The sequence below is a fragment of the Streptomyces olivaceus genome, from assembly GCF_000721235.1.
In the GTDB taxonomy this organism is placed as follows: domain Bacteria; phylum Actinomycetota; class Actinomycetes; order Streptomycetales; family Streptomycetaceae; genus Streptomyces; species Streptomyces olivaceus.
The window spans coordinates 113,255-170,925 of the sequence record NZ_JOFH01000014.1; the positions used below are offsets into that span (position 1 = coordinate 113,255).

The following is a 57,671-nucleotide window of genomic DNA, read 5'->3' on the forward strand; positions in this document are numbered from 1 at the left end:
TGCCCACCACCGGGGCGAGCCCCGCCGACCTCGCCACCGCGTCGCGGTCGCCGCACTCCACGAGCCAGTTGGCCAGCATCAGGTGCCCGTGCTCGGTCAGCACCGACTCCGGGTGGAACTGCACGCCCTCGACGGGCAGCTCACGGTGGCGCAGGCCCATCACGATGCCGTCCGGCGTCCGGGCCGTCACCGCCAGCTCGGCCGGCACGGTGCCCGGCTCCGCGGCCAGCGAGTGGTACCGGGTCGCGGTGAAGGGCGAGGGCAGGCCCGCGAAGACGCCCTCGCCGGTGTGCTCGACGGGCGAGGTCTTGCCGTGCAGCAGCTCCGGCGCGCGGTCCACCACGCCGCCGTACGCCACCTGCATCGACTGCATGCCGAGGCAGACGCCGAAGACCGGCACCCCGCTCGACGCGCAGTGCCGGACCATGTCGACGCAGATCCCGGCCTGCTCCGGCGTCCCCGGGCCCGGGGACAGCAGCACGCCGTCGAAACCCTCCTGGGCGTGCGCCGTCGACACCTCGTCGTTGCGCCGGACCTCGCACTCGGCGCCCAGTTGGTAGAGGTACTGGACCAGGTTGAAGACGAAGCTGTCGTAGTTGTCGACGACGAGGATGCGCGCGCTCACTGGTTGTCCACCGTCACATCGTTGAAGGGCAGCAGCGGTTCGGCCCACGGAAAGACGTACTGGAAGAGCGCGTAGACCACGGCCGCCACCAGCACGAGGGAGAGCAGCGCCCTGACCCACGCGTTCCCCGGCAGATGCCGCCAGATCCAGCCGTACATGCCGTCCCTTCCGTCGCACCACGGCGCCAGACTCACGCCGTACGGCACCAGACTAGCGGCGCGGGCCCCCGCGGAACGGCCCTAATCCACAGGCTGGGCGTAGTGCAGGTCGGCCGTGCCCGAGTAGCCCGGCAGTGTCGCCCGCCCGTCCTCCTCGACCTTCCAGCCGAGCCCGTAGACGTTGACGTACACCATGTAGTTCTGGATCGCCGGGGACTTGGCCAGCGCCTTCTTCAGCCGCTCCGGGTCGCCGACCGCCTGGATCCGGTACGGCGGCGAGTAGACCCGCCCCTGCAGGATCAGGGTGTTGCCCACGCAGCGCACCGCGCTGGTGGAGATCAGCCGCTGGTCCATGACCTTGATCCCGTCGGCGCCGCCCTGCCACAGCGCATTGACCACGGCCTGCAGGTCCTGCTGGTGGATCACCAGATAGTCGGGCTGCGGCTCCGGATATCCGGGGAGTTTCGCGGTGGCGTCCGGCGGGGCGTCGTCGAGTGTGACGGATATCGCCTCGCCCTCGAGTTCGTGCGTGCCCGCCTTCTTCTCCAGCGCGGCGAGTTCGTCGTCCTCCGACTTGCTCCGGCCGTCGTCGCGTTCGGCGAGCGATTCGACGTCCCGGCGCAGCGCCGCGTTGGACTCCTCCAGACCGCCGTTCTCCCGGCTGCGTTCGTGGATGAGATCGGACAACTTGAGCAAAGAGGCGTCCGTCCGGATATTGGTGCCCTTCGCGGTATTGAAGCTGGTGAAGAAAATCAGCCCCGCGAGAGCGAAGACGGCTGCCGTGAGAACCCGCACGGGCCGGAAACGGCGTCCGCGGGCAGGGCTGGATCCGGTCCGGGGGGAGTCGGCAGAATTGCTCAACGTACCCTTATCTCCTTCGGCGCCACGGAAGGACTACGCTAACGGACGCCCGGGGGAGCGCTCGGAGTCCCCTTGTCCCCACGTACGCCGCAGACCGAGACCGACCCCCGTTCCCTGCGCGGCCACGCAGCGCATCGACAGGAGAGACCCTCGTGCCGAAGTCACGTATCCGCAAGAAGGCCGACTACACGCCGCCGCCCTCGAAGCAGGCGGCCAGTATCAAGCTGACCAACCGCAGCTGGGTCGCCCCGGTCATGCTGGCCATGTTCGTCATCGGCCTGGCCTGGATCGTCGTCTTCTACGTCACCGACGGTTCACTGCCGATCGACTCGCTGGGCAACTGGAACATCGTGGTGGGCTTCGGCTTCATCGCCGCCGGATTCGGCGTCTCCACGCAGTGGAAGTAGCGGCGGAAGGGCGGGGAGTCGCCCTGCGGCGGCCTCTCCCGTAGCTCTGCCCAGGGGTATGCGGGAAGTTATCCACAGGTATTGTCCACACGCTGGGGAAAAAAGAAGACGATCTGTGGATAACCCTCTGGAGATTGACGCCGGTGTGACCGAAGTACCGGTTGACCCCAGCAACCGAAAACACGTTCGCCCCCTGCCTGACCTGCGGAAACACGGGTCAGCGACAGGGGGCACGCCTGTTCCCGCACGCTGTGCACAAGATCCGGCACCCGGTGTGGACAACGGTCGCGCTCAGGTGAGCTGAGCCGTCCTCACCAGGGTCAGGGCCACGACGGCCACCAGGACCAGCGCGCACGCGCCGTACTGCACCAGGGCCCGCCGTTCGCGCGGGGCGTGGAGCATCGCGTAGCCGATCACGGCGCCGCCGACGAGTCCGCCGACGTGGGCCTGCCAGGCGATGTTGGCCCAGGTGAAGGTGAAGACCAGGTTGATCACCAGCAGGATGACGACCGGCCGCATGTCCGCGTTGAGGCGCCGGACGAGGGCGGCGGTGGCACCGAAGAGACCGAAGATCGCGCCCGAGGCGCCCAGCGAGGGCTGGTTCGGCTCGGCGATCAGGTAGGTGAGGGCACTGCCGGCCAGCCCGGAGCAGAAGTAGAGGGCGAGATAGCGGACCCGGCCGAGGGCGCCTTCCAGCGGGCCGCCGAGCCACCAGAGGCTGAGCATGTTGAAGAGGATGTGCATGTAGCTGCCGTGCAGGAACATCGCGGTCAGCAGCCGGTACCACTGGCCCTCCGCGACCCCCTCCACCGAGCCGAGGAGCGGGACGTAGGCCCGGCCGATCATCTCGAGGTGGTTGGTGAAGCGGTCGCCGACGGAGAGCTGGACCAGGAACAGGGCCAGGTTGACGCCGATCAGCACCTTGGTGACCAGACGCGGGTCGTCGGCGATGGCGCCCCCGGCGAGGGTGCGGGGCCGGGACGCGGCGGGGGCGGGCCCGCTGCCGCCGGTGCGGCCCGCCGCGCAGTCCGGGCAGTGGAAGCCGACCGAGGCGTTGACCATGCAGTCCGGGCAGATGGGGCGCTCGCAGCGGGTGCAGCGGATGCCCGTCTCGCGGTCCGGGTGGCGGTAGCAGCCGGGCAGGCTCTGGGCGTCCGGCGGGCCGGCGGCCGCGTGGTCCATGGCTTCCCCTAGATCGTCCTGCGAATGGTGTGCACACGTGCACGCCCCGCCCTCTCTACGGATGGGCGGGGCGTTTGGTTCCTGCCCGGTGTACGGGAGGTCAGCCCTCTCGGGTCTCGACGGTCACCGACTCGATGACGACGTCGTTGACCGGACGGTCGGTGCGGGGGTTGGTCGGGAGGGCGGCGATGGCGTCGACGACCTTCTGGCCGGCCTCGCCCGCGACCTCGCCGAAGATCGTGTGCTTGCGGTTCAGCCAGGTCGTCGGGGACACGGTCACGAAGAACTGGGAGCCGTTGGTGCCGGGCCCGGCGTTGGCCATGGCCAGCAGATAGGGCTTGTTGAAGGACAGGTCGGGGTGGAACTCGTCCTCGAACTGGTAGCCGGGGCCGCCGGTGCCGTTGCCCAGCGGGTCGCCGCCCTGGATCATGAAGCCGCTGATCACCCGGTGGAAGACGGTGCCGTCGTAGAGCCGGTCCGTGGTCTTCTCCCCGGTCTCGGGGTTGGTCCACTCGCGCTCGCCCCGGGCGAGTTCGACGAAGTTCCTGACCGTCTTGGGGGCGTGGTTCGGCAGCAGCCGTACCTCGATGTCGCCGTGGTTGGTCTTCAGGGTGGCGTAGAGCTGCTCGGCCACGGTGTGCCTTCCGTCGTCCAGTTGTGCGCCCCGATCCTCCCACGGTCGGCGGCGCGCACGTCGCTCCGTGCCGTGAGTCACGGGCGCGCGGCGGCGATCCGTGGCATGGTCGGGGACAGGTTCGTGTGGCCCGGTATTCACCGGTTGTCGACGTTGGTCAGCTCTTGTTCGCATCTTCGTCACCACGCGCTCCGGAGGACTGACCGGCCTCGTCCGTGACCCGGATGCCCGCCCTCACATGCCTGCCGGTGCGTCCCCAGGCATGATCCGTAAAAGGGTGGAAAGTCGAATTACCGTACGCCACCGAGGAGGAGGAACCCGTGACCCGCATCGACAGCGTGCGCGCCGCGACCGGTTCGGCGAAGGACAGCGTGCTGCACGCCGCGGAAGCGGTGGCGCCCTACGCCGACACGGCCAAGGACAGGGCCGCCCACTATGCACAGGAGGCGCGCGTACGGCTGGCGCCCAAGGTGTCGCAGGCCGCAGACCAGGCCCGTCTTCAGTACGGCGCGCACCTCGCGCCGCGCTTGGAGCAGGCCCGTACGCATGTACCGCCGAAGATGGACGCGGCCGCTCAGGAGGCGGCCGTACGCACCCGTCTGGCCGCTCGGCAGGCAGCCGAATACTCACGCCCGCGGATCGAGCAGGCGGTGGCCGCGGCCGGTCCCGTGCGGGACGAGGCCACGGCGCGGGGTGCTGCCGCGCTGGCCGCACTGCGGGGCCAGGTCACCGCCAAGGAGATCCAGCGCCTGACCCGCAAGCACCAGCGCCGGGCGCGGGCCGGGCGGGCCGCCAAGGTCGTGCTGATCGCGGCGGTCGTCGCGGGTGGTGCGCTGGCCGCCTGGAAGTGGTGGGACAAGCAGGCCAACCCGGACTGGCTGGTGGAGCCGCCGGAGGCGACGGAGGTTCCCGAGTCGGGCCGGCTGACGTCGGTGGACGGCACCGGTGAGGCGCTCCTCGATCCCGAGGTGAAGGCCAAGCAGGCGCGGGAGGAGGCGGAGGGCGACGGCCCCCGCTGATCACCGCAGCAGGACAGGACATCGCCGTGGGGCGGAGACCGGGTACGTCCGGGTCTCCGCCCCACGGCGATGTTTCACGTGAAACGGCCGGGGGCGCTCAACGGCCGTAGCGGCGTTCCCGCAGGGAGTAGGAGCGCAGGGCACGCAGGAAGTCGATCTCGCGGAAGTCCGGCCAGTAGGTCTCGCAGAAGTGGACCTCGGCGTAGGCGGACTGCCAGAGCAGGAAGCCGGAGAGGCGCTGCTCACCGGAGGTCCGGATGATGAGGTCGGACTCGGACCGGGCCTTGGAGTACAGGTGCTTGGAGATGTGCTCCATGGTGAAGCTCTCGATGAGCTCGTCGATGTCCCCGCCCTGCGAGCTGTGCTCGGTGAGGGCGGAGCGCACGGCGTCGACGATCTCGCGCCGGCCTCCGTAGCCGACGGCGACGTCGACCTTGGTGCCGCCCTTGCGGTCCTGGGTGGCGGCGGTGGCGGTCTTGAGCCGGCTCGCGGACTCCGCGGGCAGCAGGTCCAGGGCGCCGACCGCTTCGACGCGCCAGGGGTTGCCGGGCGCGGCCAGCTGCTCGACGACCTCGGCGATGATGTCGATGAGCGGGTTGAGCTGGTCCTCGGGCCGGGCGAGGTTGTCGTCGGAGAGCATGAACAGGGTCACGTGCTCGATCTGCGCGGAGTCGCACCAGCGCAGGAAGTCCAGCACCTTCGCGCCGCCGGCCCGGTAGCCCTCGCGGGGGTCGGCGATGCCCGACATCTTGGCCCACCGGCGGTTGCCGTCGAGCATGATGCCGATGTGCTGGGGGCGTGGGCGTCCCTCCAGCTGCTTGACCAGCCGCTTCACGTAGAGCACGTCAAGAGCGGCCCGTACCTTCGCCCGCATGGTTACCCCTTCCACCTCGTCGGTAGCGACCGGACGGCTCCGACGGCGATGAGCCACGTGGCACCGTCCCGCCGGGGTGTGGCACTGGTGCCCTGTGAGGTGACGATATCAAGAGCAGACAGCCCTCCCCCGGCACCGAGCACCGCCCGTCCGCGGCCCCGCAGCGGGGGCGGGACAGGAGCCGACGGGCCACCCGGGGCGGTCAACTGGGCGTTTCGGTCGCAGGGTTGCCCACGACGGGTACCGAACGGCCGTCACCGGCCGTGGCACGGGGCCGCGAGCGGTGAGCAACGTCTCCGCCGCCCGTGGGCGGGCGCGGTAACGTGCCCCCCCCATCCCACCCCGCACCGCGTCCGGAACGAGAACGACCTCCTTGACCTGATTTCCGCAGGTCAAGGAGGTCGCAATCTGTGGAGCCTAGGGGAGTCGAACCCCTGACATCTGCCATGCAAAGACAGCGCTCTACCAACTGAGCTAAGGCCCCTCGGAAGGTGGCGGCGGTCGTGAGGTGCGGACCGTCGGTCACCGCGGACAAGAGTACCGGGTCGCCCCCCGTATCTCACAAATGATTGGGGGTCCCGGGGAACGACCACGCTCCGTAAGATGCTCGGCGTGGTTCGCTGGAGCGAACTGCGGTTGTTGGGGAAGCGATGGGGAGACGCAATGGACGCCGCACAGCAGGAAGCCACCGCCAGAGCGCGGGAACTGCAGCGGAACTGGTACGGGGAGCCGCTGGGGGCGCTCTTCCGCAGGCTTATCGATGATCTCGGCCTCAACCAGGCCCGTCTCGCGGGAGTGCTGGGGCTCTCCGCGCCGATGCTGTCGCAGCTGATGAGCGGCCAGCGGGCGAAGATCGGCAATCCCGCTGTGGTCCAGCGGGTCCAGCTGCTGCAGGACCTGGCGGGGCAGGTCGCGGACGGCAGTGCGAGCGCGGCCGAGGCGACCGAGCGCATGGACGAGATCAAGAAGTCGCAGGGGGGCTCAGTGCTCAGCAACACCACGCAGACGACGAGCAGTTCGGGGGCGCCCACGGTCAAGCGGGTGGTCCGCGAGATCCAGTCGCTGCTGCGCTCGGTGGCGGCCGCCGGGGACATCATCGACGCGGCGGACGCGCTGTCCTCCTCGCACCCGGAGCTGGCGGAGTTCCTGCGGGTGTACGGCGCGGGCCGCACCTCGGACGCGGTCGCGCACTACCAGTCCCACCAGAACTGACCTCGGGTCCCGGCCGCCGGGAGGGTCGGCGGCCGGGATCGCGGGGGTGGCGCGACAGGTCCCAGGGGAGGAGCGGCGCACAGCCATGGGTGAGGTCTTCGCCGGACGGTACGAGCTGGTCGACCCGGTCGGCCGGGGCGGGGTGGGTGCCGTCTGGCGCGCCTGGGACCACCGGCGGCGGCGTTATGTGGCCGCGAAGGTGCTCCAGCAGCGGGACGCGCACTCGCTGCTGCGTTTCGTCCGGGAGCAGGCGCTGCGGATCGATCACCCCCACGTGCTGGCGCCCGCCAGCTGGGCGGCCGACGACGACCAGGTCCTGTTCACCATGGACCTGGTCACGGGTGGCTCGCTGGTCCACCTGGTGGGGGACTACGGCCCGCTGCCGCCCGTCTTCGTGTGCACGCTGCTCGACCAGCTCCTGTCGGGGCTGGCGGCGGTGCACGGGGAGGGCGTGGTGCACCGTGACATCAAGCCCGCCAACCTGCTCCTGGAGGCGACGGGCACCGGCCGGCCCCGGCTGCGGCTGTCCGACTTCGGCATCGCGATGCGCCTGGGCGAGGCCCGGCTGACGGAGACCAACCTCGTGGTGGGGACGCCGGGTTATCTCGCGCCGGAGCAGCTGCTGGGCTCGGAGCCCGACTTTCCCGCCGACCTGTTCGCGGTGGGGCTGGTCGCCCTGTACCTGCTGGAGGGAGCCAAGCCCGACGCCAAGGCGCTCGTCCAGCACTTCGCCGAGCACGGTACGCCGCCCGCGCCGCAGGGGATTCCCGAGCCGCTGTGGCAGGTGGTGGCGACGCTGGTGCAGCCGGATCCGCCGGCCAGGTTCCGTACCGCCACGGGGGCGCGCAAGGCGCTGGCCGCGGCGAGGGAGCTGCTGCCGGAGCCGGGGCCCGACGACGAGCTGATCGAGATATTCGATCAAGTGGGGCCGCTGCCTCCGGGGTTCGGTCCCGACGGTCCTCTCCAGCGGGCGTCCGGACTGGACGACGTACCGACGGACGTACCGACGGACCCGCGGCAGGCGTCCGCTCCGGGCCCGGCGCCCGCCGCGACACCGCAGCCGCCGCCTGCGCCTTCCTCACCTCCTTCACCGGCCTCACCGTTCGCGTCGCCCTCAACGCCCTCAACGCCCTCGTCACCGTCCGGGGCCGACGAGGTGGCCGGCGCTCCGTCCGTCCCTCGGGGCACCCCGCCGACGGTCCGTCCCGGTACGGACCAGCCGTTCGCCATGTCGGAGACCGGCAGCTTCCACCTGCCGCCCCCGCAGCCCACCACCTCGTCGTCCCAGACCCCCACACCCCCGGCCCCGGCCCACCCCGGCGAACCGCAGTACCCGTCCTCGTACCCGCACCCGCACCAGCCCCGGCATCAGCCGCCCCCCGTCCCGCACCCTTCGCACCACCCCGCGCAGTCCCTCGCGCCGCCGCCCGCGCAGCAGCGCACCGACGTCCCCACCGCCTCCTACACCGCACGGAGCCCGCAGGCCCCCGCGCAGCACCGCGCGCCCCGGCGCCGGCGGCGTCCCGGGCCCCCGGCGAAGGTGGCGGTGCCGCTCCTGCTGCTGGCGCTGGCCTGCTACGCCGTGGGCTTCTGGGCCCTGACCCGGATCTGAGCCGGGCTCTTCGCCGCTACGCCGCCCTGCGCCGGGCCGTCACCGTCCAGACGGCGAGGCCCGCGAGCAGCAGGCTGCCGGTGCCGATCCCGCCCACGGCGACCGCTCTCATCGCGGCGTCGCCGTCCCGGGTGGCCCCGTTCTCCGGCGCCGCCGCCCGGTCGGCGGCCGAGAGCTCGAACACGCCCTTCGGCCGGGGCTCCCCCGTGTACCCGGGCCCGGCCTCCGCCGTCCCCCGCAGCCGCACCCGCAGCGTGAGGCCGAAGGGCCCGTCGCCGAAGTCGTCGGCCACCTGGGCCGCGAGGTGGACCACGAGGTAGTAGTCGCCGGCGAACCGCAGGGCACCGACCTGTCGGCTGCTCGCGTACCGGTTGGGATACGCCACGGGCGGCAGCGCGGCGAGGCCCACGGCGGCCGGGCGGCCGGTGTAGCCCTTGGCGGCGTCGTCGACCTCGCCGCGCACGGGGTTGTGCAGGCCCAGCCGCAGCGCACCGGTGGTATAGCCCGAGGCGTCGTCGGAGCCGCCGAGTTCGGCGCTCGCGTACACCTGGCGGCCCCAGTCGACCGGCACCTTGTAGTAAAGGGTCTGCCCGGGCCTGATGTCGCTCTGCCAGACGCCCTGGCCGACGGCGGTGGCACGGGCGAAGCCGCTGCCGCCCGCGCGGCGTTCCGGCTGCCCGGCGAGCGGTTCGGGCGAGGCGGAGTCCCAGGTGCCGGGCGGCTCGGTGGGACCCGCCCGCCGCGGACGGGGTTCGGTGGCGGTGGTCAGTTCGAGGTCCCAGTCGTCCGGCGGGGAGTCCTCCGGCCGGACCCGCTCGACGGCGACGTAGTAGGTACCGGCGTCCTGGCAGCGGCTCGCACCCGGCTCGATCTCGCGCATGCCCCAGGCCGTGACCGGGCGGGGACTGTGCGCGGCGCCGAAGGTGGCGCTGCCCAGGGAGCAGGAGGCGCCGTCCGCGTCTCGCACGGCGACCCGGACACCGTCCACGGCGGTGACCTCGCCCTCGGAACCGGGTACGGCGGTGACGGAGACGTAGGTGTCGGAGTCCGCGTCGAGTTCGAGACGGTAGTAGAGGGTGTCGTTCCTCGCCAGCGAGCTGCGGTACGTGGCGCCGGGCTGCAGCAGCGCGGCGCCCGCGGTGTCGCTCGCGCCCTCGACCCGCGCCGCACCGTCGGCGAAGGCGTACCCCTCGGCCCCGCCCGCCCCGCCACGCCGGGGGCCGGGCACCTCCGGCCCCGGTACGCCGCCGAACCCCGCACCACCGTCCCATGCCCCGCCACCCCTCGCCCTCGCGCTCACCGGCTCCGCCGCCGCCACCCCGACCGGACGGTGCCCATCCTGCCGCGCTCCGCCCCGCTCCGGCGCCCCCGCGGAGAGATCGGGCGGCACCGGGCCCGGACAACACAAAACCCCGACCGTGTGACGGCCGGGGTCTGCTCAGGACCTGATGTCGGTCGTACTCACGAACCCGTGGGCACGGAGTCAGTCGCCTCCGTCCACAGATCCTGCTCGGCGCGATCCGCCTGGATCTGGCGGTACACGAGGAGCCCGCCGATGGCGGCCAGTGCGACCAGGAGAAGCTTCTTCACCGCGCGACCTCGTCTTTCCTTGACGTAGGGGACCTCTGGCGCCCGACTATACACACCGGCCGATACCGATCGGTGACCTGAGTCGGCGGCCAACTTCCCCTCTCCCGAGCCCATTAGAAGCGGACGGCTCCGCTCCGATCGGAGGGTGATCACATCCTCACGGGCCGCGATCTTTGCCCCGTCACCCACCGGTTCAGGACCTTTCAGGACCCCTTGCGGCCATACGGGTGGTGTTCATCTGAACATCGACGCGCCACGGGCGCAGGTCCACCACTTCGCGAGCCGCATACACATCATGAGGAAAGTACGCAAATCGCCCAACCCGAAAGTGAGGGGTTATGGCCCGGAACAAGGTCATGACGCTGTGGACCACCATCGTCACCGCCTTCCTCGCGCTGTGCACGGCGCTCGGACTCGTCACGACGACCGCCTCGGCGGCCGTACCGCAGACCGGAACGCACAGCAACGCGGAGACCGAGAGCGCCTCCCCCGAGGCGGCACCCGCGGCGGCGGCCCCATGGTCCTGGTCCCGTACCGGCTCCCTGCCCCCCACGATGAAGCAGCGCATCCGCGCCGAGGCCCACGGATCGGCACCCAGTTGCCGCCACCGTCCGCTCACCGACGCCACCGCCACCACGACCGCCACCGGCCTCCAGTGCGACGACACCGCCGAGTCCCCGGCCCAGCACACCATCCCGATGCAGCGCTGAGCGGTGCGGCGGGCGTCCGGCGCCCGGCAGACCAGAAACAACAGACGTCACGGCGATCTGCGTACCGCACCACACGCGAGAAACGGCCCGGCCGCTCGGCAGAGCAGCCGGGCCGTCGCCCTGCCCGCCGCGCCCGCGCCGGCGTCTTCGCTCAGTCCTCCCGTACGAGACTGATCGCGGCGGAAGGGCACCCCTCGACCGCCTCGCGCACCCGCGGCGCGTCGATGTCGTGCTCCCGTCCGGGTATCACCGCGCCCAGACCGTCCACCTGTGTGAAGACGGACGGGGCACGGTGGACGCAGTCGCCGGAGCCGTAGCACTGCTCGGGGTCGACCGAGATCCTCATACGCCCTCCACCGCAACGGCCGCCGTCGGAACCGACACGACCTGCCTGCCCACCGGACGAACGTCCGAATCCAGGAGGTGAAGCGGGCCGACATGCCTTGGTACCGGTCCCTCCCCTCGTGGGGACCGGTACCAAACCACGCCGGCGCCGCATCGCACGCGTACCGGAACGGGTCGGGAAGGGCGGGGGCCACCGAAAGCTGACCGAGAACATGCGGCCTCACGGGGTGGCACTCCGAGCGCTGAGCCGCTGACCTGTCCGAGTGCCGCGGGGCCTGCTCGCCACTGCGTCGCGATCCTGCCACCCGGAGTAGCCGACCGGGAGACCGTGCGTCCGCGAAGCCTGGGTTAGCCCAGGTCAGGCGTATAGAGTGAGTTTTCCGGTCCGGACGTCCAGGCGCGGGGGAAGTAAGGAGTGGAGACCTTGAGTTTCGACTCAGGGGCACGCACCGCCTTCGCGGAACGCCTCGCACTGCTGTACAAGGAGGCGGGAAACCCTCCCCTCAAGCGCGTGTCCGAGGCCGTCGTCCGGCTCCAGCGGGTCGACGAACGGGGGCGGCCCGTACGGGTCTCCGCCCAGCGCATCAGCGACTGGCGGCGGGCCAAGAACGTACCCGCCCAGTTCACCGCCCTCGCGGCGGTCCTGCACGTACTCGTCCCGCAGGCGCGGCGCGCGCGCCCGGTCCCCGTCTCCGCCGGTCTGTACGACCTGGTGCAGTGGCAGCGCCTGTGGGAGCGGGCGGTGGCCGACCCGACGGGCGAGCGCCCCGCGCCGGCCGCCGAGGAGGAGGCACCGCCGGCCGACTCCCCGGCCGCCCCCGGCGGGATCTGCCCCTACCGGGGGCTCGCCGCCTACCGGCTGGAGGACGCCGGCTGGTTCTTCGGCCGGGAGCGGAGCACGGACGCCCTCGTCGCCCAGCTCCGCGCGGCCGAGGACTCGGGCGGCCTGGTGATGCTCGTGGGCGCCTCGGGGGCGGGCAAGTCCTCGCTGCTGAACGCCGGACTCGTGCCCGCCCTGCAGTGCGGCGCGCCGGACTCCGGGGCCGGTCCGCCCCGCCGGGTGCTCCAGCTGGTGCCGGGGGCCGACCCGATCGGCGAACTGACCCGGCTGATACCCGAGCTCGGGCCCGCGGCCGACGCCGCCAGGAGAGCTGCGGCGGTGGAACCGGGCGGCCCGGAGAGAGCCGAGGGAGACAAAGAGGACGGAGGGGGCGGCGGGGGCGAAGAGGCCGACCCGGAGGCCGGAAACGCGGTGCGGGCGGCGTTCGCGGCGTGGGCGGTACGCGTCGAGGCCGCGCCGGACGTCCGTCCCGTGGTCATCGTGGACCAGTTCGAGGAGCTCTTCACCCTCTGCGCCGACGAGCCGGACCGGCGCGCCTTCATAGGGCTGCTGCAGGCCGCCTGCGTGCCCGGCGGACCGGGGGACCCGGCGCCGGTCCTGGTGGCCCTCGGCGTGCGCGCCGACTTCTACGACCAGTGCCTGCACCATCCCGAACTGGCCGACGCGCTCCAGCACCGGCACATGGTGCTCGGGCCGCTGACCACGGCGGAGCTGCGCGAGGCGGTGACCGCGCCGGCCAAGGCCGTCGGCATGGAGCTGGAACCGGGGCTCGCCGAGCTGATCGTCCGCGAGGTCAGCAGCGACGGCCCCCGCGGCGCGCACGACGCGGGCGTGCTGCCGCTCCTCTCCCACGCGCTGCTCGCCACCTGGCAGCGGCGCAAGGCGGGCCGGCTGACCCTGGCCGGTTACCGCGCGGCGGGCGGCATCCAGGGCGCGGTGGCCGCGACCGCCGAGCGGGCCTGGTCGGGCCTCGACCCGGCGGCGCGCACGGCCGCGCGGCTGCTCCTGCTGCGCCTGGTCCGGCTGAGCGAGGACACCCAGGCCACCCGCCGGCGCAGCACGCGGCGGCTGCTGGCCCAGGAGTCGGGCGACCCCGGCAAGACCGAGGAGTCCCTGGAGGCGCTGGTCCGCGCCCGGCTGGTGACCCTGGACGCGGACACCGTGGAGATCACCCACGAGGCGCTGCTGCACGCCTGGCCGCGACTGCGCGACTGGATCGACGAGGACCGCTCCGGCAACCTGCTGCGCCAGCGTCTTGAGGAGGACGGCCATGCCTGGGAGGAGTCGGACCGCGACGCCTCGCTGCTCTACCGGGGGTCCCGCCTGGAGCAGGCCCGCGGCTGGGCGGACTCGGCAGACACCTTCCTGACCCGCAGTGCGGTGGACTTCCTCGCCGCGGCGGTGCGGCTGCGCCGGCGCGGCGTACTGATCAGCCGCGCCGCGGTGTCGGCGCTGGTGGTACTGGCCCTGGTGGCGGTGGGCTCGGCGGTGATCGCCTGGCAGCAGCGCAACGACGCGGTGTTCGAGCAGGTGGTCGCCGAGGCGGACCGGGTCCAGGACACGGACCCGTCGCTGTCGGCCCAGCTCGACCTCGCCGCGCACCGTCTGCGGCCGGACGACGAGAACGTCCGGAACCGGCTGATATCGATCGTGAACGCGCCGCTGGCCACCTCGCTCCTCGGTCACACCGGCGCCGTCTACCTCACCTCCTTCAGCCCCGACGGGCGGCTCCTGGCGACGGCCAGCTACGACCGGACCGTCCGGCTCTGGGACGTGTCCGACCCGGCCCGGCCGGAACCGCTGGGCAAGCCCCTGACCGGCCACACCAGCTGGGTGAGCACCGCCGTCTTCAGCCCCGACGGCACCACCCTGGCCAGTGCCTCGGACGACGGCACGATCCGGCTGTGGGACGTACGGGACCCCGGCAGCCCGCGTCCGCTCGGCGCTCCCCTGCAAGGCGACGGCGGCACCGTCTACCTGCTCGCCTTCAGCCCGGACGGGCACACCCTGGCCTCCGCCCACGACGACCACTTCGTCCGCCTGTGGGACGTGGGCGACCCGGGCCGTCCCAAGGCACTCGACACGCTGACCGGCCCGACCGCGGCGGTGCGCTCGGTGGCGTTCAGCCCGGACGGGCACACCCTCGCGGCCGGGGGCGACGACGACACGGTGCGGCTCTGGGACGTGACCGACCCGGACCGCCCCGAGCCGCGCGGCACCCCGCTGGAGGGGCACGGCGCGCTGGTGCACTCCGTGGCGTTCAGCCCCGACGGGCGCACCCTCGCCAGCGGCAGCGCCGACGACACCGTACGGCTCTGGGACGTGACCGACCCGGAACGGGCGGCGCCCATCGGTGCCCCGCTCACCGGCCACACCGGTCCGGTCTGGTCGGTGGCCTTCAGCCCGGACGGCGCCATGCTCGCCGTGGCCAGCGCGGACAGCACGGCGAGCCTGTGGAACGTCAGCGACCCCGACTACCCCTCCGAGATCGGCGTGCCCCTCGCCGGGGGCAGCGGCGAGATGTACGCCCTCGGCTTCAGCCCCGACGGCCGCACCCTCGCCACCGGCAGCGGCGACAGCAAGGTCCGGCTGTGGTCCCTGCCGACGTCGGACATGATCGGCCGCACCGGTGCCTACCGGCCGGACGGGAAGGTGCTGGCCACAGCCGCCCGCGACGGCCGGGTCCGGCTGTGGGACGTCACGGATTCCGACCGGCCCGTGACCCTGGGCACCCCCTTCAGACCGGGAGAGGGCGACATCCGGTCCCTGGCGTTCTCCCCGGACGGCGACACCCTCGCGGTGCTCACGGGAGGCCGCGCCGTCCAGCTGTGGAACGTCGAGGACCCCTCCCGGCCCACCGCCCACGCGCCGCCCGTACGGCTGGACACCCGCTACGCGGGCCCCGACGCACTGGCGTACAGCCCCGACGGGCGCACGCTGGCCACGGCCCACGACGACCGCACCGTCCAGCTGTGGAACGCCGAGGACCCCTCCCGGCTCCGCCCGCTCGGCAAGCCCCTCGGCGGCCCCACGGGATACGTCAACACCCTCGCCTTCAGCCCCGACGGGCACACCCTCGCCGGCGGCAGCGCCGACGACACCGTACGGCTCTGGGACGTGACCGACCCCGAGCACGCCACCCTCCTCGGTTCCCCGCGCACCGGGCACCTCGGGGCCGTCAACACCCTGGCCTTCAGCCCGGACGGCCACACGCTGGCCAGCGGCAGCGACGACGGGACGGTCCGCCTGTGGAACCTGACCGACCCGCACGAGGGGTCCGGGCCCGAGGCGACCCTGTCCGGTCACACCGACTCGGTGTGGTCGCTGACCTTCGACCGGGACGGCTCCACCCTGGCCAGCGGCGCCAACGACAACACGGTGCGGCTGTGGGACGTCACCGCTCCCGCCGAGGCCGCTCCCGTCGGACGGGCGATGAGCCCCAACGCCAAGACGGGCAACTTCCTGTCCTTCAGCCCCGTGCGGAACATGCTCGCGGTGTCGAGCGGCACGGACACCGTCCGCCTGTGGAGCCTCGGGGTGGACGACGCCATCGACCGGATCTGCTCGGCCACCCGGGGCGTGCTGACCGAGGACAGGTGGCACGAGTACCTGCCGCGCCTGGACTACGAGCCGCCGTGCGACCGGTGAGGCCGCCCGCGAGGACGTGATCCCGGTCACAGCTTCGGGTCCCGACCGACCAGTCGGCACCCGCCACGCGTCCGGCCTTGCTAGCCTTGGCCATGGCCCGACCGCTGGCGCATCCCCCGTCGCCAGCGGTCGGGTCTTTTCGCGTCCTCGGATCACCCGGTCCCGTTCCGTCGCACCAGGAAGGGTGGTGAGTGCCGCCGTGAGCCGGCGCATCTCCGTCGTCACCGCCGTGCACGCCCCGTCGGCCCGGTACCTGCCGGAGGCCTTCGCGTCACTGTGCGAGCAGCGGCTCCCGGACGGCTGGGAATGGCACTGGCTGGTCCAGGAGGACGGCCGGACCGACGCCGTACGGCCCCACGTGCCGGACGACCCGCGGGTGACGTTCCGCCAGGGCCGCCCCGGAGGGCCCGGCGTGGCCCGCACGATGGCCCTCGCGCACGCCGACGGCGCGTACGTGAAGGTCCTGGACGCCGACGACCGGCTGCTGCCGGGAACCCTCGACCGGGACCTCGCGGCCCTGGAGGCCGACCCGGCGATCGGATGGGCCACCTGCCGGGCGCTCGACCTGCTGCCGGACGGCTCCACCGTCGGCTTCCCGGGCGATCCCGGGCACGGCCCGGTCGAGCGGGGGGCCGTCCTCGACCACTGGGCGGCGCACGACCACCGGGCGCAGGTGCACCCGGCGACGCTCTTCGTCCGCCGCGACCTGCTGCTCGCGCTGGGCGGCTGGATGGCGCTGCCGGCCTCCGAGGACACCGGCCTGCTGCTGGCCCTGAACTCCGTCGCCCGGGGCTGGTTCTCCTCCGAGGCCGGGCTGCTCTACCGCAAGTGGCCCGGGCAGGCGACCGGGCAGGCCGCCCACGTGGACGCCGCCGAGCGCGACGCGCGCATGGCGGTGGCCGAGGCCCGCGCGCGGGCGCTGGAGGGCTTCCGCCGGCACTGCGCGGCCGACTAGAGGCAGGGCACGCCGCCCTCCCCTCAGGCCAGCGTCTCGGCGTCGATCCGCGAGAAGACCAGTTCCGTCTCGCCCTCGACGGTGTCCCGCACCCGGGCCGGCACCGCCGGGTGCCGCAGGGCGCGCGGGTAGCTCGCCGGCGCGTAGTCGTTGGGCAGCCGGTAGGCGTGGAAGCCGTGCCGGCGCATGATCTCCATGAGTTCGCCGGCCGAGTCGCCGAGCCGTTCCATGCGCTCCGGCGTGACCTCGACGACGATCTCGGCGTCCGGCCGCAGCCGGTCCAGGAGCGGCTCCATCCCGCGCACGACCGCGCCCTCCGCCCCCTCGACGTCCACCATGATCACGCGCGCGGACGCGACCTCCTCGGGCCGCAGCAGGTCGGCCGCGGTGCGGGCCTCGGTCTCGAAGGTCGACTCGGCAGGCCCCTCGTAGGGCACGATGCTGTTCGCGCCCATGTTGCGGGAGCTGGCGAGGACGAAGGTGAGCCTTTCGCGACGGTCGGAGACCGCGGCGTTGACGGCGCGGATGTTGCCCCGCCCGTTGAGGGCGGCGTTCCGCAGCAGCCCGCGGTGGAAGTCCGGCGACGCCTCCACGGCCACCACGCGCCCCGAGGGGCCGACGAGGCGGGCGCCGAGCACGGCGTACACACCGATGTTGGCCCCCAGGTCGACGAACCCGTCCCCCGGCTTCAGCCGCCGCTCCAGCCACCGCGTGAGGTGCGGTTCCCAGACCCCGAACAGGTACAGGTACCGCTGGATCAGGTCCTGGGTGTCGACGGCGAACCGGTCGCCCGAGCGGGTCTCGACCACCCGCCGCCGGGGACGCTCACGCAAGCGCGGATCAAGCACCCGAGCGGCCAGCCCGGCCTTGCCCAGAGACCCGGGAGCGCCCCGCACGTACCGGCAGCCGACACCCACCAGAAGATCGACAAGGCCCCCGACCACCTCACTGCCTCCCCGCTGCCACCCGAAACAGAACGAAGAACGGACGCTCCCACTCGGGGAACGTCCGCTCATTCGAATCATCATCGGTGGGGCTAACAGGATTTGAACCTGTGGCCTCATCCTTATCAGGGATGCGCTCTAACCAACTGAGCTATAGCCCCGCCGCGCTCTGCGGTGTATGTCCCGCGCGCTGACTCCTGAAGATTAGCGCACGAGGCGGGCAGTCCCAAAATCGGTTCCGGCCCGCCCGGAAAGCGGCGATCAGGACGACCCTCACTCGTCCTCGGCGAGGGTCAGCTCGACACCGCCGACGAAGCCGGCGGACAGGTTGTAGATGAAGGCACCCAGGGTGGCCAGCGCCGTCGCGAGGACGACGTCGATGACCGCGATGACCGTCGCGAACAGCAGCACGTTGGGCAGCGACAGGAAGGACTGCAGGTCGAAGCCGTTGGACTCGTTCGATCCGGTCGCCTCGGCGATCGTGCCGCCGACCGTGGAGAAGACACCCATGGCGTCCATGACCATCCACAGCACGGCGGACGCGACGATCGTGCAGACGCCCAGAGCGATGGAGAGCAGGAAGCTGACCTTCATCACCGACCACGGGTCGGCCTTCGAGACACGCAGCCGGGCCTTGCGGACCCGGGGCGTCGTGCGCGCCCCGGTGCGTGGGCGGCGCACGGCGGACGCGTTGCCGCCCTGGGTCTGGTAGGCCTGCGGCGGGTGGTACGGCCCGCCGGACTGCTGGGGCTGCCGTTCTCCCGGCAGCGGCGAGGCCGCCTGCGTCTGCTGGCCTCGAGTGTCCGTCACAGTTCCCCCCTGGGATCCATGCGTCTGGGACGTGTGCGCACCGCTCGCGCCGTCGTCGATCTTGCGGAGCTGGGTCGTGTGCGGGTCTGCCGCACGCGCGGCGGAGCCACGGCCGCCGCCGCCCGTTTCCGTACCCGTTGAGGTACCGGTCGATCCGGCGCCCGTGGCTCCGCTCACGATGACTCTCTCCTCGTGCTACTCGTCCGAGGGCGCCTCACCCTCGTCCGTGCCGGTGGTCGCGGCACCCTCGGCGGTCTCGTCGACGACCACATCGCCGTCGACCTCCTCCGCCTCGCGTCCCGCCTCGGCGTTGCGTGCGATGCCGACGACGGCATCGCGCTTGCCCAGATTGATCAGTTGGACGCCCATGGTGTCACGGCCCGTCTCCCTGACCCCGCTGACTCGCGTACGAATCACACCGCCCGAGAGTGTGATGGCGAGGATTTCGTCGTGCTCCTCGACCACCAGCGCGCCCACGAGCGACCCGCGGTCCTCGACGATCTTGGCGGCCTTGATGCCGAGGCCGCCGCGACCCTGAACCCGGTACTCGTCGACGGAGGTCCGCTTCGCGTAACCGCCGTCAGTGGCAGTGAACACGAACGTACCGGCTCGAACAACATTCATCGAGAGCAGCTCGTCCCCTGCGCGGAAACTCATGCCCTTGACACCCGAGGTGGCCCGCCCCATGGGACGCAGCGTGTCGTCCGAGGCGGTGAACCTGATCGACTGCGCCTTCTTGCTGATCAGCAGCAGATCGTCCTCGGCGGAGACGAGCTCGGCCCCGATCAGTTCGTCGTCGGTTCCGTCCTCCTGCTCGCGCAGGTTGATGGCGATGACACCACCCGAACGCGGCGAGTCGTAGTCCTTCAGCGACGTCTTCTTCACCAGACCCGCCTTGGTGGCCAGGACCAGGTACGGCACCGCCTCGTAGTCGCGGATCGCGCGGATCTGGGCGATGGTCTCGTCCGGCTGGAAGGCCAGCAGGTTCGCCACGTGCTGACCGCGCGCCTCGCGCCCGGCGTCGGGCAGCTCGTACGCCTTCACCCGGTAGACCCGGCCCTTGTTGGTGAAGAACAGCAGCCAGTGGTGCGTGGTGGACACGAAGAAGTGGTTGACGATGTCGTCTTCCTTGAGCTTCGTGCCGCGTACGCCCTTGCCGCCGCGCTTCTGGGCCCGGTAGTCGTCGGTCTTGGTGCGCTTGATGTAGCCGCCGCGCGTGACCGTGACGACGATGTCCTCCTCGGCGATCAGGTCCTCGATGGACATGTCGCCCTCATAGGGGATCAGCTTCGTCTTGCGGTCGTCACCGTACTTCTCGACGAGCGCGGTCAGCTCCTCGCTGACGATGCCGCGCTGGCGGGCCGGCGAGGCGAGGATCTGGGTGTACTCGTTGATCTTCCGCTGGAGCTCGTCGTGCTCCTGGACGATCTTCTGGCGCTCCAGGGCGGCCAGCCGGCGCAGCTGCATCTCCAGGATCGCGTTGGCCTGGATCTCGTCGATCTCCAGGAGCTCCATCAGGCCGCCGCGCGCGATCTCGACGGTGTCGCTGCGCCGGATCAGCGCGATGACCTCGTCGATGGCGTCCAGGGCCTTCAGGAGGCCGCGCAGGATGTGCGCCCGCTCCTCGGCCTTGCGCAGCCGGTAGCGCGTACGGCGGACGATGACCTCGATCTGGTGGTTCACCCAGTGCCGGATGAACGCGTCCAGGGAGAGGGTGCGCGGCACGCCGTCCACCAGGGCCAGCATGTTGGCGCCGAAGTTGGTCTGCAGGTCGGTGTGCTTGTACAGGTTGTTCAGGACGACCTTGGCGACGGCGTCCCGCTTCAGCACGATGACCAGGCGCTGGCCGGTGCGCGAGGAGGTCTCGTCGCGGACGTCGGCGATGCCGCCGATCCTGCCGTCCTTCACCAGGTCGGCGATCTTCTGCGCGAGGTTGTCCGGGTTGACCTGGTAGGGCAGCTCGGTGACCACCAGGCACTGGCGGTTCTGGATCTCCTCGACCTCGACGACCGCGCGCATGGTGATCGAGCCGCGCCCGGTGCGGTAGGCCTCCTCGATGCCCCTGCGGCCCACCACCAGGGCGCCGGTCGGGAAGTCGGGGCCCTTGATGCGCTCGATCAGGGCGTCGAGCAGGTCCTCGTGCGAGGCCTCGTAGTTCTCCAGGTACCACTGGGCGCCGGCCGCGACCTCGCGCAGGTTGTGCGGCGGGATGTTGGTCGCCATGCCGACCGCGATGCCCGCCGAGCCGTTGATCAGCAGGTTCGGGAAGCGGGCCGGCAGGACGGTCGGCTCCTGGGAGCGGCCGTCGTAGTTGTCCGTGAAGTCGACGGTCTCCTCGTCGATGTCGCGGACCATCTCCATCGACAGCGGCGCCATCTTGCACTCGGTGTACCGCATGGCCGCCGCCGGGTCGTTGCCCGGCGAGCCGAAGTTGCCGTTGGAGTCGACGAGCGGCATCCGCATCGACCAGGACTGGGCGAGGCGCACGAGCGCGTCGTAGATGGAGGAGTCGCCGTGCGGGTGGTAGTTGCCCATGACGTCGCCGACGACGCGGGCGCACTTGTAGAAGCCGCGCTCGGGCCGGTAGCCGCCGTCGTACATGGCGTACAGCACGCGACGGTGCACGGGCTTGAGGCCGTCGCGTACGTCGGGCAGCGCGCGGGAGACGATGACGGACATCGCGTAGTCGAGGTACGAACGCTGCATTTCCGTCTCGAGCCCCACGGGCTCGACACGCATCGCCAGGGCGTCACCCTCGGGCGTCGTCACGGGGGTGTTCTCGTCGGTCATTGCTGGTGAAGGTCCTTCCTGGTGCGGTCAGCCGAGACCGACTCAGATGTCGAGGAAGCGAACGTCCTTGGCGTTGCGCTGGATGAACGCGCGCCGGGCTTCGACGTCCTCGCCCATCAGCACCGAGAACAGGTCGTCGGCCTGCGCGGCGTCGTCGAGCGTGACCTGGCCGAGCACACGGTGCTCCTGGTCCATGGTCGTGATGCGCAGCTCCTCCGCGTTCATCTCGCCCAGGCCCTTGAAGCGCTGCACGGAGTCCTCGCGGATGCGCTTGCCCGCGCTGCGGCCCAGTTCGATCAGGGCGTCGCGCTCACGGTCGGAGTACGCGTACTCGAAGTCGTCCCGGCCCCACTTGATCTTGTAGAGCGGGGGACGGGAGAGGTACACGCAACCGGCCTCCACCAGCGGCCGCATGAAGCGGAACAGGAAGGTCAGCAGCAGGGTGTTGATGTGCTGGCCGTCGACGTCGGCGTCCGCCATCAGGATGATCTTGTGATAGCGGAGCTTCTCGATGTCGAAGTCCTCGTGCACACCGGTGCCGAACGCGGAGATCATCGCCTGGATCTCCTGGTTCTGCAGGATCCGGTCGATGCGGGCCTTCTCGACGTTGAGGATCTTGCCGCGGATCGGGAGGATCGCCTGGTACTGCGGGTTCCGGCCGGACTTGGCCGAGCCGCCGGCGGAGTCGCCCTCGACGATGAAGATCTCGCACTTGGTCGGGTCGTTCGACTGGCAGTCGGACAGCTTGCCCGGCAGCGACGCCGTCTCCAGCAGGCCCTTGCGACGCGTCAGGTCACGGGCCTTGCGGGCCGCCACGCGCGCGTGCGCCGCCTGGATGCCCTTGCGGATGATGTCCGCGGCCTCGTTGGGATTGCGGTCGAGCCAGTCGGTCAGGTGCTCGTAGACGATCTTCTGGACGAAGGTCTTCACCTCGGTGTTGCCGAGCTTCGTCTTGGTCTGGCCCTCGAACTGGGGCTCGCCCAGCTTCACCGAGATGATCGCGGTCAGACCCTCGCGGATGTCGTCACCCGTGAGGTTGTCGTCCTTCTCGCGCAGCAGCTTCTTGTCCCGCGCGTACTTGTTGATCAGCGAGGTGAGCGCCGCGCGGAAGCCCTCCTCGTGCGTACCGCCCTCGTGGGTGTGGATGATGTTGGCGAAGGAGTACACACCCTCGGTGTAGCCGCCGTTCCACTGCATCGCGACCTCGAGGGACAGGCTCTTGTCCTTGTCCTCCGCCTCGAGGTCGATCACGGTGGGGTGCACCAGCTCTCCCTTGCGGGAGTTGAGGTACTTCACGAAGTCGACGATGCCGCCCTCGTAGTGGTACGCGACGCTCTTGACCTCGTGCTTCTCGTCCTCGCCCGCCTCGTCCGCGCCGGCGGTGGCCTTCGCCGACTCGCGCTCGTCGGTGAGGTTGATCTTCAGGCCCTTGTTGAGGAAGGCCATCTCCTGGAAGCGCCGGGAGAGCGTCTCGAAGGAGTAGTCGGTGGTCTCGAAGATGTCGCCGTCGGCCCAGAAGGTGACCGACGTGCCGGTCTCCTCGGTGGCCTCGTGCCGGGCGAGCGGTGCCGTGGGGACGCCCAGTTTGTATTCCTGCGTCCACCGGTGCCCGTCGGTCTTGACCTCCACCGCGACCCTGGTGGACAGGGCGTTGACGACGGAGACGCCCACGCCGTGCAGACCGCCGGAGACCGCGTAACCACCGCCGCCGAACTTGCCGCCCGCGTGCAGCACGGTCAGCACGACCTCCAGGGCCGGCTTGCCCTCGGACGGGACGATGCCCACCGGGATGCCGCGGCCGTCGTCGACGACCCGGACGCCGCCGTCGGCGAGGATCGTGACGTCGATCTTGTCCGCGTGGCCGGCCAGCGCCTCGTCCACGGAGTTGTCGACGACTTCCTGCACCAGGTGGTGCAGACCGCGTTCACCGGTTGAGCCGATGTACATACCGGGTCGCTTGCGGACCGCGTCCAGACCCTCGAGCACGGTGATGGCACTGGCGTCGTACGACGCGGATGCGGCGCCGTCGGCGGTGCTCACCACGTCGTTCACGCCGGTGTCGGTGGACGGGTTGTTCTCGTTGGGGTTGCCGGAATCGGCCACGAAGCGCCCTTTCTGGCACAGCACGAGCCGGGCTCCTTGGGGTGCCCGCCGGAGCGGCTGCGGCATGTTGCGTTGATAAGCCTTGATCAGCGTTGCTCAGCTAGTCCCGGACGGTCCCCACGTTCGGGGCGGGATTGGCTTCCATTCTACCGGTACCACTGACACTGATGGGGGTTTGCCGGTACCTGAGTCCGCATGTGCCGCCCTGAACCGGGCTCGTCCGACTCCCGATATGCGGAAGGGGGCTCCAGGAGGCTCACACCGGCACTCAGCGCTTTGAGGTGTCAACCCTTTGCTACTTGGGAGTCAGAACGTGGCGCGGAGCCGCTCGCGACGGTGCGAGCGAGGGCGTTCCGCCGGTTCAAACGGGGCATCGACATCGATTTTTGTGAGTTACATCACCGGCCGCTGATCAGGTGTCAGAAGCCGCTCCGGAGGCCTTCCGGCACGGCAACGGCCACGTCTACGGGCGGCGGGCAGCGGGGCGGACTGGCGCGCTCCGGATCACCCGCGGTGCCCGCTCCGGTGCCGCCCGCTCCGTTGTCGTTCGCCGCGCGGTTCCGCTCGCCGGCCGGGTCCGCTCGACGGCCGGTGTCTTTCGGCGGCCGGTGCCGTCTCATCCGTAGGTGTCGCCCGGGCCCTGGCTCCCGGGGGCCCGCAGCGGGCCGTAGCGGCGGCCGGGTCCGCCGGCCCCGCCGGGGCCCAGCACCTTGATCATCCGCACCGACCCGTGCCCCAGGTCCTCGTTGAGCCGGGCCACCAGAGTGGGGGCGAGCAACCGCAGGTTCGTCGCCCAGGCCGTCGAGTCGCAGCGCACGACCAGCACCCGCTCGTCCTCGTCGTACCGCTCCGGCACGCAGTGCTTGGCCACGTCCTCACCGACGATCTCCGGCCAGCGGCCCATCACTCCGCCCACCGCGGCAGGCGTCTCCCAACCGCGCTCGGTGATCAGCCGGTTGATCGCCGAACCCAGCGCCATGGGGTCGCGGCCGTCGGCCCGCGCTCCGGAGCGCAGACCACCGCGACGCGCCTGCTTCCGCTGCTGGGCCGCGTCCCCGCGCGCGCGTGCCGCCTCCCGTGCCGCCCTGAGCGCCACGCGCGCGAGGTCGACGCCGGACGACGGCTCGGGGCGCCGGGGGCCGCTCGCCCCGCGCTCACCGGAAGGCTCTTCGGGGCCCGGTCCCGGCGCGTCGGCGCTCATACGCGCTCCACCGTGCCCTCCGCCACCGTGAAGCGCGCCCCCGCCAGCACGTGCGGGACGTCGTCGTCGACCGCGGCCGTCACCAGCACCTGCTCGCCGGGCGCCACCAGCTCGGCCAGCCGCTCCCGGCGCCGCGCGTCCAGCTCGGCGAAGACGTCGTCCAGGACCAGCACCGGCTCGTTGCCCTCGGCCCGCAGCAGATCGAACGACGCCAGCCGCAGCGCCAGCGCGTACGACCACGACTCGCCGTGGGAGGCGTAGCCCTTGGCGGGCAGCGCCCCGAGTTTGAGCAGCAGGTCGTCCCGGTGCGGACCGACCAGGGTGACGCCCCGCTCGATCTCCTGCTTGCGCGCCTCGGCGAGCGCGGCCATGAGCTGCTCGTACAGGTCCTCGCGCGTGTGCGCCTCGCCCGGCGCCGACGGCTTGTACTCCAGCGCGACGGGACCGCCGCCCGGGGCCAGCTGCTCGTACGCCTTGTCCGCCAGCGGCTGCACGGCCGCGATCAGGTCCAGGCGCTGGGCGAGCAGTTCGGCACCCGCGTGGGCGAGGTGCTGGTCCCAGACGTCGAGCGTGGAGAGGTCCATCGTGCGGCCGCCGTGCCGGCGGGCGAGCGCCGCCGACTTCAGCAGGGTGTTGCGCTGCTTGAGGACCCGGTCGTAGTCGGAGCGCACGCCGGCCATCCGCGGGGAGCGGGCGGTGATCAGCTCGTCCAGGAAGCGGCGCCGCTCGCCGGGGTCGCCCTTCACCAGCGCGAGGTCCTCCGGCGCGAACAGGACGGTACGCACGATGCCGAGTACGTCCCGGGGCCTGACCTGCGAGGACCTGTTGACGCGGGCGCGGTTGGCCCGGCCCGGGTTCAGCTCCAGCTCGATCAGCTGCTGCCGCTCGCCCTGTCTGACCTGGGCGCGGATCACGGCGCGCTCGGCGCCCATGCGCACCAGGGGGGCGTCGGAGGAGACCCGGTGGCTGCCCAGGGTGGCGAGGTAGCCGACCGCCTCGACCAGGTTCGTCTTGCCCTGCCCGTTGGGGCCCACGAAGGCGGTGACGCCCGGGTCCAGGGGCACCTCGACCCGGGCGTACGAACGGAAGTCGGCCAGCGACAGATGCGTGACGTGCATGGTCGTGCGCCGACCTCCCGGGTGTTCTGTGTTCGTCCCTCGGGCGCGTGGCCCTCGGGTGCTGCTTACTTCTCGGCCTTCTTCTCCACCGCGTGGCCGCCGAACTGGTTGCGCAGCGCGGCGATCATCTTCATCTGCGGCGAGTCGTCCTGCCGGGACGCGAACCGCGCGAAGAGCGAGGCCGTGATCGCGGGCAGCGGCACCGCGTTGTCGATCGCCGCCTCCACCGTCCAGCGTCCCTCACCGGAGTCCTGTGCATAGCCCCGGAGCCCGTCCAGGTGCTGGTCGTCGTCGAGCGCGTTGACCGCCAGGTCGAGCAGCCAGGAGCGGATCACCGTGCCCTCCTGCCAGGAGCGGAAGACCTCGCGGACGTTGTCCACGGAGTCGACCTTCTCCAGCAGCTCCCAGCCCTCGGCGGGCTGCACCCGGGCGACGTGCTCGGAGTCGCCGCCGTACATCAGGGCGTAGCCGTTCTCCAGGCCCCAGACGCCGCCGGAGACGCCGCAGTCGACGAAGCCTATGCCCTTGGCGGCCAGTTCCCCGGCGTGCCGCTCGTCGTCCGTCCAGCGGGAGTTGCCGCCGTCCACGACGACGTCGCCGGGCTCGAGCAGCTCGCCGAGCTGGTCGACGGTGGCCTGGGTGGCCTCGCCGGCCGGGACCATCACCCACACCACGCGCGGGGCGCTGAGCTTGCCCACAAGCTCTTCCAGGCTGTGGACGTCGGCGAGGTCCGGATTGCGGTCGTATCCGACGACGGTGTGGCCCGCGCGGCGGATCCGCTCGCGCATGTTGCCGCCCATCTTGCCGAGGCCGACGAGACCGAGCTCCATCAGTTGCGTTCCTTAGGTGTGCGAGGTGGCAAGGCGGCACCTCCGTACCCGCCGGATGCGTGCCGCGGCACTTTCGTACCCGTCCCGAGCCTAAACCCGGACGCCCGTGCACAGCTGTGGGCATACGCGCTCAGACGTACGCCCCCACCTGCACCTTTGTCCTCACCCTGTGGACAACCGCCGCCGACCCGACCGCTGCGCTCAGCCGCTCAGCCGCACCGGCATACTGCGGCCTTGTGGGGACGACCCCCACACCCCCGGCAGCCCCTCGGCGGACGCCGACCGACGGACTCAGCCGCTCAGCCGCTCAGCCGCTCAGCCGCACCGGCATGATCAGGTACTTGTAGGCCTCGTCCGCCTCGGCGTCCACCGCGGGCTTGCCGCTGAGCAGCGCAGGCTTCGTGGACGTCGTGAAGGAGAGCTGGGCGACCGGGGAGTCGATGGCGCTCAGACCGTCCAGCAGGAAGGTCGGGTTGAAGGCGATCGAGATGTCGTCGCCCTCCAACTGGGCGTCGACCCTTTCCACAGCCTGTGCGTCGTCGCTGGAGCCGGCTTCCAGGATGAGCACACCCTGCTCGAAGCTGAGCCGCACCGGGGTGTTGCGCTCGGCGACCAGGGCCACACGCTTGACGGCTTCCACGAAGGGGGCGGTCTCGATCACGGCGACGCTGTTGAACTCCGTCGGGAACAGCGTCTTGTACTTCGGGAGGTCGCCCTCCAGAAGACGCGTCGTCGTCCGGCGTCCGGCGCCCTCGAAACCGATCAGGCCCTCGCCCGCGCCCGAACCGGCCAGCGCCAGGATCACCTGGTCGCCGCTGGTCAGCGCCTTGGCGGTGTCCTGGAGCGTCTTGGCGGGCACCAGGGCGACGGCGGAGATCTCCGGGTTCTCCGGCTTCCACAGGAACTCGCGGACCGCGAAGCGGTAGCGGTCGGTGGAGGCCAGCGTCACCGAGTCGCCCTCGATCTCGATGCGCACACCGGTGAGGACGGGCAGCGTGTCGTCGCGGCCCGCGGCGATCGCGACCTGCTGCACCGCCGAGGCGAAGACCTCGCCGGGGACGGTGCCCGTGGCCTCCGGCATCTGCGGCAGCGCCGGGTACTCCTCCACCGGCAGGGTGTGGAGGGTGAACCGCGAGGAGCCGCAGACCACCGTCGCCCGTACACCGTCTGTGGAGATCTCCACCGGCCGGTTGGGGAGGGCACGGGAGATGTCGGCGAGCAGGCGGCCGGAGACGAGGACGGTGCCCTCCTCGTCGATCTCCGCCTCGACCGACACCCGCGCGGAGACCTCGTAGTCGAAGCTGGACAGGCTCAGCTGCCCCTCCTCGGCCTTCAGCAGCAGGCCCGCGAGGACCGGCGCCGGCGGACGGGCCGGGAGGCTGCGTGCGGCCCAGGCCACTGCCTCCGCGAGTACGTCGCGTTCCACCCGGATCTTCACTGTTGCCGCCTCCTGCTGTTGCCGGCGCTGCTCGCCCTGCTTCGCCTTCGTCGTCTGACCGGTGTCGCCCGCCGCTGTGAGGGGCAGAACACCGGGACCAGTCTGACGCACCCCACTGACAGTAGGTGCCGTTCGGGGTCAAGTCGTGACGAGGGGCAGCCGGGGCCGAGAGAGCGAGTTGTGCACAGGACCCGCTTCGAAACGGATTCCGCTCTCTCTCTAGTCGTCAGTAGTAGTAGGGCCTGTGGATACCGTGGATAACCTCGTTTGCGCAGGTCAGAGCCAAGATTTTGTCCACGGGGCCTGTGGGCGGAGCCGGTGGACAACCGGGCGCTTCTGTGGAGAACGGAAAGTTCTGCACACTCCGTGCACAGGCAGGGGCGAGTTCTCCCCAGCGTCGTCCCCAGCTTTACCCACCTTTCCCACAGGCCAACCCGGCACCTTGATGTGACGCCTTTCACTCGACGCGGTGACAGGGCGCGTCATGTTGCCGAACAGTGGACAGGCATGTGGAGAAGCTGGAGATCGCTGGGGACAACTCGCTCCAGCCTGTGGGTTGCCCGTGGACAACTTGATGCACAGCCTGTGGATCATTTCTTTGTCCACAGCCTGTGGAGATCCTTCGTCCACGAATCCACAGGGAGGTGACCTGGCCTGATGATCCCTCAACACCCTGGCCTGTGGACAGGATCGGGACAACTTCCCAGTCCCCAAGGTGTGGACGGAAAAAAGTAGCCGAATCTGTGGAGGACGCCCGTAACCCGGCGGGTATTCGAACAGTGGACAGGACAGCCGTACGACGGCGGCAGGGACGGCGGGGGCCCGGACAGGTGCCGCCGGGCACGAAGAAGGCGCCTCCCGGTGTCCGGGAGGCGCCTGCGTGGCCGGTACGGGCGGGCGTCAGCCGTTTTTGATGCGGTTGGTCAGCTCGGTCACCTGGTTGTAGATGGAGCGCCGCTCGGCCATCAGATTGCGGATCTTGCGGTCGGCGTGCATGACGGTGGTGTGGTCCCGGCCGCCGAACAGCGCGCCGATCTTCGGCAGCGAGAGGTCCGTCAGCTCCCGGCACAGGTACATGGCGATCTGCCGGGCCGTCACGAGCGCCCGTCCGCGAGAGGTGCCGCACAGGTCCTCGACGGTGAGGCCGAAGTAGTCGGCGGTCGCGCCCATGATGGCCGTCGAGGTGATCTCCGGGGCCGAGTCCTCGCCGCCGGGGATCAGGTCCTTGAGGACGATTTCCGTCAGGCCCAGGTCGACCGGCTGCCGGTTGAGCGAGGCGAAGGCCGTGACCCGGATCAGCGCGCCCTCCAGCTCCCGGATGTTGCGCGAGATCCGGGAGGCGATGAACTCCAGTACCTCCGGCGGGGCGTTGAGCTGTTCCTGGACCGCCTTCTTGCGCAGGATCGCGATGCGCGTCTCGAGTTCGGGTGGCTGGACGTCGGTGGTCAGGCCCCACTCGAAGCGGTTGCGCAGCCGGTCCTCCAGCGTCACCAGCTGCCGGGGCGGCCGGTCGGAGGAGAGCACGATCTGCTTGTTGGCGTTGTGCAGGGTGTTGAAGGTGTGGAAGAACTCCTCCTGCGTCGACTCCTTGTCCGCCAGGAACTGGATGTCGTCCACGAGCAGGATGTCCATCTCGCGGTAGCGCTTGCGGAAGCTGTCGCCCTTGCCGTCGCGGATGGAGTTGATGAACTCGTTGGTGAACTCCTCGGAGCTCACGTACCGCACCCGCGTGCCCGGGTAGAGGCTGCGTGCGTAGTGCCCGATGGCGTGCAGGAGGTGCGTCTTGCCGAGGCCCGACTCCCCGTAGATGAAGAGCGGGTTGTACGCCTTCGCGGGCGCCTCCGCGACGGCGACGGCAGCGGCGTGGGCGAAGCGGTTGGACGCACCGATGACGAAGGTGTCGAAGAGGTACTTCGGGTTCAGGCGCGCGGTCGGCTCGCCGGGGCCGGTGGCCGGTGCGGGCTGGGCGGCCAGTGGGCCGGGCGCGCCGGTGGCGGGGCCGGGGCCCACGGGGCCGCCGCGGTGGACGTGCCCGGAGCCGGCCGGCGGGTCGGGCAGGTCCCGGCGGGGGCCGCGCGGCTCGTAGTCGCCCCGCGGCTGGTCGTAGTCGGGGCGGGACTGCTCGTAGTCGCCGCGTGGAGCGTCGTAGTCGGGCCGGGGCTTGTCGTAGTCACCGCGCGGGGCGTCGTACGGCGGGCGCTCCGGCGCCGGCCGGCGGTAGTCCTGTTCGTACGCGTCGTGGGCGTACCGGGACGGCTCCTGGCCGTAGGGCTCCTGCGGGGGCGAGGCATAGGGGTCGCGTTCGGGGAAGCCGAGGCGCTGCTGCTGCCAGCCGTAGTCGTCCTGCTGGGCCGGGCGCGGCCAGGAGCCGGGCTCGGGCCGCTGGTACTCCTGCGGGTAGGCGGGCCGGGCGGTGGGGAGCTGGTCGGCGCGGTTGCGGCCGTATCCCTCGTACTCGTCGCGGTATTCCTCACGACCCGGTCCCGGTCCCGGAGGGAGCTCCGGCTCCTCGTAGCGGGGCTGCGGGCGGGCGGCCGGCGGCTGGGGTGCGGGGGCCGAAGCGGGGCCTGCGGGCTCGCCTGCGGTCTCGTCAACGGTGATCGCGATGCGGATCGGGCGGCCGCACTCGCGGCTCAGCGTCTCGCCGACGATCGGGGCGAGGCGTCCCTCCAGTACGCCCTTGGCGAATTCGTTCGGTACGGCGAGCAGGGCGGTGTCGGCCACCAGCGCCAGCGGCTGGCAGCGCCGGATCCAGTGCTCGTCCTTCGACTCGACGCCCTGCCCGCGGCCGTCTCCGAGAAGTTGCTCCAATACGCGTGGCCACACTGCGGCAAGATCGGCAGGTACGTCAGCCACAGGGCACGCTCTCTCACGAGTCCCTCGAAGGTGTGATTCGGGGACGGGTCGGGATGAAACTCGGGTGGGGCAGGGATAAGGGAACGAATCGGAGTTCAGCCACGGTAGTCAGCGCGGCCGGTAGGGTTCAAGTTGTTGTCCCCAGCCTGTGGACAAGTGTCTCCCGGTCACCGCTGGTTTGACCGAATGGCGCAGTCCCACGTACCGTGACCAGGTCGAGTTGTCGATGGCTGCTGCCGCCTGCCTCCGATGGGCACAGGTCACGTCCAAGGTGATCGAAAAGCGGTGCACTCGGGCGTAACGCGAGCTACTCGTGGGCGCACGGTGACAGCCAGGACGGCACCCCGCCAACCCCGAATCTTTCTGGAGCCCCCGAGTGAGCAAGCGCACCTTCCAGCCGAACAACCGCCGTCGTGCGAAGACCCACGGTTTCCGGCTGCGTATGCGTACCCGTGCCGGCCGCGCGATCCTGGCGACCCGCCGCAGCAAGGGCCGCGCCCGTCTGTCCGCCTGATTCCGGTCAGGTCATGACGTCGTGCTGCCCACCGAGAACCGGCTGAGGCGGCGCGAGGACTTCGCGACCGCGGTACGACGAGGCCGCAGGGCCGGTCGCCCGGCCCTCGTCGTCCACCTACGAAGCGGTGCCACGGACCCGCACGCGCCTGGGGAGAGCGCTCCCCCGACACGTGCGGGTTTCGTCGTGAGCAAGGCAGTGGGTGGCGCGGTCGTGCGCAACACGGTGAAACGCAGGCTTCGCCATCTGATGCGCGACCGGATCGACCTGTTTCCCCCCGGTAGCCTGGTAGTCGTACGAGCGCTGCCCGGTGCGGGCGACGCCGACCATGCACAGCTGGCCCGAGACCTGGACGCCGCCCTGCAGCGGCTACTGGGAGGGGGCGCGCGATGAAGTACCCACTGCTGGCACTGATCAAGCTCTACCAGTGGACGATCAGTCCGCTGCTGGGGCCGGTGTGCAAGTACTACCCGTCGTGCTCCCACTACGGCTACACGGCCATCGACCGCCACGGAGCCGTCAAGGGCACAGCGCTGACCGCCTGGCGCATCCTGCGGTGCAATCCGTGGTCGCTGGGCGGCGTGGACCATGTTCCGCCGCGCAAGCGCCCGCGGTGGCACGAAAAGCTGCGTGCCGCTTGGCGGGCACGCAAGGGCGGGACCTCCGCCGCCGAACCGGCCACCGAAGGACGGTCTGCTCATCAGAGCCCGTCCGGTCCCTCGGGCCCGGCCGCAGAGACCTCGCCCCATGCCCAAGGAGCATGATTAGTGGACACGATTGCCAGCCTCTTCAGCTTTATCACCTGGCCCGTCTCCTGGGTCATCGTCCAGTTCCACACGGTGTACGGGGCGATCTTCGGACCTGACACCGGATGGGCCTGGGGCCTGTCCATCGTGTCCCTGGTGATCCTCATCCGCATCTGCCTGATCCCGCTCTTCGTGAAGCAGATCAAGGCGACGCGCGGGATGCAGACGCTCCAGCCGGAGATGAAGAAGATCCAGGAGCGCTACAAGAACGACAAGCAGCGTCAGTCCGAAGAGATGATGAAGCTGTACAAGGAGACGGGCACGAACCCGCTCTCCTCGTGCCTTCCCATCCTGGCGCAGTCTCCGTTCTTCTTCGCCCTCTACCACGTGCTCAACGGCATCGCGTCCGGCGACACCATCGGCGCGGTCAACCAGGACCTGCTGGAGAGCGCGCAGAAGGCACACATCTTCGGGGCCCCGCTGGCCTCCAAGTTCTTCAGCAGCGAGAGCGACGTCACCGCCCTCAGCGCCTCTCTGACCGACGTCCGAGTCGTCACCGCGATCATGATCGTGCTGATGTCGGCCTCGCAGTTCTTCACCCAGCGCCAGCTGATGACGAAGAACGTCGACACCACGGTCAAGACGCCGTTCATGCAGCAGCAGAAGATGCTGATGTACGTCTTCCCCGTCATGTTCGCCGTCTTCGGTGTCAACTTCCCCGTCGGTGTCCTCGTCTACTGGCTGACCACCAACGTGTGGACCATGGGCCAGCAGATGTACGTCATCCGCAACAACCCGACGCCGGGCTCCAAGGCCCAGGCCGCCTACCTGGAGCGGCTGCACAAGAGCCTCACCGAGCACGGCAAGACCCGTGGCCGCGGTCAGAAGGCCATCGTCAAGGCCATCGTCGCCAAGGGCCGCGACCGCAACGAGTTCGAGCGCAAGTTCATCAACGGCCTGAACAAGTCGGGTCTGGCCGCCCAGCCCGACGGCAACGTGGAGAAGAACGACGCCGCTGTCGCCGCCCAGAGCGCTGACGGTACGACCGCCGCGACCACGACCGCACCCAAGCGCCAGCAGCCCAAGCGGCAGAGCAAGTCCCAGCGCCAGGCCAGGCCCGCAGGTGAGTCCGAGCCGAAGACCTCGCTGGAGAAGTCGGACGAGCCGCAGGACGCCGAGCCGGGCAGCAAGCAGGAGAGCAAGCCTGCCGCCGCCGCCAAGAAGCCGGCTCAGAAGTCGGGTGGCGGCCGCAGCAAGGCCCAGTCCGGACAGCGCAAGGGCCCGCAGCGGCCCAAGTCCCCGTCGAAGAAGTAAGAAGGAGTCCATCCCGTGACGGAAGGCACCACCTCCGCCGCTGCCGAGGGTGCAGACACCCTCACTCGCCTTGAGCAGGAGGGCGAGATCGCCGCGGACTACCTGGAGGGTCTGCTCGACATCGCCGACCTCGACGGTGACATCGACATGGACGTCGAGGCCGATCGCGCCTCCGTCTCGATCATCAGCGACAGCCACAGCCGGGACCTGCAGAAGCTGGTCGGCCGGGACGGCGAGGTGCTGGAGGCTCTGCAGGAGCTCACGCGCCTGGCCGTGCACCGGGACACCGGCGACCGCAGCCGGCTGATGCTAGACATCGGGGGCTACCGGGCCAAGAAGCGCACCGAACTCTCCGAGCTGGGTGCCAAGGCCGCCGCCGAGGTCAGGAGCAGCGGCGAGTCCGTGCGGCTGAAGCCGATGACGCCGTTCGAGCGCAAGGTCGTGCACGACGCGGTCAAGGCGGCGGGCCTGCGCAGCGAGTCCGAGGGCGAGGAGCCGGAGCGCTTCGTCGTCGTGCTTCCCGCCTGATCGGTCCCCTCGTTCTCCGGCCCCGTCTGTTGCGCAGACGGGGCCGAATTTTGTCAGCCTGATAGTTCTGGTGGTTCTGGTACCGACGCCTCGCGCGCCGGTGCCGTACGGAAGGACGGTCCCCGTGTCGGAGGCAGCGGAGCTTCCCCCCGTGCCCGAGCAGGCACGTGACGTGTTCGGCGATCGCTACGCGGATGCGGTCCGCTACGCGGAACTGCTTGCCGAGGCGGGGGTGAAGCGCGGCCTGATCGGTCCGCGTGAAGTGCCTCGCCTCTGGGAGCGGCACCTGCTGAACTGCGCGGTGCTTTCGGAGGTCGTGCCCGAGGGGGTGACGGTGTGCGACGTCGGTTCGGGTGCCGGCCTGCCCGGCATCCCGCTGGCGCTGGTGCGGGACGACCTGAAGATCACGTTGCTGGAGCCGCTGCTGCGGCGCACGAATTTCCTGACCGAGGTCGTGGAGCTGCTGGGCCTGGACCATGTCACGGTCGTCCGCGGCCGGGCCGAGGAGGTCATGGGCAAGATGCCGCCCGTGCATGTGGTGACGGCCCGGGCGGTCGCTCCGCTGGACCGCCTGGCCACCTGGGGTGTCCCCTTGCTGCGCCCTTACGGCGAGATGCTTGCTCTCAAGGGCGACACGGCCGAGGAGGAGCTCAAGGCCGCGACCGCGGCGCTGAGCAAGCTGGGTGCCGAGGAGACGTCCATCGTGCATGTCGGGCAGGGAGTCGTTGATCCCCTGTCCACGGTGGTGCGGGTCGAGGTCGGGGAGAGCCCTGGCGGTGTACGGTTCGCGGCCAAGCGTGCCAAGGCGGCCCGGACGGGTCGGACGCGTCGGCGCCGAGGATAAGCTCGACCGCTGGCCGTACTCCACACAAGCTGCCCTGCCTGTGTGTGCCGGAGTGTCGCGGCAGTTCGGCATCTGCGGCTGTGCATCGTGTTTCACGTGAAACGTCGCTCACTGCTGCACGGCATCATCAGTCGCGGCCGCGCCGCGGCAGACCCCCGCGACCGAAAGCCTCTCGGGTCGCTCGGAAAGAGCACGGAGTTGTCCACAGAGGTGGATTTCTCCACAGAACACCAGGCCTCACTGGTTCATGACCCCGAAGACATGGGAGGCTCTGTTCATTGCGAGCCTGAAGTCGAGGAGAGTGAATCCTTGCGGTCCGACGCCAATATCGCGGGACCGATGACCGATCCGGTCCCCGGTCCCCGTACCGAGTCGATGGGAGCGGATGTTTCACGTGAAACACCGCCTCCGATGGACGACACCCCGATCGGTCGAGCTGCCCAGCTGGCGGTGGAGGCCCTGGGCCGCGCCGGCGAAGGGCTGCCACGCCCGGAGCAGACCCGGGTCATGGTGGTGGCCAACCAGAAGGGCGGGGTGGGCAAGACGACGACGACCGTCAATCTTGCCGCGTCACTCGCGCTGCACGGTGCCAGAGTCCTGGTCGTCGACCTCGACCCCCAGGGGAACGCCTCCACTGCGCTGGGTATCGATCATCACGCCGACGTCCCGTCCATCTACGACGTACTGGTCGAGAGCCAGCCACTTTCGGAAGTGGTCCAGCCGGTCCCGGACGTCGAGGGTCTTTTCTGTGCCCCCGCCACGATCGACCTCGCCGGCGCGGAGATCGAGCTGGTCTCGCTGGTCGCCCGCGAGAGTCGGCTCCAGCGGGCGATCTCGGCCTATGAGCAGCCGCTGGACTACATCCTCATCGACTGCCCGCCCTCCCTCGGTCTGCTGACCGTCAACGCACTCGTCGCGGGCCAGGAGGTGCTGATCCCGATCCAGTGCGAGTACTACGCGCTGGAAGGCCTGGGGCAGCTGCTGCGCAACGTCGACCTGGTTCGCGGACACCTCAACCCCGAGTTGCACGTGTCGACCATCCTGCTCACCATGTACGACGGCCGGACGCGGCTCGCGTCCCAGGTCGCGGACGAGGTCCGCAGCCACTTCGGTGACGAGGTACTGCGGACCAGCATTCCCCGCTCGGTCCGTATCTCCGAGGCGCCGAGCTACGGGCAGACGGTTCTGACATACGATCCAGGATCGAGCGGTGCCCTCTCCTATCTGGAGGCGGCCCGTGAGATGGCGCTGAAGGGGGTGGGCGTCGCTTATGACGCGACGCAGGCCCACCTCAGCGCCCAGAATGATCCGAACATGGTGGAGGGGATCCAGTGAGCGAGCGACGGAGGGGGCTGGGCCGTGGTCTGGGCGCCCTGATCCCCAACGCTCCGACGGAGAAGTCGGTGGCGTCGGCGGCGCTGGGGAACGCGGGCACCGCGGCTCCGGGTGTGATGCCCCGCGTGCCGAACGAACGAGGAGTGGCCGCAGCGAAGGTGGCCACGCTGCCCCCTGTTTCACGTGAAACGGAAGAGCCGGGGGCTCCCAACGGTGCGGAGGCGCTCAGGACGCCCATGGGGGCGCACTTCGCCGAAGTGCCGCTCGACGCCATCACGCCGAACCCGAAGCAACCGCGCAAGGACTTCGACGACGATGCGCTGGCCGAGCTGGTCACCTCCATCAGGGAAGTGGGGCTGCTCCAGCCGGTCGTGGTCCGGCCGACAGGGCCCGGTCGCTACGAGCTCATCATGGGTGAGCGTCGCTTCCGTGCCTGCCGAGAGCTGGAACTGGAGGCCATTCCGGCGATCGTCCGGGCGACGGAGGACGAGAAGCTCCTCCTGGACGCTCTTCTGGAGAACCTGCACCGAGCGCAGCTGAACCCGTTGGAAGAGGCCTTCGCCTACGACCAGCTGCTGAAGGACTTCAACTGCACGCACGACCAGCTGGCGGACCGCATCGGGCGCTCCCGTCCGCAGGTCTCGAACACGCTGCGACTGCTCAAGCTTTCCCCGAAGGTCCAGACCCGGGTGGCCGCAGGCGTGCTCTCGGCGGGACACGCGCGCGCTCTGCTCTCTGTCGACGATTCGGAGGAGCAGGATCGGCTGGCCCATCGCATCGTGGCCGAAGGACTTTCGGTGCGTTCGGTCGAGGAGATCGTGACCCTGATGGGTTCGCGTCCTCAGAAGCCGCAGCGGGCCAAGGGGCCGCGAGCGGGTTCGCTGGTTTCCCCGGCGCTCTCGGACCTCGCCACTCGGCTCTCGGACCGCTTCGAGACGCGCGTCAAGGTCGACCTGGGGCAGAAGAAGGGCAAGATCACCGTGGAGTTCGCCTCCATGGAAGACCTTGAGCGGATCCTCGGCAGCTTCGCTCCCGGGGAGGGCCCGGTCCTGCAGAAGGGCCTCCTGGAGGATGAGGGCGAAGACTCCGACTCCTGATGCCGGGGCGGGCGGGGTGCTGGGAAGCGCTCCCCTGTCGGCAGGGCGGGTCGTGTCCGGTGCATACCGGAACACGGCCCGCCCTTTGCTTTGCGTCGGTGTCGGGGTCAGCGCATCGTGGATACGATGCGCTGAGGATGGCGTTGTGACCCGGCAGTACCTCTGAGAGGAAGGCAGGGGCCATGCGAACGGTGAGCCGTACCGAACTGGTGAGCGCGGGCTTGGGGCTGGGCGCGGTCGGTGGGTTCATCGGCAGCCTGCTCAGGGAACGGAGCGCTCTGACAGCCGCCCGCGACGCGGCAGGCGAAGGAAGCGAGGAACAGCCTTCATGGGGCGCCGGCTCGTACCGCTCACGCTGGACAACCTTCAGGACCTTCCCCAGCGCTGTCGCTCGTGTGTCTTCTGGGAACTGGATCCCGTCAGCGGTGAGACCGCGGTAGAAGCCGGAACATCGGCCCTGGAGAAGGAGTCCTGGATCTCGGCCGTTCTGCTGGACTGGGGGTCGTGCGGGCGGGTGGTGTACGTCGACGACGTACCGGTGGGCTTCGTCCTCTACGCACCGCCGGCCTACGTTCCGCGCTCGACGGCCTTTCCCACCAGCCCCGTCTCGTCCGACGCGGTGCAGTTGATGACTGCCTTCGTGATGCCTGGTTATCAGGGACAGGGACTCGGACGGGTCATGGTGCAGACGGTCGCCAAGGATCTGCTGCGCCGCGGCTTCAAAGCGATCGAGGCGTTCGGGGATGCCCGCTGGAAGGAGCCTGCGTGCCTCCTGCCCGCTGATCATCTGCTGGCCGTGGGCTTCAAGACAGTCCGTCCCCATCCTCGCCATCCGCGACTGCGGCTCGACCTCCGGTCGACACTGTCGTGGAAGGAGGATGTGGAGATGGCACTGGACCGGCTGCTCGGAGCCGTCCAGAAGGAGCCGGTGCTGCGGCCTCTCTGAGGGAGACCGCGCCTCCGTCGAAGGCAGCCACAAAAGCAATGGGCCGATCCGTTGGATCGGCCCATGCGTGTTTCACGTGAAACGTCAGTCGGCGATGAAGTCCTCAAGGTCGCGGACGATCGCGGCCTTCGGCTTGGCACCGACGATGGTCTTGGCGACCTCGCCACCCTGGTACACGTTCAGGGTCGGGATGGACATGACGCCGTACTTGGCGGCCGTACCCGGGTTCTCGTCGATGTTCAGCTTGACGATCTCGATCTTGTCGCCGTACTCGGCAGCGATCGCCTCGAGGGAGGGAGCGATCTGGCGGCACGGACCGCACCAGGCGGCCCAGAAGTCCACCAGGACGGGCTTGTCGTTCTTGAGGACGTCCTCGTCGAAGGAAGCGTCGGTCACATGCTTGAGGGTGGTGGTGCTGGCCACGGCGTGCTCCTTAACTGGTTGTGCGAGGGGTGAGGGTCAGACAGCGGTCTTCTCGGGCTCCGCCTGCTCCTCGTCGCTCAGCGCGGCAAGGAAGCGCTCGGCGTCGAGAGCGGCAGAGCAACCGGTGCCGGCGGCGGTGATCGCCTGGCGGTACGTGTGGTCGACCACGTCACCGGCGCCGAAGACACCGGTCAGATTGGTGCGGGTCGACGGGGCGTCGACCTTCAGGTAGCCCTCCGGGTCCAGGTCGAGCTGGCCCTTGAAGAGCTCGGTGCGCGGGTCGTGGCCGATCGCGATGAACAGGCCGGTCACCGGCAGATCCGAGAGCTCACCGTTCTTGACGTTCCGCAGCTTCAGACCCGCCAGCTTCTGGTCGCCCTGGACCTCGGCGATCTCGCTGTCCCACACGAAAGTGATCTTGGGGTCGGCGAAGGCCCGCTCCTGCATCGCCTTGGAGGCACGCAGGGTGTCCCGGCGGTGGACGATCGTCACGGACTTGGCGAAGCGGGAGAGGAACGTGGCCTCCTCCATCGCGGTGTCACCGCCGCCGATCACCGCGATGTCCTGGTCCTTGAAGAAGAAGCCGTCACAGGTCGCGCACCAGGAGACGCCACGGCCGGACAGGGCGTCTTCGTTCGGCAGGCCGAGCTTGCGGTGCTGGGAGCCGGTGGTGACGATGACGGCCTTGGCCCGGTGGACGGTGCCCGCGGTGTCGGTGACGGTCTTGATCTCACCGGACAGGTCGACGGTCACGACATCGTCCGGGATCAGCTCGGCACCGAAGCGCTCAGCCTGGGCCCGCATGTTGTCCATGAGCTCGGGGCCCATGACTCCGTCCTGGAACCCCGGGAAGTTCTCCACCTCGGTGGTGTTCATCAGCGCTCCGCCCGCAGTCACGGCGCCCTCGAACACCAGCGGCTTCAGGGAGGCGCGCGCGGTGTAGAGCGCCGCCGTGTAGCCGGCGGGCCCGGAGCCGATGATGATCACGTTTCGGACGTCGCTCACGGCTTCATTCCTCGTCTCTGGACTGTGTCTTCAGGGCCGGGTGGAGCTGCACTCGGAACTCTCACCCGACCTAACGGATCCTACGGGGCGTGCATTCCCGCTGTGCCCGGGCGCACAGTGACAGAGCGGAGACGCCGGAAGAAGAGGACGGTCAACCGCTACTGACGCGCGTAGGAGTGGGTCAGGAAAATCTCGGCCTTGTCGACGGCGGGATGCTTCACACAGGCGGAATCGACGAGGTAAGCGGTGACCCTGGCGTCGTTGGAGGCGTCGGGCAACACCACGAGCAGTGCCTCCTTGCCCTTGTAGACGCCTTCCTCCGTGGCGATCACCGCGTCGTCGCGGCCGATCCCCTTCTGGATGCACTCCGGAACCGTCGGCTGCTTGAAGACGTGATTCTCGGCGCCCGTCTCGGTGCCGTTCTCCGATTCCATGCCGAAGCTGCGCGGTGTGCGTGACCCGTTCTGCTGTCCCGCGACGAGTCCGGTGACCTTGTCCTTGAGCTGCCCCTCGGAGAAGGTGTCCGCGAGTGCGGTCTGCTGCTCCTGAGTGGTGTCGTCGGAGGGGCCACCGGTTACGGCGGACACGATGACAGAGCCCAGCCCGATGGCCGCAGCGGCGGCCACGGCGCCCAGCACGGCGACCCTGCGCCGCCCTCCACGCCTGCGGTCCTTCCGTCCGGGGCCGGTGGAGGAGGACCGGGCGCGCCCTGCGGGGCGATCCGCCGATGCCGATGTTTCACGTGAAACACGCGCGTCGTCGTCGGCGGCCCGAGGCGGCTCCGGAGTGCCGGCGTACGGCGGTGCCTCGGCGGCCAGAGCGGCGTCGATACGGTCGGCCACGTCGTCCGGCATGTGGGAGGGCGCCGGCACGGTGCCGAGCAGCCCCTGGATCTCCTCCAGCGACGCGTAGACGTCCGCACAGGGCTCGCAGGTGTCCAGGTGCCGCCGTATGTCCGAGGTCCGCGTGGTCGGGAGGAGGCCTTCGGTGAGGTCGGAGAGCTCCGCGACATCCGGGTGTCCGGTCATGTCTGTCGTCGACGACGTCATGCTCGTCCACCTCCGCCCTTCACTGCGGCTGAATCGCTCGGTCCTGTCCGTGTCGGATCCGCGCGGCGCGGTCCCGCTGCGGGTGGGACGGATGTCCCCGGCGTCCGGTTCCGTTCGGTGCCCTGTTTCGTCGCCTCGCCACTGCCGTCCGGGCGGAGGTGGGTGAGCAGTGGCAGCAGTCTGGCTCTGCCGCGGGCACACCGGCTTTTGATCGTGCCGGTCGGCACGTCGAGGATCCGGGCGGCCTCGGCGACGGGGTAACCCTGCATGTCCACCAGGACGAGCGCTGCCCGCTGGTCACCGGGCAGCGTGTCCAGTGCCGCCAGGAGCTGGCGGTGCAGTTCGTTGCGCTCGGCGGGAGCGGAGGCCGACTCGTGAGGCTCCAGGAGCTGCTCGAGACGCTCGGTGTCGTCGACGGGGGCAGTCTTCCGTGAGGCGGCCTTGCGGGCACGGTCCAGACAGGCGTTCACCGTGATCCGGTGCAACCAGGTGGTGACGGCTGCTTGCCCGCGGAAGGTGTGGGCGGCCCGGTAGGCGGAGACGAGTGCGTCCTGGACGGCGTCAGCGGCTTCCTCGCGGTCGCCGAGCGTGCGCAGGGCCACGGCCCAGAGACGGTCGCGGTGACGGCGCACGAGCTCGCCGAAGGCCTCGGGTTCACCTTCGACATGGCGGGCGAGCAGTTCCTGATCGGTCACGCCGTCATGACTCGGGCCACTCGCCATCACACCCCCACTTTCCCTCGGCTGCCGTCAGCTGGTCACCTTGACGTCGGCCAGGCGGCCGCGCCATTCGCCGTTCGCCTGCATCGGCAGATCGGTGAGCCACACCAGGAGGTACCGGCTCTTGAAGGCCTTGGCCGGCTTGAGTTCCACCGAGGTGCCCGAGCCTTCGGCGACCTGCTGGTAGCCGTCGAAGGAAGCCGGTTCCTCTGCGGCGTCCGCGCCGGCGCTGCGCAGTTCGACGGACGTGTTTCCGATGAAGGTGACGGCCACCTTTCCGACCTGCTGGACCTTGCCGAGGTCGACGATGACGCCGACCCCGTCCTTGAGGCGGCCGAAGTCGGAGCTGAGGTAGTAGTCGGTCTGCCAGTAGGTGGACGGGTTGTTGTCGAAGATGTTCCCGACTTCGGACGGCTTCTCGGACTGGTCGCCGAAGGGGTCGAAGTCCCGAGCCCCGACGATGGACACCGGCTTGCCGGACGCGGGCGCCTTCGCGCCCTTGTCGTTGTCGCCGTCCACCGTCTGGGTCTGGTCCGGGTCGTCGGCCGTGCCGCCCCGCTCCGTGAGCGCGTCCGCCAGCTGCCAGCTGCCCAGGCCGAGCGCGGCGATCAGCAGGGCGGAGACGCCCCACTTGAGCGCCTTGCCGGTACGGCTCTGCAGTGGGGGCGGAGGCGTCGGCGCCGGCTGGGCGGCACCGGGGCGGGGCGTCGGACGGCCGTAGGCGCCCTGCTGGTAGGCCGTGCCCTGGTACGTGGGCGGGGCGGTGTAGGCCGGCTCCGGCGGGCGGATGCGGGGCATCTCGCCGATCGCCTTCACCAACTCCTCGGGCGTCGTGCACGGGGCCTCGTGCCGGGAAGCGGTCGCCCCGTCGTTGGCCAGCGCCCGCATGGCGAGCTCGGACAGGCCTCGGTGGACGCCCGCGCGCACCTGGTCCGGGGGGATGAGGCCGATGTCCTTCGGCAGGCCGACCAGGCCGTGGGCGTCGTCCTCGTACGGCCAGCGCTGGGTGAGCGTGGCGTACAGCAGGGCGCCGATGGCCTCGGTGTCGGTGCGCTGCGGGGTGTCGGAACCGATCCCGCGCAGGGCGGCGTTGACGGCGAGCCCGCGGATCCGCCACTGGCCCGTCGACGTGCGCAGCACCGCGTTGGGGCTCAGCCGCAGATGGGCGAGGCCCTCGCGGTGGGCGGCCGCCATGGCGGCCGCGACCTGACTGACCATCTGGTAGGCGTCGTACACCTCCAGGGGACCGGAGGCGAGCAGTGCGGTCAGTTCGGTGGCGTCGGGGAGCCACTCGTGGACGACGTAGACGAGGTCCTCGTCCTCGACAGCGTCCAGCACCTGGACGAAGCGGGGGTCGCCGAGCAGGGCGGAGGAGCGTGCCGAGGCCAGCACGGAACGCGCCCGGGCGTGGTCCGCAGGAAGGATGTGGACACCGACAGCGCGGCGGAGCTTCTCGTCGACGGCGCGCCAACTGCTGAAGCCGTCCAGACGGGTGACGCACTCCTCGAGGCGGTAGCGTCTGGCGAGCTTGTGCCCGCTGTGCGGGTCGGGGGGCGAGGACTTGCCGGAATCCTCGTTCGTGGGGGTCCCTTGTGCCTCGTCGCTGTCCGTGTCCCGCTCCCGGTTGTTGGCCACCCCGTCGGCCGTGGACTGGTCCGCCTGTGCGGTCAGCGGTTCTTCACCGCTGTTGTCTGCCACGTCGACGGCAGCTGTGCTCCGTTCCGCCACCGTCGTTCCTGCCTCCCCATTCCATGCGCGTCGGCGGACTTCCGATCCGCACGTCCGACGCCGAACCCAATTGTGCCCACAGTCCGCCGCTATGCACGACACACGGCGGTGGACGATGGTTGTGCGCCTACCCCCGCTCTCAGCGTCCCAGGCGTCCGCGCACCATGCCGACCAGGGAGTTGACTTCCTCGATGCGCATACGGCGGGCGGCGGCGAAGAAGACACCGAACAGGAGCAGCCCGCCGGCGAGCAGCGCGGCGAGCGACCCCACGGCGCCCTGGCCGAGCGCGTGGCTGATGGCATAGCAGGCGGCGCCGCTGATCAGGGCGGCCGGCACGGAGGCGATGCACAGCCGTGCGTACGTCCGCAGCACCCGGGCGCCGTCCAGGTCGCCGCCGAGCCGCTTGCGCAGCCTGCGCCAGGCGATGCCCACGCCGATCACGTAGGCCAGGCCGTAGGAGGCGGCCATGCCGACGACGGCCCAGCGGGACGGCAGCAGCAGGAAGCACAGCCCGGAGGCGAGGGCGTTGACGATCGCCACGATGACCGTGTTGTAGAAGGGCGTCCGCGTGTCCTCGTAGGCGTAGAACGCGCGCAGGACGACGTACTGCACGGAGTACGGGATGAGACCGAGGCCGAAGGCCATCAGCATGTAGCCCATGTTGGTGGCTTCGCTGGTACCCGAGGAGCCGAACATCAGGGTGCACATCGGAATGCCGAGCGCGAGGAAGCCGAAGGAGACGGGAACGATGGCGACGGCTGTCGTGCGCAGGCCCTGGGAGATGTCGTCCCGGACCGCGCCGCCGTCCTCCTCCGACGCCGAGCGTGAGATGCGGGGCAGCAGGGCGGCCATCAGCGAGACGGTGATGATGGCCTGGGGCAGACCCCAGATGAGCTGTGCGTTGGCATAGGCGGCGAAGCCCGTGCCGTCGACGGGCGATGCCTTGCCCGCCGCGGTGGAGAGCTGGATGACGATCATGGCGCCGGCCTGGTTGGCGAGCACGAACAGGACCGTCCACTTGGCAAGGGTGATGGCCTTGCCGAGTCCGTGCCCCCTCCAGTCGAAGCGCGGCCGCAGCCGGAAGCCGGTCTCCCGCAGGTACGGGATCATGGCCAGGGACTGCACGATGAGGCCCAGCAGCACACCGATGCCGAGCAGCCGCTCGCCCTCCGGCGGGATGCTCGTGACCTTCATCCCCGAGCTTTCCGCGGTGCCGTAGACCCAGATGAACATGCCCAGGGTCACGATGATGACGATGTTGTTCAGGACCGGGGTCCACATCATCGCGCCGAACCGGCCGCGGGCGTTCAGGACCTGCCCCATCACCACGTGAAGACCCATGAAGAAGATGGACGGCAGGAAGTAGCGGACGAAGGTGATGCCGACCTCGTTCGCCGCCGGGTCACTGGCGACGGGGTTGGACAGCAGCCGGATCAGCAGGGGCGCGCCGACGACCGTGAGGACGGTGAGCGCGCCGAGCGCGACCATCACCAGGGTCAGCAGGCGGTTGGCGTAGGCCTCGCCACCGTCTTCGTCGTCCTTCATGGACCGCACGAGCTGCGGTACGAAGACCGAGTTCAGACCGCCGCCGACGGTGAGGATGTAGATCATTGTGGGCAGCTGGTAGGCGACCTGGAAGGTGTCGCCGAGCAGGCCGACACCCAGGGCCGAGACGATCAGCGCCGACCGGATGAACCCGGTGAGCCGCGACACCATCGTGCCCGCGGCCATCACGGCGCTCGACTTCAGCAGGCCGCCCGCACGTCCGCCCTTCTTGGGCGCGGCGGCGGGCTCCGGCTCCTGGAGCGGGGCCTCGGCGGCTTCCGGGGTCGGGGCCACTGCGTACTGGCCGGGTGCGGGCGCCGCGTGCTGCCCGTGCGCCGGGGCGGGGGCCGGGCTGCCGTACTGGTCGGAGGCCGGGGCGTTCCCGTACGGGACAGGCCTCTGAGGGCCGCCGTACTGGGCGGGCCCCTGGGGACCGCCGTACTGGGCCGGGCCGGGCGCCCCGCCGTACGGGTTCGGTGCCGGGGCGGGGGCGGCGGCCTGGTCGTCGTAGGAGGACCGGGCGCCGTAAGAGGGGTGGCCCCCGCCCTGCTGCTGGTCACGGAACAGGTGGGCGAAGGCGTCCGGTTCGTGGCGCTGGTCGCCGGCCTGGGAGACCAGGTCGTCCACGCCGACGAACTGCGTGGTCCGCGGGTCGTCGCCGTACGGCAGGTGCTGCGTCGGGCCCTCGGGCTCGGGGGCCGGGGCCTGGGCCCACACGCGCGGGTCGGGGGCGTAGGGGGACTGGGCGGGCTGCGAGTACAGCGGCTGCTGCGGCGGATGGGCACCCGGTGGTGGCGGGGGATGCGCGGCGCGGTCGTAGAGCGCCTCGGAGACCGGGTCCTGGGCGGAGAGGTCCTGCGCCCGGTAGGGGTCCTGGTCGTAGGCGTCCTGGAGGTACATGTCCGCAGGCGGCTGCGGCGGCGTCGGGCCGGGGTCAGGGGGCGGACCCTGGGGGTGACCCGAGCCGTCCACGGCCTGACCGCGGTCACCGTCGTACGGCGCGTTCATGGTTACCCCACCTCATCGTCCCGGGCCGACCGGCCACGACATCCTCAACGGTCCACTCTCTCACCCGTGCCGGACGGGTCGGCGCTTTCCGCTGCGGTGTCCGGTGTCGGGTCACTCGGCTGCTCGGGGTCGCCTGCCCGGGCCTGTGCCCCGGACTCCTTCTTGAGACCTCCGTCGGCCCCGTCCGGGTTCTCCGCGCTCTCCGAGTCGTCCCCGGGATCCCCGGACTCGTCCGACTCGCCGGAAGCGCTCTTCTCGGCGTCCCTGGCCGCGGCGCGCTTGCGCTGCGTGTACATCCGGAAGCCCGCCAGGACGAGGAGCAGGACACCGCCGCCGATGACGAGCATCACGGTGGCGGTGATCTCGGTGACCTTGACGTCGAAGGTGACCGGTTCGCCGTACTTGCGGCCGTCCTGCGTATACAGCTGGGCGATCACCGTCGCCCGGCCGTTGGCGTTGGCCGACGTGGTGAACTTCACCGACTGGCTGTGGCCGCCCGAGACCGAGATCGGCTGCTCCTCGTAGTCGGCGCCGCCGATCTCGAGGCGGGTGGGGCTCGTCGAGGTGAGTCGCAGCACGAGGGGGCCGACATCCTGCACGAGGTTGTTCTGCACCGTCACGGGAATCGTGGCGCTGCGCCCGGAGAGCTTCGTCTCCGACTTGTCGATCAGTCTGACCCGGCCGGAGAGCCCGTCGAGGTAGGACCTCACGCCGGTGCGGAACGACGCCGCCTCGGCGGCCCGGCCTCGCCAGGACGCGGACATCTCCCGGTTCAGGGCGCGTCCGAAGGGAGTCACGACCCGGGTCGGGTCCGACAGGACGACCTTGAAGTTCTCGAGCGCGTCCTGGGTCCGGGCGCTCTCCACGAACGCCGAGTGGGGCAGTTCCTTCTTGCGCAGCGCGGAGGGATAGGAGGAGGCCCCCGGCACCCCGGTGGTCGCGTCCGGATCCGGCTCGGCCGCCGCGGCTGCCGCCAGCTTCTGGGACTCGGACCAGGTGCCGCCCTGCAGGGCCCGCAGCGCCTCGGCCATCGCGCGAGCCTGGCTGCCGGAGGGCATGCGCTGCGGGGCGACGACGACGCTGCGCTGCTTGTCGGTCTGCAGCCCCAGGGCGAGGCTCTGGGCGAGGAACCGCTGCACGGCCAGCGTGGACGACGATGCCTTCGCCAGGTCGTCCCCGAACGCCGTGGACATCCGGGCGTCCGCGACGACGGCCGTGGTCCCGCCGCCGATGGGGCGGGCGGCGGAGGGCGTGTAGGGCAGGCCGCTGGACTCCTGCATGCTGTCGCTGCGGGCGATCACCTTGTCGGCGCCCGCAGAGGTGGCGACCTTGACGATCGACCGGTCGACCGCCCCGTCCACGGGCCAGGCGAAGTCGGTGCTCGGCTTCACATGGAGGATCGGCTCCACCGTGTTCTTGACCACGTCCGTCGCGTCCTTGAGCTGGCTCAGTGAGCCGGTGACGTCCGTGCCGTTGTGGGCCAGGGAGGCCAGGTCGGGGTCGGCGAAGGGGAGGGCGACCACCTCCTTGTCGGCCACCGCGTCCTGCAGGTCGGCGAGCCACTGCTTGGCGATCGCCTGGTGGGTGCCGGCGGTGGTCGTGTTGCCGTCCCGCACGCTGTAGCTGCCGGTCATCGCGTCGACCGAGGCCAGCAGGTCCGGGTCGACGACCCAGGTGACGTCCAGATCCTTGCCCAGCGTCACCATCTGGTTCAGACGGCCTCCGGGAGAGATCTCCTTGGCCAGGTCGTCGTTGAGGAAGACCGGTGTCTGCTCCTCGTTCGGCCCCGTCTCGGCGGCCATGTGCGTGGTCGACACGAGCGGCCACAGGGCCGTCGTCCTGGTCCGGGTGCCGGCCCCGTCGGGCTGCCAGGGCAGGAAGGTCCGCTGAATGCCGAGGATCTGCTCCCACGGCTGCGCCGAGGTCTGCCCGGAGAGCGAGACGGCGAATTCGTAGACACCGTCGCCGCCGAGGTTCAGGTCATCGACCGGTACGGAGATGTTGAAGTGCTCGGCCACGCCCGGGGCGAGCTTGGAGAACTTCTCGGTGTACTTGTCGGCGATCTCCGGGGAGATCGAGCTCCGAAGGTCGTCGCCGTCCTTGGCGATCGCGTCGATGGACGAGCGGGTCTCGACCTCGGGGCCGACGCGCAGGCCCACGTGCGCGTCGGTGACGGCCCGCTTGCCGTTGTTGGTCACGGTGCCGGACACGGTCACCGTGTCGCCGTCCGTCGGCGCGGAGGGGGTGAGCGAGTCGACGGCGACGGCCACCGAGCCCGAAGCGGCGTCCGCCAGGGCGCCGGCCCTGCCCTCGGCGTGCGCCGGGCCGGCGGCAGGCAACTGCGCGAGACCGGCCAGCAGCGGCGCCCCGGCGAGCAGTGCCGTGGTGCGCCGGAGCCACCGGCGGGCAGGAGAGGGAGTGGTCCCCTGGAAGTCTGCCGCCTCGGCCACGCGCTCGCCCGTCCTCGTCGTGATCAGTGGTCGTCGGAATGTGCGTCCACGCATGGTAACGATGTGCGCCGAGAGGAAGTGCCGCGGAGTGGGCGACAAGATCCGCCGTACGATCAGGGCCACCGTGTATGTGCGCCTATAAGGGGAGCGATGCCGGAAGGGGCGTATTCGGTGGGCGATCAGTGAGGGCGCCTGTCTCCGCCCGGGACACGTACCCTTTTCTGTTGTGCCGAACGCCAACGAAGTCAGCCCCAGTGTCCTGAACCGGGAGCAGTCCCCCGCGGTGAGTGAACCGCTGCGGGTCGCCCCTGTCGCCGACGATCTCGCCCGCCGCTTCCAGGAGGCCGGGTTCTCCCTCGCCCTGGTCGGCGGATCGGTCAGGGACGCATTGCTCGGCCGGCTGGGGAACGACCTGGACTTCACGACGGATGCCCGCCCCCAGGACGTGCTGAGGATCCTTCGGCCCTGGGCGGACGCGGTCTGGGAGGTCGGGATCGCCTTCGGCACGGTAGGGGCGCAGAAGGACGCCCGTGTCGGGGACGTCGACCGGAGCTGGCAGATCGAGGTCACCACCTATCGGTCGGAGGCGTACGACCGCACCTCGCGCAAGCCCGAGGTGTCCTACGGCGACTCCATCGAGGAAGACCTGGTCAGGCGCGACTTCACGGTGAACGCCATGGCGGTCGCGCTCCCCGAGAAGGTGTTCATCGACCCGTATGGCGGACTCGACGACCTGGCAGCGCGGGTGCTGCGGACTCCCGGCACCCCCGAGGAGTCCTTCTCGGACGACCCGCTCCGGATGATGCGGGCGGCCAGGTTCGCCGCGCAGCTCGACTTCGAGGTGGCGCCGGAGGTGGTCAAGGCCATGAAGGACATGGCCGGACGCCTCGGCATCGTCTCCGCGGAGCGGGTCCGGGACGAACTGAACAAGCTCGTCCTCTCCCCCCACCCCCGCAAGGGTCTGAGCCTGCTGGTGGAGACCGGGCTGGCCGAACAAGTACTGCCCGAGCTGCCGGCGCTGCGCCTGGAACGGGACGAGCACCACCGGCACAAGGACGTCTACGACCACACGCTCATCGTTCTGGAGCAGGCGATGGCCCTGGAGAGCGAAGGGCCCGATCTGACCCTGCGCCTGGCCGCCCTGCTGCACGACATCGGCAAGCCCCGCACCCGTCGCTTCGAGAAGGACGGCCGGGTTTCCTTCCACCACCACGAGGTGGTCGGGGCGAAGATGACGAAGAAGCGCATGACGGCGCTCAAGTACTCCAACGACCTGGTGAAGGACGTCTCACGCCTGGTCGAACTGCACCTGCGCTTTCACGGTTACGGCACGGGCGAGTGGACGGACTCGGCGGTCCGCCGCTATGTCCGGGACGCCGGCCCCCTGCTCGACCGCCTCCACAAGCTGACCCGGTCGGACTGCACGACCCGCAACAAGCGCAAGGCATTGGCGCTCTCCCGTGCGTATGACGGGCTGGAGGAGCGCATCGCCCAGTTGCAGGAACAGGAGGAGCTGGACGCGATCCGCCCGGACCTGGACGGCAACCAGATCATGGAGATCCTCGGTGTCCGCCCCGGACCGGCCGTCGGGCAGGCGTACAAGCACCTGCTGGAGCTGCGCCTGGAGAACGGACCGATGGGGCGTGACGCGGCGGCAGCGGCCCTCAAGGAGTGGTGGGCCGCGCGACAGTGAGCGCGCCCTGAGGTGATGTTTCACGTGAAACATCACCGCGGTGAGCCACGTATGAGGGGCGGTGTTTCACGTGAAACACCGCCCCTCATCGAGCCGCTCTGACGACTACTTGTTGTCTCCCAGGCACAGCGTGAAGGAGTCGCCGGTCTCCTTCCAGGTCAGCGTGGCCGTCGTGCCTTCGACGCTCTGGCAGGTCAGCTGCGGGACCATGGAGCCGTCGGCCTTCTTCAGCACTGTGTGGGTGGCCTTGGTGTCACCGCAGTCGACCTGGACGACCTCCGGGTCGCTGTCACTCCCCTTGTTGTAGAGGCAGTCACCGACAGCCAGCTTCTTCGCATCCTCGGCGTCACGGTTCACGTACCACCCGACGCCGATGGCGATCAGGGCCACGACGGCCACCGCGATGCGCAGATACTGCTTGAAGCCGCGCTTGGGCTGCTGCGGCTGCACCGGTGCGTACGGAGCTCCGCCCGGCGGGGGGAAACCCGGCTGGCCGGCCTGCTGGGGGAAACCCTGCTGGCCCTGCGCGTACGGGTTCTGTCCTTGGGGCTGCTGCGGGGCCTGCGGCTGGCCCTGCGCGAACGGATTGCCCTGGGGCGGCGGCTGAGTGGTCACTGGGGGTCCCCCTGATAGGTACGTGTCGCGGACATGCCGCGGGATAAGACCCACGTAAGCTACCGGCTCCCACTGACAACTCCGCACTCCGGAGAAGCTCTGTGTCACTGATGTGACACTTACTGGCCCTCAAACCGGGCCATAGCTGCCGCAACCGCTCCGTAGACCACGGTGACCGTCACGACCAGGGCCGCGGACCGGCCGTCCGGAGGCAGCATCAGTGCGGCCACTCCGGCGGCGCCCACGAAGGCGACGTTGAACAGCACGTCGTAGACGGAGAAGATCCGGCCGCGGAAGGCGTCGTCGACCGATGACTGCACGACCGTGTCGGTCGCGATCTTCGCGCCCTGCGTCGTCAGCCCCAGGACGAACGCACCCGCGAGCAGCGGCACCGTCGCGAACGGCAGGCCGAATACCGGCACCAGCACCGTGGCCGTCCCTGCGCACACGGCCATCCAGCGGCCGGGCCCCAGTCGTCCCGCCGCCCAGGGAGTGACCACCGCGGCCGCGAAGAAGCCGGCTCCGGAGACACCCAGCGCCAGTCCTAGCAGGGCGAGCCCCTCGTCCGTGTCCGAGGACAGGGCGTATCGGCAGAGCATCAGCAGCATGACCAGCAGAGCGCCGTAGCAGAACCGCATCAGCGTCATGCCCGCGAGCGCCCAGGCGGCCTCCCGGCGCCCGGGCGCGGCGAGATGACGTATGCCCGCCGCCAGGTCCCGGGCGATGCCGGCGAGCGCCGAGGACAGGCGCGGCGGCACGCGTGCGGGGTCGGGGCCCAGCAGTTCCACGGCGATGCGCAGGGACGCCAGCGCCCCGCAGAGATAGAGAGCGGCCCCGAGCAGCACCACCGCGGCGTCGGAGTCCGCGAACACCAGGCGCACGACGAAAGCGAGGCCGCCGCCCGCGGTGGCGGCCAGGGTGCCGGCGGTCGGCGAGAGCGAGTTGGCGATCACCAGCCGCTCGGCGTCGACGACCCGCGGCAGCGCGGCGGACAGGCCCGCGAGGACGAACCGGTTGACGGCCGTGACGCAGAGGGCCGAGACGTAGAAGAGCCAGTCCGGGACGGACGCGATCATCAGCACGGCCGTGACCGACGCCAGCGCGGCACGCAGCAGGTTGCCGTGGAGGAAGACCTGCCGACGGCGCCAGCGGTCCAGCAGGGCTCCGGCGAAGGGTCCCACGAGGGAGTAGGGGAGCAGCAGGACCGCCATCGCGGCGGCGATCGCGGCGGCCGAGGTCTGTTTCTCCGGAGAGAAGACGACGTAGGTGGCCAGCGCGACCTGGTAGACCCCGTCGGCGCCCTGGGAGAGCAGGCGGACGGCAAGCAGCCGCCGGAAACCCTGCAGACGCAGCAGGACGCGCAGGTCACGTACGACGGCCATGGGGCACAGCCTCACATACGGGGAGGGTCCCCGGGTCGCGCGACCCGGGGACCCTCAGCTCGGCAGAGCAGGCGCCTGTCAGCGCTCGACCTCGCCGGCGATGAACTTCTCGACGTTGGCGCGGGCCTCGTCGTCGAAGTACTGGACCGGCGGCGACTTCATGAAGTAGCTCGACGCCGACAGGATCGGGCCGCCGATGCCGCGGTCCTTGGCGATCTTCGCGGCGCGCACCGCGTCGATGATGACACCGGCCGAGTTCGGGGAGTCCCAGACCTCGAGCTTGTACTCCAGGTTCAGCGGGACGTCGCCGAAGGCGCGGCCCTCGAGGCGGACGTAGGCCCACTTGCGGTCGTCCAGCCAGGCGACGTAGTCGGACGGGCCGATGTGGACGTTGTCCGCACCCAGGTCGCGGTCGGGGATCTGGGAGGTGACGGCCTGCGTCTTGGAGATCTTCTTGGACTCCAGGCGCTCACGCTCGAGCATGTTCTTGAAGTCCATGTTGCCGCCGACGTTGAGCTGCATCGTGCGGTCCAGGACGACACCGCGGTCCTCGAACAGCTTCGCCATGACACGGTGCGTGATGGTGGCGCCGACCTGCGACTTGATGTCGTCACCGACGATCGGGACGCCCGCCTCGGTGAACTTGTCCGCCCACTCCTTGGTGCCGGCGATGAAGACCGGGAGGGCGTTGACGAAGGCGACCTTCGCGTCGATGGCGCACTGGGCGTAGTACTTCGCCGCGTCCTCGGAACCGACGGGCAGGTAGCAGACGAGGACGTCGACCTGCTTGTCCTTGAGGATCTGGACGACGTCGACCGGCTCCTTGTCCGACTCCTCGATGGTCTGGCGGTAGTACTTGCCGAGACCGTCGTGGGTGTGGCCCCGCTGGACCTGGACGCCGGTGCTCGCCACGTCGCAGATCTTGATGGTGTTGTTCTCGGACGCGCCGATGGCGTCCGCCAGGTCGAGACCGACCTTCTTGGCATCCACGTCGAAGGCGGCGACGAACTCGATGTCACGGACGTGGTAGTCGCCGAACTGCACGTGCATCAGGCCCGGGACCTTGGACGCCGGGTCGGCGTCCTTGTAGTACTCGACGCCCTGCACCAGCGATGCGGAGCAGTTGCCCACACCGACGATGGCTACGCGAACCGAACTCATTCCGGTTGCTCCCTGTGTGTACGAGTGAGGCCCTGACTGGGCGCTCACGTGGCGGTGTCGCCGGGCGTATCCGGCCGGGGGTCGTCCCCGGACCGGGGCAGGCCGCCCGTCGCTCCAGATGTCGTGTCCTGTTGAGCGGTCCCCTCGGCGGCGGAACCCCTGAGGTCCCGCCCCGCCCGCTCGCTCTCGATGAGCTCGTTCAGCCAGCGCACTTCGCGCTCCACGGACTCCATTCCGTGGCGCTGGAGCTCGAGCGTGTAGTCGTCGAGCCGCTCCCGGGTGCGCGCCAGTGAGGCACGCATCTTCTCCAGGCGCTCCTCCAGCCGGCTGCGCCGGCCCTCGAGCACGCGCATGCGCACGTCACGCGACGTCTGCCCGAAGAACGCGAAGCGAGCGGCGAAGGTCTCGTCCTCGTAGGCGTCCGGGCCCGTCTGTGAAAGGAGCTGCTCGAAATGATCCTTACCGTCGGCCGTCAACCGGTAGACGATCTTGGCGCGGCGGCCGGTGAGGGACGCCGCCGCCTCGTCGACGTTGCCCGGTTCCTCGATCAACCAGCCGTTGGCGAGGAGCGTCTTGAGGCAGGGATAGAGCGTTCCGTAGCTGAACGCCCGGAACACGCCCAGTGACGTGTTGAGCCGTTTGCGCAGCTCATAGCCGTGCATGGGGGACTCACGGAGCAGGCCGAGTACGGCGAACTCGAGGATGCCGGATCGCCGGCTCATCGTCGCCTCCTCTCGCCCTTATGCCGCGCTGATGTATCGAGTCGATACATCAGAACGATAGAACGAGCGCCTGTGTGCGACAAGAGGGGAACTGGTGAACGGGATCACATCAACGTTTCATCGTGAGCAAGTTGCCTGATTTGAGGTGAACTTCGGGCCTCGGGGGTTTTGACGGTGCGTAGTCTGTGCGCCATGCAGACCACCGGGAACCGAGTGACGCGTGAGGGCGTCCCTGTCCCTGGTGCAGTACGGGTGAATGCGGAAGGGGCCGCATCCGTACTTCGGGGGGACCGGAAAACAGCCGCCTTTACCAGGCGCCCGAAGGTGCGCCTGCCCGAGGAGTAGTCGTTCGATGAGCGAGCACCGTCGCAAACCGCCGCAGCCGCAGGGAGGCGGACGTGCCGCGGCCCGACGCGGCCAGTCCGGTTCGTCCTCCGGCCGCCGTGCGGCACCGCGAGGCGCCACAGGGTCGCCGTCCGGCTCGTACGGTCCGGAGGGTGAGGAGCGTCCGCACGGCAGTCGTGCCGAAGCCCGGCGCGCGGCACAGCGCGGCGGGGGCAGCCGCCGCAGAGCGGCCGAGCCCGGCCGCGCCGGCCGGCGGGCCGGTCGCGCGGTACCGCCCGGCAAGAAGCGGATGATCGACTACCCGCGCTACGACAAGGACGGGTGGCGCCGCTGGGTGCCCTCCTGGCGGCTCGTCTCCGGACTGTGCATCGCCTTCTTCGGTGGCGTGGTGGCCGCTGCCGGCCTCGCTTACGCCATGGTGAGCATCCCCGTCGAAGACGACTCCGCCACGGCGCAGAACAACGTCTACTACTGGGCGGACGGCTCACGGATGGTGGCCACGGGAGGTGAGCGCAACCGCCAGAGCGTCAATCTCGCCCAGATCCCCAAGGAGATGCAGTACGCCATCATCTCCCAGGAGAACAAGACCTTCTACACCGACAGCGGCATCGACCCCAAGGGCATCGCCCGGGCCGTGTTCAACATGGCCAAGGGCGGTGACACGCAGGGTGGCTCCACCATCACCCAGCAGTACGTGAAGAACGCGATGCTGAACGACCAGTCGCAGACGATCTCCCGCAAGGTGAAGGAGATCTTCGTGTCGATCAAGGTCGGTTCCAAGGTGTCCAAGGACGACATCCTCCAGGGCTACCTGAACTCCGCGTACTACGGGCGGGGCGCCTACGGCATTCAGGCCGCCTCGCAGGCGTACTTCAACGTGGACGCCGTCGACCTCGACGCGGGGCAGGCCGCCTTCCTGTCGGCCATGCTGAAGGGCGCCACCTACTACGACCCGGCGGGCGCGCAGTCGATCGACACAGCGGCCACGCCCGAGGCCAACCGCAAGCGTGCTGCATCGCAGATGCAGGACACCCTCGACAAAATGGTCGAGTACGGGCATCTGGGCCAGGAGGAGCGGGCGAAGTTCACCGAGCTTCCCAAGGTGGAGAATCCGCGGTCGAACTCGCAGCTGGGTGGTCAGACCGGCTACCTCGTCGACCTCGCCAAGGCCTCCGTGATCAAGAGCGGCAAGGTCACACAGAAGCAGTTGGAACGGGGCGGCTACTCGATCCACACGACCTTCGAGAAGAAGAAGGTCGACAAGCTCAAGGCCGCCGTCGAGAACGTCTACAAGGAGAAGATCGATCCCGAGAAGCGGCCTGAGACCGACACCCACGTCCAGTTCGGCGGGGCGTCCGTCAATCCCGAGACGGGGGCCATCGAGGCCATCTACGGCGGGCAGGACGCGACCAAGCACTTCACCAACAACGCCGACGTGACCGGTGCCCAGGTCGGTTCGACGTTCAAGCCGTTCGTGCTCGCGGCGGCGATGAAGTGGGGCGTGCGCGATCCCGACCTTGGTGAGCAGCAGGCCCAGGACGAGCGCACCGTCGTCTCCCCGAAGAGCCGCTACAGCGGCAAGAACGACCTCAAGATCAAGGAGTACGACGGGACGATCTGGGAGAACGAGAAGGGCGAGCAGTGGCGCCAGGAGAACGACGGCCAGGCCGACGCCCCCGCCGGTGCCCCGCCGGACTACATGATCGACCTTCGTGAGGCCATGCGGGAGTCGGTGAACTCCGCGTTCGTCCAGCTCGGCATGGACGTCGGCCTGGACAAGGTGGCGGAGGCCGCCACCGACGCGGGGCTTCTGGAGGACAGCCTCGCGGGTTCCGGCTACCCGTCCTTCTCCATCGGTGTCTCGGACCCGAGCGCCATCCGCATGGCGGGCTCGTACGCCACCTTCGCGGAGAGCGGCAAGCAGCGTGAGCCGTTCTCCGTGACCAAGGTGACGGACAAGGACGGCACGGTCTACAGCCACAAGGTGGAGACCAAGCAGGCGTTCACCGCAAAGGTCGCGGACAACGTCACGAACGTGCTGAAGACCGTGGTGGACAAGGGAACCGGTACCAACGCCCAGCTGCCCGGGCGTGAGGTGGCCGGCAAGACCGGTACCACCGACGGCAACAAGTCCGCCTGGTTCGTCGGCTACACCCCGCAGTTGTCGACCGCGATCAGCATGTTCCGCTACCCGGACGACGAGACCATGAAGGACCGCAAGTTCCTGGAGATGTTCGGAACGGGTGGCGAGAAGAAGATCCACGGTGCCTCCTTCCCCTCCACGATCTGGCACGACTACATGGCCGAGGCGCTGAAGGGCACGAAGGCGGAGAAGTTCCCGAAGCCCGAGCCCATCGGCGAGGTCCTCAACGACGCCCCGTCGCCGAGCCCGACTCCCTCGCCGTCCGAGACGGAGGAGGAGACGACTCCGTCGCCGTCGTCCTCGCCCAGCGAGAGTGAGTCCACTCCCTCGACGCCGCCCTCGCCGAGCAACACCTGTGGTGTCTTCGAGTGGAACTGCGACGAGGAGAACGGCGGAAACGACTCCACGGGCAACGAGAACGGTGGCCCGGGAGGAAACAGTCCGTCGCCGTCTTCGTCGCCCAGTGAGACGGGTGGAGAAGACGACGGCGGAGGTGGCCAGGACGGCGGCGGCTTGTTCGCCGGCCGGAACGGATAGCCGCCGGAACGTCCGGTCTGGGTGTTTCACGTGAAACGCCCGCAAGTTTCACGTGAAACAGGGGTCGCCGCATCCACGAGGGTGCGGCGGCCCCGGCGTGTTCCCGGGTGCGTACGGCAGGATGTGCCCCATGCCCAGCGCAGAATCGACGCCAGCGAGCGTGCACGAGCCGGACGCGGTGCGGTCGACCCGGGAGGACCCGGTGGCCGCCGCAGGCAGCGAGCTGATCGGCGGCCCCGTCGGCCGGCACGCCCTGTTCGGCAGATCCTGGTGGACTCCCGTGCGGGTGATCGCGCTGGTGGCGATCGGCATGTTCGCCCTCGGCCTCGTCCAGAAGGCGCCCTGCTACAACGGCGCCTGGTTCTTCGGCGCCAGCTCCCAGTACACGCACGCGTGCTACTCGGACATCCCGCACCTCTACCAGGGGCGTGGCTTCGTCGACGGACTCGTGCCGTACTTCGACAAGCTCCCCGGTGACATGGAGTACCTCGAGTACCCCGTGCTGACCGGCGTCTTCATGGAGGTCGCGTCCTGGCTCACCCCGGGCAGCGGCACCATCCAGGACCAGGAGCAGTGGTACTGGATGGTCAACGCCGGGATGCTGATGGTCTGCGCGGCCGTCATCGCCGTCTGTGTGACCCGTACGCACACCCGGCGGCCCTGGGACGGCCTGCTGGTCGCCCTTGCTCCCGCCTTCGCGCTGACGGCCACCGTCAACTGGGACCTGCTGGCGGTCGCGCTGACGGCCGCGGCGATGCTGATGTGGTCGCGGCGGCGTCCGCTCGCTTTCGGGATTCTGCTCGGCCTGGCCACGGCCGCCAAGCTCTATCCGTTCCTGATCCTCGGACCGCTGCTCGTCCTGTGCTGGCGGGCTGGAAAATGGCGGGCGTTTGGCACAGCCCTGGGGGGCGCGGCCGTCGCCTGGCTCGTGGTGAACCTCCCCGTGATGCTGTTCGCTTTCGACGGGTGGTCGAAGTTCTACACGTTCAGTCAGGAACGGGGCGTGGACTTCGGGTCCTTCTGGCTGATCCTGGTCCAGAACTCCGACAGCCCACCCA

The 57,671-nt window shown here is 70.0% G+C and carries 48 protein-coding genes and 2 tRNA genes (2 of these 50 running past the window's edge); 19 read left to right on the top strand and 31 right to left on the bottom strand.

Translation table 11 applies throughout. The features are described from left to right. The 3 genes in view from IG94_RS0116465 to IG94_RS0116475 are tightly spaced (at most 45 nt apart) and all read right to left on the bottom strand, a layout consistent with a single transcriptional unit that may run on beyond the window. On the bottom strand, positions 1-625 hold the 5' portion of the coding sequence (locus IG94_RS0116465) for an aminodeoxychorismate/anthranilate synthase component II (protein ID WP_031036472.1). It extends 14 nt beyond the left edge of the window; the window shows 625 of its 639 coding nt (coding positions 1-625); its start codon is at positions 623-625; its stop codon lies beyond the left edge, outside the window. Further along, positions 622-819, bottom strand: coding sequence for a hypothetical protein (locus tag IG94_RS40475; RefSeq protein WP_194279781.1), 198 nt, complete (start codon positions 817-819; stop codon positions 622-624). Before IG94_RS40475 ends, IG94_RS0116465 begins: the two co-directional genes overlap by 4 nt. Positions 820-864: 45 nt before the next feature. Then, positions 865-1,644: a DUF881 domain-containing protein gene (locus IG94_RS0116475; protein ID WP_031036481.1), complete on the bottom strand. Its 780-nt coding sequence runs from the start codon at positions 1,642-1,644 to the stop codon at positions 865-867. Between the two features lie 152 nt (positions 1,645-1,796). Between IG94_RS0116475 and crgA the strand changes: the two genes are divergently transcribed. Further along, on the top strand, positions 1,797-2,051 hold the full coding sequence (crgA, locus tag IG94_RS0116480) for a cell division protein CrgA (protein WP_031036484.1): 255 nt from the start codon (positions 1,797-1,799) through the stop codon (positions 2,049-2,051). 291 nt (positions 2,052-2,342) lie between these two features. On the opposite strand, the gene IG94_RS0116485 is transcribed toward crgA, so the two are convergent. Both IG94_RS0116485 and IG94_RS0116490 read right to left on the bottom strand, forming a co-directional pair. Next, complete coding sequence (locus tag IG94_RS0116485) at positions 2,343-3,233, bottom strand: rhomboid family intramembrane serine protease (RefSeq protein ID WP_031036487.1); 891 nt, start codon at positions 3,231-3,233, stop codon at positions 2,343-2,345. A 100-nt stretch (positions 3,234-3,333) separates the two neighbouring features. Next, the gene (locus tag IG94_RS0116490; RefSeq protein WP_031036491.1) at positions 3,334-3,867 is read right to left on the bottom strand and encodes a peptidylprolyl isomerase; all 534 of its coding nucleotides are present in this window, start codon (positions 3,865-3,867) and stop codon (positions 3,334-3,336) included. A gap of 320 nt (positions 3,868-4,187) precedes the next feature. Between IG94_RS0116490 and IG94_RS0116495 the strand changes: the two genes are divergently transcribed. Next, on the top strand, positions 4,188-4,886 hold the full coding sequence (locus IG94_RS0116495) for a DUF5324 family protein (protein ID WP_031036494.1): 699 nt from the start codon (positions 4,188-4,190) through the stop codon (positions 4,884-4,886). A 97-nt stretch (positions 4,887-4,983) separates the two neighbouring features. Here the strand turns inward: IG94_RS0116495 and IG94_RS0116500 are convergent, their stop codons facing one another. Next, the gene (locus IG94_RS0116500; RefSeq protein WP_031036499.1) at positions 4,984-5,760 is read right to left on the bottom strand and encodes an isoprenyl transferase; all 777 of its coding nucleotides are present in this window, start codon (positions 5,758-5,760) and stop codon (positions 4,984-4,986) included. A 411-nt stretch (positions 5,761-6,171) separates the two neighbouring features. After that, positions 6,172-6,244 (bottom strand) — tRNA-Ala (locus IG94_RS0116505). A 179-nt stretch (positions 6,245-6,423) separates the two neighbouring features. On the opposite strand from IG94_RS0116505, the gene IG94_RS0116510 reads away from it, so the two are divergent. Continuing rightward, the gene (locus IG94_RS0116510; RefSeq protein WP_031036502.1) at positions 6,424-6,972 is read left to right on the top strand and encodes a helix-turn-helix domain-containing protein; all 549 of its coding nucleotides are present in this window, start codon (positions 6,424-6,426) and stop codon (positions 6,970-6,972) included. 85 nt (positions 6,973-7,057) lie between these two features. After that, a complete protein-coding gene (locus IG94_RS0116515) occupies positions 7,058-8,584 on the top strand; it encodes a serine/threonine-protein kinase (protein WP_031036504.1) in 1,527 nt (508 codons plus the stop codon). A gap of 16 nt (positions 8,585-8,600) precedes the next feature. Here IG94_RS0116515 and IG94_RS0116520 read toward each other — a convergent pair whose 3' ends face one another. Both IG94_RS0116520 and IG94_RS43140 read right to left on the bottom strand, forming a co-directional pair. Further along, positions 8,601-9,812 carry a hypothetical protein gene (locus IG94_RS0116520; protein WP_248783073.1) on the bottom strand — a complete coding sequence of 404 codons (1,212 nt, stop codon included), beginning with the start codon at positions 9,810-9,812 and terminating at the stop codon, positions 8,601-8,603. A gap of 233 nt (positions 9,813-10,045) precedes the next feature. Next, on the bottom strand, positions 10,046-10,174 hold the full coding sequence (locus IG94_RS43140) for a DLW-39 family protein (RefSeq protein WP_003999697.1): 129 nt from the start codon (positions 10,172-10,174) through the stop codon (positions 10,046-10,048). A gap of 338 nt (positions 10,175-10,512) precedes the next feature. On the opposite strand from IG94_RS43140, the gene IG94_RS0116530 reads away from it, so the two are divergent. Beyond that, positions 10,513-10,884 (top strand): DUF6344 domain-containing protein, encoded by a 372-nt coding sequence (locus tag IG94_RS0116530; protein ID WP_031036511.1) that lies wholly within the window; start codon positions 10,513-10,515, stop codon positions 10,882-10,884. 151 nt (positions 10,885-11,035) lie between these two features. On the opposite strand, the gene IG94_RS0116535 is transcribed toward IG94_RS0116530, so the two are convergent. Beyond that, positions 11,036-11,230: a ferredoxin gene (locus tag IG94_RS0116535; protein WP_031036514.1), complete on the bottom strand. Its 195-nt coding sequence runs from the start codon at positions 11,228-11,230 to the stop codon at positions 11,036-11,038. A 414-nt stretch (positions 11,231-11,644) separates the two neighbouring features. On the opposite strand from IG94_RS0116535, the gene IG94_RS0116540 reads away from it, so the two are divergent. Together IG94_RS0116540 and IG94_RS0116545 are read left to right on the top strand one after the other, a co-directional pair. Further along, positions 11,645-15,718 carry a WD40 repeat domain-containing protein gene (locus tag IG94_RS0116540; RefSeq protein WP_031036517.1) on the top strand — a complete coding sequence of 1,358 codons (4,074 nt, stop codon included), beginning with the start codon at positions 11,645-11,647 and terminating at the stop codon, positions 15,716-15,718. Between the two features lie 187 nt (positions 15,719-15,905). Further along, positions 15,906-16,673 carry a glycosyltransferase family 2 protein gene (locus IG94_RS0116545; protein WP_031036519.1) on the top strand — a complete coding sequence of 256 codons (768 nt, stop codon included), beginning with the start codon at positions 15,906-15,908 and terminating at the stop codon, positions 16,671-16,673. A gap of 23 nt (positions 16,674-16,696) precedes the next feature. Here the strand turns inward: IG94_RS0116545 and IG94_RS0116550 are convergent, their stop codons facing one another. From IG94_RS0116550 to dnaA, 10 genes are all read right to left on the bottom strand, one after another. Beyond that, positions 16,697-17,569, bottom strand: coding sequence for an FkbM family methyltransferase (locus IG94_RS0116550; protein WP_043483855.1), 873 nt, complete (start codon positions 17,567-17,569; stop codon positions 16,697-16,699). A gap of 135 nt (positions 17,570-17,704) precedes the next feature. After that, positions 17,705-17,778, bottom strand: a tRNA-Ile gene (locus IG94_RS0116555). A gap of 112 nt (positions 17,779-17,890) precedes the next feature. After that, positions 17,891-18,604, bottom strand: a complete 714-nt coding sequence (locus IG94_RS0116560) for a DUF3566 domain-containing protein (protein ID WP_078535776.1) — start codon at positions 18,602-18,604, stop codon at positions 17,891-17,893. Between the two features lie 18 nt (positions 18,605-18,622). Beyond that, positions 18,623-21,217 carry a DNA gyrase subunit A gene (gene gyrA / locus IG94_RS0116565; protein WP_031036526.1) on the bottom strand — a complete coding sequence of 865 codons (2,595 nt, stop codon included), beginning with the start codon at positions 21,215-21,217 and terminating at the stop codon, positions 18,623-18,625. 42 nt (positions 21,218-21,259) lie between these two features. Beyond that, the gene (gyrB, locus tag IG94_RS0116570) at positions 21,260-23,320 is read right to left on the bottom strand and encodes a DNA topoisomerase (ATP-hydrolyzing) subunit B (protein WP_194963129.1); all 2,061 of its coding nucleotides are present in this window, start codon (positions 23,318-23,320) and stop codon (positions 21,260-21,262) included. 616 nt (positions 23,321-23,936) lie between these two features. Beyond that, the gene (locus IG94_RS0116575) at positions 23,937-24,521 is read right to left on the bottom strand and encodes a DciA family protein (protein ID WP_031036530.1); all 585 of its coding nucleotides are present in this window, start codon (positions 24,519-24,521) and stop codon (positions 23,937-23,939) included. Continuing rightward, a complete protein-coding gene (gene recF, locus IG94_RS0116580) occupies positions 24,518-25,639 on the bottom strand; it encodes a DNA replication/repair protein RecF (RefSeq protein WP_031036532.1) in 1,122 nt (373 codons plus the stop codon). The genes IG94_RS0116575 and recF overlap by 4 nt, the downstream gene beginning before the upstream one ends. A 65-nt stretch (positions 25,640-25,704) precedes the next feature. Beyond that, complete coding sequence (locus tag IG94_RS0116585; RefSeq protein WP_031036535.1) at positions 25,705-26,469, bottom strand: NADP(+)-dependent, decarboxylating phosphogluconate dehydrogenase; 765 nt, start codon at positions 26,467-26,469, stop codon at positions 25,705-25,707. 307 nt (positions 26,470-26,776) lie between these two features. Beyond that, positions 26,777-27,907 carry a DNA polymerase III subunit beta gene (dnaN, locus tag IG94_RS0116590; RefSeq protein WP_031036538.1) on the bottom strand — a complete coding sequence of 377 codons (1,131 nt, stop codon included), beginning with the start codon at positions 27,905-27,907 and terminating at the stop codon, positions 26,777-26,779. 900 nt (positions 27,908-28,807) lie between these two features. Continuing rightward, on the bottom strand, positions 28,808-30,763 hold the full coding sequence (gene dnaA / locus IG94_RS0116595; protein WP_031036542.1) for a chromosomal replication initiator protein DnaA: 1,956 nt from the start codon (positions 30,761-30,763) through the stop codon (positions 28,808-28,810). A 376-nt stretch (positions 30,764-31,139) separates the two neighbouring features. Between dnaA and rpmH the strand changes: the two genes are divergently transcribed. The 9 genes from rpmH (at position 31,140) to IG94_RS0116635 (ending at position 38,087) form a co-directional block, all read left to right on the top strand. Further along, positions 31,140-31,277 carry a 50S ribosomal protein L34 gene (gene rpmH / locus IG94_RS0116600; RefSeq protein WP_003975051.1) on the top strand — a complete coding sequence of 46 codons (138 nt, stop codon included), beginning with the start codon at positions 31,140-31,142 and terminating at the stop codon, positions 31,275-31,277. Between the two features lie 21 nt (positions 31,278-31,298). Beyond that, complete coding sequence (gene rnpA / locus IG94_RS40490) at positions 31,299-31,670, top strand: ribonuclease P protein component (protein WP_078535774.1); 372 nt, start codon at positions 31,299-31,301, stop codon at positions 31,668-31,670. Then, positions 31,667-32,041, top strand: coding sequence for a membrane protein insertion efficiency factor YidD (gene yidD, locus IG94_RS0116605; protein WP_031036548.1), 375 nt, complete (start codon positions 31,667-31,669; stop codon positions 32,039-32,041). Before rnpA ends, yidD begins: the two co-directional genes overlap by 4 nt. 3 nt (positions 32,042-32,044) lie before the next feature. Further along, a complete protein-coding gene (yidC, locus tag IG94_RS0116610; RefSeq protein WP_031036550.1) occupies positions 32,045-33,337 on the top strand; it encodes a membrane protein insertase YidC in 1,293 nt (430 codons plus the stop codon). A 15-nt stretch (positions 33,338-33,352) separates the two neighbouring features. Next, the gene (locus tag IG94_RS0116615; RefSeq protein ID WP_031036553.1) at positions 33,353-33,865 is read left to right on the top strand and encodes a Jag family protein; all 513 of its coding nucleotides are present in this window, start codon (positions 33,353-33,355) and stop codon (positions 33,863-33,865) included. A 124-nt stretch (positions 33,866-33,989) separates the two neighbouring features. Next, positions 33,990-34,709 carry a 16S rRNA (guanine(527)-N(7))-methyltransferase RsmG gene (rsmG, locus tag IG94_RS0116620; RefSeq protein ID WP_031036556.1) on the top strand — a complete coding sequence of 240 codons (720 nt, stop codon included), beginning with the start codon at positions 33,990-33,992 and terminating at the stop codon, positions 34,707-34,709. Positions 34,710-34,970: 261 nt separating this feature from the next. Beyond that, positions 34,971-36,044, top strand: a complete 1,074-nt coding sequence (locus IG94_RS0116625; protein WP_078892330.1) for a ParA family protein — start codon at positions 34,971-34,973, stop codon at positions 36,042-36,044. Continuing rightward, positions 36,041-37,141 carry a ParB/RepB/Spo0J family partition protein gene (locus tag IG94_RS0116630; protein ID WP_031036562.1) on the top strand — a complete coding sequence of 367 codons (1,101 nt, stop codon included), beginning with the start codon at positions 36,041-36,043 and terminating at the stop codon, positions 37,139-37,141. The genes IG94_RS0116625 and IG94_RS0116630 overlap by 4 nt, the downstream gene beginning before the upstream one ends. Positions 37,142-37,469: 328 nt before the next feature. Next, positions 37,470-38,087 carry a GNAT family N-acetyltransferase gene (locus tag IG94_RS0116635; protein ID WP_031036565.1) on the top strand — a complete coding sequence of 206 codons (618 nt, stop codon included), beginning with the start codon at positions 37,470-37,472 and terminating at the stop codon, positions 38,085-38,087. Positions 38,088-38,171: 84 nt separating this feature from the next. On the opposite strand, the gene trxA is transcribed toward IG94_RS0116635, so the two are convergent. The 7 genes from trxA to IG94_RS0116670 all read right to left on the bottom strand — a co-directional run bounded on the left by trxA (position 38,172) and on the right by IG94_RS0116670 (position 48,015). Next, a complete protein-coding gene (gene trxA / locus IG94_RS0116640; RefSeq protein WP_031036566.1) occupies positions 38,172-38,510 on the bottom strand; it encodes a thioredoxin in 339 nt (112 codons plus the stop codon). A gap of 36 nt (positions 38,511-38,546) precedes the next feature. Continuing rightward, complete coding sequence (trxB, locus tag IG94_RS0116645) at positions 38,547-39,515, bottom strand: thioredoxin-disulfide reductase (RefSeq protein WP_031036569.1); 969 nt, start codon at positions 39,513-39,515, stop codon at positions 38,547-38,549. 158 nt (positions 39,516-39,673) lie between these two features. Further along, the gene (locus IG94_RS0116650; RefSeq protein ID WP_031036572.1) at positions 39,674-40,564 is read right to left on the bottom strand and encodes an anti-sigma factor family protein; all 891 of its coding nucleotides are present in this window, start codon (positions 40,562-40,564) and stop codon (positions 39,674-39,676) included. Continuing rightward, on the bottom strand, positions 40,561-41,286 hold the full coding sequence (sigM, locus tag IG94_RS0116655; protein WP_031036575.1) for an RNA polymerase sigma factor SigM: 726 nt from the start codon (positions 41,284-41,286) through the stop codon (positions 40,561-40,563). Before sigM ends, IG94_RS0116650 begins: the two co-directional genes overlap by 4 nt. Before the next feature lie 27 nt (positions 41,287-41,313). After that, positions 41,314-43,011, bottom strand: a complete 1,698-nt coding sequence (locus IG94_RS0116660) for a protein kinase family protein (RefSeq protein WP_031036578.1) — start codon at positions 43,009-43,011, stop codon at positions 41,314-41,316. Positions 43,012-43,150: 139 nt separating this feature from the next. Next, the gene (gene murJ / locus IG94_RS0116665) at positions 43,151-45,565 is read right to left on the bottom strand and encodes a murein biosynthesis integral membrane protein MurJ (protein WP_031036581.1); all 2,415 of its coding nucleotides are present in this window, start codon (positions 45,563-45,565) and stop codon (positions 43,151-43,153) included. Between the two features lie 44 nt (positions 45,566-45,609). Then, a complete protein-coding gene (locus IG94_RS0116670) occupies positions 45,610-48,015 on the bottom strand; it encodes a DUF6049 family protein (protein ID WP_031036585.1) in 2,406 nt (801 codons plus the stop codon). A gap of 226 nt (positions 48,016-48,241) precedes the next feature. On the opposite strand from IG94_RS0116670, the gene IG94_RS0116675 reads away from it, so the two are divergent. After that, positions 48,242-49,708, top strand: coding sequence for a CCA tRNA nucleotidyltransferase (locus IG94_RS0116675; protein WP_031036588.1), 1,467 nt, complete (start codon positions 48,242-48,244; stop codon positions 49,706-49,708). A 105-nt stretch (positions 49,709-49,813) separates the two neighbouring features. Here IG94_RS0116675 and IG94_RS0116680 read toward each other — a convergent pair whose 3' ends face one another. The 4 genes from IG94_RS0116680 to IG94_RS0116695 form a co-directional block, all read right to left on the bottom strand. Continuing rightward, on the bottom strand, positions 49,814-50,323 hold the full coding sequence (locus IG94_RS0116680; RefSeq protein WP_031036591.1) for an LppU/SCO3897 family protein: 510 nt from the start codon (positions 50,321-50,323) through the stop codon (positions 49,814-49,816). 119 nt (positions 50,324-50,442) lie between these two features. Next, positions 50,443-51,705 (bottom strand): MFS transporter, encoded by a 1,263-nt coding sequence (locus IG94_RS0116685; RefSeq protein ID WP_031036593.1) that lies wholly within the window; start codon positions 51,703-51,705, stop codon positions 50,443-50,445. Positions 51,706-51,783: 78 nt separating this feature from the next. Beyond that, positions 51,784-52,866, bottom strand: coding sequence for an inositol-3-phosphate synthase (locus IG94_RS0116690; RefSeq protein ID WP_031036596.1), 1,083 nt, complete (start codon positions 52,864-52,866; stop codon positions 51,784-51,786). A 44-nt stretch (positions 52,867-52,910) separates the two neighbouring features. Further along, positions 52,911-53,588, bottom strand: a complete 678-nt coding sequence (locus IG94_RS0116695; RefSeq protein ID WP_031036599.1) for a PadR family transcriptional regulator — start codon at positions 53,586-53,588, stop codon at positions 52,911-52,913. Positions 53,589-53,940: 352 nt separating this feature from the next. Between IG94_RS0116695 and IG94_RS0116700 the strand changes: the two genes are divergently transcribed. Continuing rightward, positions 53,941-56,613 carry a transglycosylase domain-containing protein gene (locus tag IG94_RS0116700; protein ID WP_211269671.1) on the top strand — a complete coding sequence of 891 codons (2,673 nt, stop codon included), beginning with the start codon at positions 53,941-53,943 and terminating at the stop codon, positions 56,611-56,613. 121 nt (positions 56,614-56,734) lie between these two features. Beyond that, positions 56,735-57,671, top strand: partial view of a glycosyltransferase family 87 protein gene (locus tag IG94_RS0116705; RefSeq protein ID WP_031036605.1) — the 5' portion only. The gene runs 575 nt beyond the window's last position; the window shows 937 of its 1,512 coding nt (coding positions 1-937); the start codon lies at positions 56,735-56,737; its stop codon lies beyond the right edge, outside the window.

Bases quoted from the DNA above. Each gene is read 5' to 3' on its own strand.
- IG94_RS0116485 (WP_031036487.1), bottom strand. From the start codon at position 3,233: ATGGACCACGCGGCCGCCGGCCCGCCGGACGCCCAGAGCCTGCCCGGC.
- IG94_RS0116500 (WP_031036499.1), bottom strand. From the start codon at position 5,760: ATGCGGGCGAAGGTACGGGCCGCTCTTGACGTGCTCTACGTGAAGCGG.
- IG94_RS0116510 (WP_031036502.1), top strand. From the start codon at position 6,424: ATGGACGCCGCACAGCAGGAAGCCACCGCCAGAGCGCGGGAACTGCAG.
- IG94_RS0116515 (WP_031036504.1), top strand. From the start codon at position 7,058: ATGGGTGAGGTCTTCGCCGGACGGTACGAGCTGGTCGACCCGGTCGGC.
- IG94_RS0116530 (WP_031036511.1), top strand. From the start codon at position 10,513: ATGGCCCGGAACAAGGTCATGACGCTGTGGACCACCATCGTCACCGCC.
- IG94_RS0116535 (WP_031036514.1), bottom strand. From the start codon at position 11,230: ATGAGGATCTCGGTCGACCCCGAGCAGTGCTACGGCTCCGGCGACTGC.
- gyrA (WP_031036526.1), bottom strand. From the start codon at position 21,217: ATGACCGACGAGAACACCCCCGTGACGACGCCCGAGGGTGACGCCCTG.
- IG94_RS0116575 (WP_031036530.1), bottom strand. From the start codon at position 24,521: ATGAGCGCCGACGCGCCGGGACCGGGCCCCGAAGAGCCTTCCGGTGAG.
- recF (WP_031036532.1), bottom strand. From the start codon at position 25,639: ATGCACGTCACGCATCTGTCGCTGGCCGACTTCCGTTCGTACGCCCGG.
- IG94_RS0116585 (WP_031036535.1), bottom strand. From the start codon at position 26,469: ATGGAGCTCGGTCTCGTCGGCCTCGGCAAGATGGGCGGCAACATGCGC.
- yidD (WP_031036548.1), top strand. From the start codon at position 31,667: ATGAAGTACCCACTGCTGGCACTGATCAAGCTCTACCAGTGGACGATC.
- IG94_RS0116625 (WP_078892330.1), top strand. From the start codon at position 34,971: ATGGGAGGCTCTGTTCATTGCGAGCCTGAAGTCGAGGAGAGTGAATCC.
- IG94_RS0116635 (WP_031036565.1), top strand. From the start codon at position 37,470: ATGGGGCGCCGGCTCGTACCGCTCACGCTGGACAACCTTCAGGACCTT.
- IG94_RS0116650 (WP_031036572.1), bottom strand. From the start codon at position 40,564: ATGACGTCGTCGACGACAGACATGACCGGACACCCGGATGTCGCGGAG.
- sigM (WP_031036575.1), bottom strand. From the start codon at position 41,286: ATGGCGAGTGGCCCGAGTCATGACGGCGTGACCGATCAGGAACTGCTC.
- murJ (WP_031036581.1), bottom strand. From the start codon at position 45,565: ATGAACGCGCCGTACGACGGTGACCGCGGTCAGGCCGTGGACGGCTCG.
- IG94_RS0116685 (WP_031036593.1), bottom strand. From the start codon at position 51,705: ATGGCCGTCGTACGTGACCTGCGCGTCCTGCTGCGTCTGCAGGGTTTC.
- IG94_RS0116690 (WP_031036596.1), bottom strand. From the start codon at position 52,866: ATGAGTTCGGTTCGCGTAGCCATCGTCGGTGTGGGCAACTGCTCCGCA.
- IG94_RS0116695 (WP_031036599.1), bottom strand. From the start codon at position 53,588: ATGAGCCGGCGATCCGGCATCCTCGAGTTCGCCGTACTCGGCCTGCTC.
- IG94_RS0116700 (WP_211269671.1), top strand. From the start codon at position 53,941: ATGAGCGAGCACCGTCGCAAACCGCCGCAGCCGCAGGGAGGCGGACGT.